Source organism: Bacillus sp. N3378-2at (assembly GCF_033412715.1).
In the GTDB taxonomy this organism is placed as follows: Bacteria; Bacillota; Bacilli; order Bacillales; family Bacillaceae; genus Bacillus; species Bacillus subtilis.
The window spans coordinates 3,963,601-4,020,387 of sequence record NZ_CP117986.1; the positions used below are offsets into that span (position 1 = coordinate 3,963,601).

Below are 56,787 nucleotides of genomic sequence, written 5' to 3' on the forward strand. Positions count from 1 at the left end.
AGAATCGGATATGTTCCGCAGCGCGGCTCGGTTGACTGGGATTTCCCCACAAGCGCGCTCGATGTCGTCCTAATGGGAAGATACGGGAGAATCGGTTTATTAAAGAGGCCAAAGAAAGCGGATGTGGAGATGGCGAAGGCCGCATTAGCAAAAGTCGGGATGCTTGATTATGCGAAGAGGCAAATCAGCCAGCTGTCAGGCGGACAGCAGCAGCGGGTGTTTCTTGCCCGGGCACTCTGCCAGAACGCTGACATTTATTTTATGGATGAACCGTTTGCAGGTGTCGATGCAGCGACGGAGCGCGCGATTATGACGCTGTTGGCAGAACTCAAAGAAAAAGGAAAAACCGTGCTTGTCGTCCATCATGACCTGCAGACCGCCGAGGATTATTTCGATTGGATCTTACTGCTTCATTTAAGAAAAATCGCTTTCGGACCGGCGGAAAACGTGTTTACGATCGAAAACCTGCAAAAAACATATGGAGGAAGGCTTACGTTTTTAAAAGATAAAGTGCTGGCAGAAGGACATAAGGAGTGAGCGCAATGTTTGAAAGTTTGTGGCTGCAGCTTCAGCATCCGAATACACAGTGGGTGCTGGCCGGTACGCTTTTGCTCGGGACGGCAAGCGGTGTTTTGGGCAGCTTTGTGCTGCTGAGAAAGCAAAGTTTAATCGGCGATGCGATGGCCCATTCAGCTCTGCCGGGAGTGTGCCTCGCTTTTCTGTTCACCGGGCAAAAATCACTGCCTTTCTTTTTGCTGGGTGCGGCGCTCGCCGGACTGCTCGGAACATTTTGTATTCAACTGATTCCTCGGCTTTCAAAAACAAAGGAGGACTCGGCGATCGGGATTGTTCTTTCTGTGTTTTTTGGCGTCGGGATCATTCTGCTGACATATATTCAGCAACAGGGGGCGGGAAGCCAAAGCGGGCTTGATTCTTTTTTATTCGGCCAGGCTGCTTCATTGGTCAGGCAGGATATCATCCTTATTGCAGGAATATCCGCTGCTCTGCTGCTCCTATGTATTGTTTTCTTTAAGGAATTTACATTGATTACTTTTGATCTCGCGTTTGCAAAGGGATTAGGAATCCCGGTGCGTTTTTTAAACGGGCTTTTGGCTTGTCTGATTGTCTGTGCTGTCGTCATTGGGCTTCAGACTGTTGGTGTGATACTAATGGCGGCTATGCTGATTACACCTGCCATAGCTGCGAGATATTGGACCGAACGATTAACCGGGATGATCGTCATTGCCGGGATTACAGGCGGGGTCAGCGGAGTGGCCGGAACCCTGCTTAGCACCACGATGAAGGGAATGGCGACAGGGCCATTAATGATCTTATCTGCAACGCTGCTCTTTCTTTTTTCAATGATTTGCGCGCCTAAGCGGGGATTGGCTGCTAAATCCATAAGGCTGATGAGGCTGCGGCGCAGAACAAGCAGGGAGCAAGTGCTTTTGGAGATTTATGAACAATATGAAAAGAATAATCTTTGTGTAACTGTTGAAAGTGTAAGAAAGAAAAGACGCCTATCCTCTTCATTATGCCTTAAGGCATTAAATGACTTGGAACAAGAGAGGTGCATTGAGCGTATCGAAAATGGGATTTGGCAAATCACAAGCAAAGGGATAGAAAAAGGCTATCACACAGCTTTGAAGCAGCGGATGTATGAAGTGTATCTCATGCATGAAATGGACCTTGCCAATATAGAATCCGATCAGGACTGCTTTGACCCGGACCGTTTACCGAGAGAAACGAGAGAGCGGCTTTATTCACTCTTAAAGCTGTATGGACGGATGCCTGAGCATCGAAAAGCGTCTCATGATGCCAAGAAGGGACAGATCGCAAATGAGTTTTGAAGCATGGATTATAGCTACCGGTGTATTAGTCGGTGTAAGCTGCGGATTGATCGGCACATTTCTTGTGCTGAGAAGCATGGCGATGCTGGCCGACGCAATCAGTCATACAGTGTTGCTTGGCATTGTCGGCGCTTTTCTAGTGACGGGAAGTCTCGATGGGATTTCTATGTTTATTGGCGCAGCCGCAACCGGTCTGTTAACGGCTTTCTTGGTTCAGCTTCTTCATAGCAAGGGGGTTCAATCAGATGCTGCTATAGGAGTTGTGTTTACATCCTTATTTGCAATCGGGGTTATTTTGCTTTCTGTGTATGGAGCGAATGTCCATCTCGATATTGAGCACTCGTTAATGGGAGAAATCGCTTTTGTGCCGTGGAATACGGTGACGGTATTGGGGGTTGATATTGGGCCGAAAGCGTTTTGGATGCTGGCATCTGTTCTGGTTTTAAATGTAGTGTTGATCAGTGTGTGCTATAAGGAGTTTAAAATCGCTTCGTTTGATCCTCAAATGGCCTTAGCCTTGGGAATACCGGTTTTGCTCATTCATTACGTGCAAATGGGCATGCTGTCCCTGACAACTGTTGCTTCCTTTGATTCGGTGGGTGCCGTATTGGTTGTGGCCATGCTGATTGTTCCGCCTGCTGCGGCACATTTGCTGACAGACCGGCTTCTTTATATGCTGATTCTCAGCGCGTTGATTGGCGGGCTGTCGGCGGTCATGGGCTATTTCTTCGCAACGTGGCTTAATGTTTCGATTTCAGGAGCGATGGCGGCCATGACAGGTGTATGTTATGCAAGCGCCTTTTTGTTTTCACCTGCAAACGGGGTCATGACTAAAAAGTTGAGAACACTCAACATGCAAAAAGAAAGAGCTGGCTGATGCAGCTCTTTCTTTTAATTATAAATCATGCGGCTTAAACGTTTTGCAGTCTGTTTCCCGGCTGTTTTCAGCCGTTTCACCAGTATGGCTGACAACATAAATGGTATCAGCGGTGCATTTGTTACCTTTGCCCCAATAAGAACAGTTGTTGACCTCACATAGAATTTTCTGCTCCATGCCATCCCCTCCTTATAAAGGTTCTGGATTAGTATAGCCGGCTGGCTTGCCCTCTATTCCTCCTGGCGGATATAGCGTTTATCTCGCATAAACATTTTCCAGAAGAAAAAGAAGCCCGGAAATAGAATGATAAATGCAACGATATACGTTGCAAACAGCGCTCTGAACGTTGCTGGCTCTGTGAAGCCTGACATGACTGTCACATCGGGATAAATCATATACGGAAGATGCGCCCGCCCGTACGCGTAGCTTGCGAGAAAATACTGTATCCCAATCGCAACAAGTGCGAGACGCGGTTTTCCGATGTTTTGCCCAAAGCTTTTGTTAGGCAGAAAAAGAGCGATTCCAGCAATGACAAATGTGATGAACGATGCAATAATCCAAGTAAAATCATTCATCATTCCGCTGTACAGCCAGTTTGCTTCATTCCGCATTGTCACCATAATGCATACTGCAAACAACAGTGAAATCGGGCCGGTAATCAGGGCGCTTTTTCTGTAGGCTCGGTACGCATCCTGTTCCTCTGCCACATTTGAAACATCTGCAAGCAGCAGCGAGGACAAAAATAAGGTGCTTAAAATCGCAAACCCGATAAATGAATAGGCGTTGGGGCTTGAAAAGATTTTAGACATATTTAAGTTATAGATTCCATCCGTTTTTTCTATAAACCCTCCGTGTGTCACAGGAAGCACCAAAATTAAAATAGCAGGAATGATAAAGCCGGAGATGCCGGAAATATATCTTAGCGTTTTCCGCTCCTTTGCTGTATTTGAAAACACGAGAAATCCGCTTCGAATCGCTAAAAGCAGTAAAATCATGCTTCCGGGAATTAATAAAACGGTGCCGAGCACAAATGTCGCGCCGGGGAAAAAACTGAAAAGCGCCACGACGATGGCCACAATAAAGACGTTTGTGACCTCCCAAGTCGGGGACAAAAAGCGATTCGCAATATCGGTGGCCTTCATATGCTCCTTGTTTAAATAGATCATAGACCAAAATCCCGCTCCAAAATCCATTGTCGCCATGACGGCGTAAATAAACACAAAGCCCCAGATAATTGAGATGGCGATCAGAGCGTCAGTTGAAATCTCCATTTGTACGATCTTCCTTCCATTTGGTTTCCTGTTTGCGGAGCCATTACGACTCCGCTGTATTTAAATCTTCGTCAACCGGGTGCTTGCGGAAATAATACAGCAGCACGTAGACGACAGCTGCGCCTAACACGGCATAAACAAATGTGAAAAATAAGAACAGCAGCCCAATCGAGCCAGTCGTTGTTACGACATCTGACGTTTTCAGCAGATGATAGATGACCCAAGGCTGTCTCCCCGTACATGCGAAAATCCAGCCGAATTCAATGCCGATGAGACTAAAAGGGCCTGCTGTCATGAAAATGACCAAAAGCCACGTTGGGAAACGGTCTTTCTTGAGCACCTTTCTCCAGACGACACCGATAATGGAATAAAGAATAAGCAGCATGCCTACACCGACCATCGCATTAAACAGCGTGTGAATGAAAAGCGGCGGCCATTCATCTCTCGGAAATGCATTTAATCCTTTTACAACAGTGTCAAAACGGTTCGCTGCCAAAAAGCTTAAAGCCCATGGAATCTCGATTGCCCATTTTACTTTTTCTTCATTCGGGTCGGTAAAACCGCCGATAGCGAGCGGGGCATGGGATCTTGTTTCAAACAGGCCTTCCGCACCGGCTAATTTTTCGGGCTGGTATTCGTACAGCATCTGTGCAGATTCATGTCCGTTCAAAGCGGTCAGCAATGAAAAAATACCGCCGATCGTCAGTGCGAGCAAAAGGGCTTTCCGGTGAAAGCGATAGACCTTTTCCTTTTTCCTCGTCCGGATCATTTTATACGCCGCAACAGAAGCCACGATAAACGCACCGGTCATAAACGCGGACAGCACGACATGGCCGGCAGTGATAAAAAAGCTAGGATTAAAAAACGCGGCCCACGGGTCAACATCTGTGATTTTTCCGTTTAAAATTTTAAAACCGGCGGGCGTACCTTCAAAAGCGTGAACATTCGTGATCAGAACAGCGGATGCTGCGGCCCCGACTAACACAAAGAAAACAGCAACAATCCTCATTGCAGGTGATAAGCGGTCTGCTGCGTATACATAAATCGACATGAAAAGGGCTTCAACAAAAAAAGCATAGATTTCAATTTGAAATGGCAGGGACATCACCCGGCCGATGACTTCCATAAATCCCGGCCATAAAAGCGCGAGCTGAGTGCCCGCGATCGTTCCGGTCGGAATGGCGACCCCCAGCAAAACGGCTTGTGCTTTCGTCCATCTTTTCGCCATGATCGCATAATGGTCATCTTTCGTTTTTTGATAGATCAATTCCGCCACTAAAATCATGAGCGGGAGACCGACTCCAAGCGTTGCGAAAATGATATGAAAGCCCATCGTCGTGCCAAAAAGGCTTCTGGCCAAAACTAAATCATCCACAATCGTAAACCACCTTTCTAAAAAGACGTTCTGTATGTATTTTGGGTTTATTATTTGCTTCCTCGGTTAGATTATTCTTCCTATTCTTAAATGCCATGAGGTTTACGATGTGAAAACAGAGGGAAGGATGTAAGAAGATTGACAAAACGTTTGTGACGTTATAAAATAAAACGTAATTATTACGATTTATTGAAAGGAGATACCCATGAAAGAAGGAATTCATCCAAAGAACCACAAAGTGATATTTCAGGATGTCAACAGCGGCTACCGTTTTCTCAGCACCTCTACGAAAACATCTAATGAAACAGCAGAGTGGGAAGACGGAAACACATATCCTGTCATTAAAGTAGAGGTAAGTTCTGACACGCATCCGTTTTATACAGGCCGCCAGAAATTCAATGAAAAAGGCGGACGAGTTGAGCAGTTCAAAAAACGCTATAACATGGGGAAATAAGGCAGACCAGAGGGTTTGTCTTTTTTTATTATGACGAATAAACAAGGGTTGTGATATATTGAAGAGTAAAAAGAATAGAAAGGGACAACGAACATGAGTCTTCTAAATGATATTCTTGAATTTAACAAGACATTTACTGAACAAAGAGAGTATGAAAAGTATCAAACATCAAAATTTCCAGATAAAAAAATGGCGATTCTTTCTTGCATGGACACTCGTCTGGTTGAACTGCTGCCGCATGCGATGAATTTGCGAAACGGTGATGTGAAAATCATTAAAAGTGCCGGTGCGCTTGTGACACACCCATTCGGAAGCATCATGAGAAGTTTACTCGTCGCAGTGTACGAGCTGAATGCAGATGAGGTGTGTGTGATCGGGCATCACGATTGCGGCATGAGCAAAATCAGCAGCAAAAGCATGCTTGAAAAAATCAAAGCAAGAGGGATTCCGGAAGAACGCATCGAAACAATAAAGTACTCCGGTGTAGACTTTGATCAATGGTTTAAAAGCTTTGATTCAGTGGAAGCGAGTGTGAAAGACAGCGTAGACGTTATTAAACATCACCCGCTGTTCCCTGAAAACGTTCCGGTCCATGGCTTAGTCATTGATCCTAAAACCGGAAAACTGGATCTTATCGTAAACGGTTATAACAATTAATGTTTTTGTTTCTTTTCAGGAACGGGATCGACTCCTCCCGGATGGAACGGGTGGCATTTCAAAATCCGTTTGATTGTCAGCCATCCGCCTTTTAAAGCGCCATGTGTTTTAATCGCTTCGATTCCATATTGGGAACAGGTCGGATAAAAGCGGCACGTTGGCGGTGTCAGGGGCGAGATGAATTTTTGATATCCTCTGATCAGAGCGATGAATAGGGTTTTCATGTTTCTTCAGCAACCTTTCTGATGCAAGTATAAGAAAAAAAACACAGATTGAAAAGTTAATCAATAATTCTTATCGGAAAAGTATGTTATAATGAAATTACATTTTTAAAAAAGGGAGAGTGCCATTATGCCTTCAGTAGAAAGTTTTGAGCTTGATCATAATGCGGTTGTTGCTCCATATGTAAGACATTGCGGCGTGCATAAAGTGGGAACAGACGGCGTTGTAAATAAATTTGACATTCGTTTTTGCCAGCCAAATAAACAGGCGATGAAGCCTGACACCATTCACACACTCGAGCATTTGCTCGCGTTTACGATTCGTTCTCATGCTGAGAAATACGATCATTTTGATATCATTGATATTTCTCCAATGGGCTGCCAGACAGGCTATTATCTAGTTGTGAGCGGAGAGCCGACATCAGCGGAAATCGTTGATCTGCTTGAAGACACAATGAAGGAAGCGGTAGAGATTACAGAAATACCAGCTGCGAATGAAAAGCAGTGCGGCCAAGCGAAGCTTCATGATCTGGAAGGTGCTAAACGTTTAATGCGTTTCTGGCTTTCACAGGATAAAGAAGAATTGTTAAAAGTATTTGGCTAAAATAGAAAGGACCTTTTTGCGCTTAAGCAAAAAGGTCTTTTTTGTGACGTCTCATATTTTGTGTACCATTTGCTGTAAGCGTTTGCTACTATTTAAGTAAACGATGAAAGGGTGATGGCATGAAAAAGATGTTGGTTGTTCTGCTTTTTTCTGCTTTTTTGCTTAATGGATGCGGATCTGGTGAAAGCAAAGCAAATACAGCTGAGACGCCCGAGGTTTTGGATGTCAAGCTGACCGGGCCTGAAAAAGTAAATCCCGGAGAAAGCGCTGCTTATGAAGCAGCCGTATCATATGGTGATGAAGCTGTGACGGATGCCGATGAAGTAGAGTTTGAAGTATGGAAAGAAGGGGAAAAAGACGCAAGCCAAATGTTTAAGGCGAAACAAGAAAAAGGCGTATACCGATTGGAAACGACGTTTAAGGAAGATGGTGTATACACTGTCCAATCTCATGTCACAGCAAAAAAACAGCATAGCATGCCGACCTTAAAAGTCCAAGTCGGAGACGCCGATGCTGCCAGCAATCAGTCAGAAGAGGAGCATTCACATCATCATTGATTGTGTGAATCAGAGTGATTTTCTTGTGGTGGATCAATGGTATGCTTTACATTATAGGCTTTTACAGTCGTCCAAATGGTTACAAGCAAAACAGCCAGCACAATCAAAATACTTATCGTAATGAGAAGCGTCATGACATTCCACCTCCCGTTTTTTAACAATTGTAGCATAATAGAAGAAATCGTGACAGATAAGGGTAAAAAAGAGGTTTTAGCGTACGATATTAAGGGTATACATAGTCATATAACAAGGAGGAGATACCATGTCAGAACAATTGATTCAAGCAGTGAACAAACAAGTAGCCAACTGGACAGTCATGTATGTGAAACTACATAATTATCACTGGTATGTGAAAGGGAAAGATTTCTTCACTCTTCATGAAAAGTTTGAGGAGCTGTACAACGAAACGGCAACTTATATTGATGACTTAGCAGAACGTCTTTTGGCGCTGAACGGAAAACCGATTGCAACAATGAAGGAATCCTTAGAAACGGCTTCTGTCAAAGAAGCTGCTGGAAATGAAACAGCTGAACAAATGGTTCAAAGCGTATATGATGATTTCACAGTCATCGCGGAAGAGCTGAAAAACGGCATGGATTTAGCTGATGAAGTCGGTGACGAAACAACAGGGGACATGCTTCTTGCGATCCATCAAAATATTGAAAAACATAACTGGATGCTAAAAGCTTACCTAGGTTAAGTTCAAAAATAGAACGGCCGGATGTCTTAAAAAAGACGTCCGGCTTTTCTTTTTGTATCTTAAAAATAGGCGACAACCAGTCCATTTTTCTGAAAAATCCAATCCGTTCGGCTTGTTTACCATAGAATATTGTAAGGCCGTTTCTGTGAAAGGATGTTGGGATAAATGGATAGAGACTTTGGCATCTTTTCGTTTTTAGCAGTCAGCGTTTCAGCAGCGGGTTTTTTCTTTGGAGGTTTTCAGTATTCATTTCTGATTTTGCTCTCTCTTATGGCAATTGAATTTATCAGTACGACTTTGAAGGAAACCATTATTCACAAACTGTCATTTAAAAAGGTATTTGCCCGGCTTGTCAAAAAATTAGTCACGCTGGCTCTGATCTCTGTATGCCACTTTTTTGATCAGCTGCTGAATACACAGGGATCAATTCGTGACTTGGCTATTATGTTTTATATTCTTTATGAATCTGTGCAAATTGTTGTGACAGCCAGTTCTCTTGGCATACCGGTTCCTCAGATGCTTGTCGATCTTTTAGAAACGTTAAAAAATAAATTTAAGCGCAAACCGTAACTTTTCCCTGTTCGCGGGTCATAATAAAGCCCAGAGCGTCGGTCGCACTTTCCGGCAAAAGTATCGCAAAAAAACTGTACGAGCTAGTCTGCATGCAGAACCTGACGGCGTGCTGGGTTTCCCTTATTTTTTGATAAAAGGCTTCCGAAGAAACGTAACTGTGGTATGATGTATGGAAGATAGCTAGGAACGGATTTGAGGGATAAACATGTACGAGTTTAAAGATTATTATCAGAATACTGTTCAGCTTTCCTTTGACGATCAGCCTTTCTCGGACAGCCCGAAGCATGTCTGGGTGATTTGCCGTTTTGGCGGCAAATGGCTTTTAACAGAACATGAGGACAGAGGCTATGAGTTTCCAGGCGGGAAAGTAGAGCCGATGGAGTGCGCAGAAGAGGCTGCGCTCCGGGAAGTAAAGGAAGAGACGGGCGCGAGAGTCAAAAGCCTCAAGTATCTCGGACAGTATAAAGTTCTCGGAAAAGAAAAAGTGATTGTAAAAAATATATATTTTGCAGATATAGAAAAGCTTGAAAAGCAGGCTGATTACTTTGAAACGAAAGGCCCGGTTTTGTTTCACGAGCTGCCGGAGAACCTTTCCCGCAATAAAAAATTCAGCTTTATTATGAAGGATTCCGTTCTTCCGATCAGCTTGAAAAAACTGAAAGAATCTGGATGGATTGAATAAAAAACCCGGCACATGTGCCGGGTTTTTTATGTCCTCCCCTTCGTCCATTTCTTTTCCAGCAGCTCGACGCCCTGATACATCAGAGTGGCGAAGATGGCGATGATCAGCAGGCTTAAGAAGACGAGTGTAAAATTGAAGACTTGGAATCCGTAAATAATCATATATCCTAATCCGACCTTCGAAACGAGGAATTCCCCTACAATAACGCCAACCCATGATAAACCGACGTTCACTTTTAGTGTTGAAATAATCGCGGGGGAGGATGCAGGCAGTATGACTTCTTTAAAAATAACCCACTTTTTTGCGCCGAATGTTTTCATGACTTTCGTATAGTTTTCGTCGACCTCCTGGAAGGCGGTATAGACAACGATGGTTGTGATAATGACGCTGATGATGGCTCCCATCGCAATGATGCTGATAAAACTGGGACCGAGCGCGACAATCAGGATCGGGCCCAGGGCCACTTTCGGCATTGCGTTCAAAATCACAAGATACGGATCTAAAATTCTGGCAAGTCGGTTAGACCACCATAACAAAGCGGCTAGGCACGTGCCCATAAACGTCCCGAGCAAAAAGCCAAGCACCGTTTCAAATAAAGTGACGCCGATGTGTGACAGTAAAGAACCGTCACCAAGTTTCTCCAGCAATAATCGCCACACAGCTGATGGAGAGCTGAAGATCAGCGGATCGATCCAGCCCTGCCTGCTGGAGATTTCCCAGCCCGAGAAAAAGAGAATAAATATGGCAAGCTGAAAGGAATGGACCTTCCACTTTTCCTTTTTCTGTTTGAATTGATACTGCTCGTGAAGCAGATCAATGGTTTCTTTGCTGTTTCTCAAGAGAATTCAGCTCCTTCCATATCGTTTGAAACAGTGTCTGGAAGGAAGGTTCCTGACGGGCGTCAAAAGGCAACATCGCGGCCAATTCCTTAGGAATGGTAAAAATCTGATGGATGGTGCCCGGCTGATTTGAAAATAAAAAGATCGTATCGCTCATCGCTATCGCTTCCCCTATATCATGAGTGACAAGCACTGCTGTTTTTTGATATTCCTTTAATGTGCGGAATACCAGGTTTTCCAAAGACAGCTTTGTCTGAAAATCAAGCGCGGAAAATGGCTCATCCAGCAAAAGCAGACTAGGGTTAGGCGCAAGTGTTCTTGCAAGCGCAGCCCGCTGGCGCATCCCGCCTGACAGTTCTTTCGGATATTTTTTCTCCACATCTATGAGGCCGAACTCCGGCAATAGACCGAGTGCAGCGGCTTTGCTTTCTTCTGTCAGCGTGTCGGCGATTTTTAAACCGAGAAGCACATTTTCCTCGATAGATTTCCAGGGAAATAAGTAATCCTGCTGAAGCATATAGCCAATATTATGTTCTTTTTGATTCGGCTCACGGCCTTCAATCAGAACTCTGCCTTCTGATGGCTCAATCAAACCGGCAATAATGGAAAGCAATGTTGTTTTTCCGCAGCCGCTTGGGCCGAGAAATGAGATGAAATCGCCTTTTTCGGCATCGAAATGAATATCCCGCACAGCCGTTGTTTTTTCTTTAATAGAAAAATAAGTATGGGTTACATGGTCGACATGTAAGAAAGACATAGATGGCGCCTCCTATTTCTCCGAGGTGACTTTTTCAGCAATTTCTTTATTTACAAGCTGATTGTATGGAATGTGCTTCGGCAGTTCTCCCGATTTATCCATAATGGTTTGGAGAAGCTCCCATTCTTTTTCGTTAAGCAGAGGGTCTGGTGAATATGAATGCTGTTTTTTATAGCGTTCAATGGATGTTTCGATGACGTCTGGGTCGGTATCATCAAATTCATCTTTAATGGCATCTGTGATGTCCTTCGCAGAATGATTTTCAACCCACTGCTGCGCCTTATAAATGGCTTTTGTAAACTTGACGGCTGTGTCTTCATTTTTCTTCAAATAGCTTTGTTTCGCCATAAAAGTCGTATAAGGAACCTCTCCTGATTCTTCTCCGAATGAAGCCACGATATGGCCGATGCCTTTTTTCTCAAAGAGAGAAGCCTGCGGTTCAAAGAGCTGTACATACTCACCGGTTCCAGAAGCAAACGCATTGGCAATATTGGCGAAGTCTATGTTCTGGATGAGGTCTATATCCTTATGCGGGTCAATCTTATGTTTGTTCAGTACATACTCGCCGACCATTTGCGGCATGCCGCCTTTTCGCTGACCGAGAAACGTTTTTCCTTTCAGCTGATCCCAGTCGAAGTGTTCAACATCTTCTCTCGCGACAAGAAACGTTCCGTCTGTCTGAGTCAGCTGGGCGAAATTAATGACGGGATCTTTAGCCCCTTGCGCTTCGACATAAATAGATGTTTCTGACCCGACAAGCGCGATGTCGGAGCCGTTGGAAAGAAGCGATGTCATCGTTTTATCTCCGCCCCAGGTCGTATTCACATCGACATCAAGCCCTTCTTCCTTAAAAAAACCTTTAGACTCAGCAACATATAAAGGTGCGTAAAAAATTGAATGGGTCACTTCAGCTACTTTGACTTTGGTGAGCGTTTCTTCCTGCTTGCAAGCCGCCAGGGCGAACATCAGAAAGATACTGCCGACACAGGCGAAGCCCAGCCTTAACCATCTGTTCACATAGACAACCTCCTTATTTCGCATCAAGTTAATATCCTTTTTTGCTTTACATATCGTATGATGGGTATAAAAATGTGTGAATGCCTAACCAGGTTCTCCGGATGTAATTTTGGAGTAAGGAAAGCATATAGAAAAAAGGAGGCGGCTGTTTTGATTGTAGAGAAAAGAAGATTTCCGTCGCCAAGCCAGCATGTGCGTTTGTATACGATCTGCTATCTGTCAAATGGATTACGGGTTAAGGGGCTTCTGGCTGAGCCGGCGGAACCGGGACAATATGACGGATTTTTATATTTGCGCGGCGGGATTAAAAGCGTGGGCATGGTTCGGCCGGGCCGGATTATCCAGTTTGCATCCCAAGGGTTTGTGGTGTTTGCTCCTTTTTACAGAGGCAATCAAGGAGGAGAAGGCAATGAGGATTTTGCCGGAGAAGACAGGGAGGATGCATTTTCTGCTTTTCGCCTGCTTCAGCAGCACCCAAATGTCAAGAAGGATAGAGTCCACATCTTCGGCTTTTCTCGCGGCGGAATTATGGGAATGCTTACTGCTATCGAAATGGGCGGGCAGGCAGCTTCATTTGTTTCCTGGGGAGGCGTCAGTGATATGATTCTTACATACGAGGAGCGGCAGGATTTGCGGCGAATGATGAAAAGAGTCATCGGCGGAACACCGAAAAAGGTGCCTGAGGAATATCAATGGAGGACACCGTTTGACCAAGTAAACAAAATTCAGGCTCCCGTGCTGTTAATCCATGGAGAAAAAGACCAAAATGTTTCGATTCAGCATTCCTATTTATTAGAAGAGAAGCTAAAACAACTGCATAAGCCGGTGGAAACATGGTACTACAGTACATTCACACATTATTTCCCGCCAAAAGAAAACCGGCGTATCGTGCGGCAGCTCACACAATGGATGAAAAACCGCTGACAGTGAAATATGTTATGATAAAGAAAAAAGAGAACGAAAGGGGATTTCACTTTGGGAATGCCTGTTGAATTTAATACACTGATTGTGACAAAAGGAAAAGAAGTTCGCATAGATGAAAATATATTCACGTTAGAGAAGGACGGATACCGAGTATATCCGATGGAGATTCCAATGGATGTACGCAAAACAAAGTTTGGCGAAAAGTCAGGCACAGCTGAAGTGCAGAAGCTTCAATGGGAAGACGGCCGGACCATCATTACATACAAGCTGACTTCTTTGCATTCCGTCAATTAAAACAAGCCAAGAGCATAATTGCTCTTGGCTTTTGTTTTTTATACGAGAGGGCCGCCTGCCTGGGCGATGGCATCGGTATGTGCGAACTTTTTAAAGTTCTCTTTGAATTCATTTGCAAGGTAGACTGCCTTTTCTTTGTATTCTTCCTTGTTGGTCCACGTGTTTTCAGGCTGAAGGATATGATCAGGAACGCCAGGAACATGGGCCGGAATGTGCAGGCCGAAAATATCGTCAGTTATCATTTCAGCATCCTCTAATTTACCTTCAATCGCTGCTTTGACCATTGCTCTAGTGTAAGAAAGCTTCATTCGTTCGCCTGTGCCGTAGCCGCCCCCGGTCCAGCCGGTATTGACTAAGAAAACGTCTGCCCCGTGTTCATCGATCTTTTTGCCGAGCATTTCAGCATAGACGTGAGCAGGAAGCGGCAGGAACGGTGAGCCGAAGCATGTAGAGAACGTCGTTTCAGGAGACGTGACACCACGTTCGGTTCCGGCGAGCTTACTCGTGTAACCGCTCAAGAAATGGTACATGGCCTGCTCCTTCGTTAGTTTGCTGATCGGCGGCAGGACTCCGAAGGCATCAGCCGTCAAAAATACAATTGCTGACGGATGGCCGGCCATGCTTGGAGTCACGATGTTGTCAATCATATGAATCGGGTAAGCTGCCCGCGTGTTTTCAGTATAGAAGGAATCATCATAATTGGCTTCGCGTGTATCTTCATCCACAACGACATTTTCGAGAACAGACCCGAAGCGGATCGCGTTAAAGATTTGCGGCTCCTTTTCCTCGCTTAAATGAATGCACTTAGCGTAGCACCCGCCTTCAATATTAAAGACGCCTGTATCAGACCAGCCATGTTCATCGTCACCGATCAGCTTGCGGTCAGCATCTGCCGACAGGGTGGTCTTTCCTGTTCCTGACAGTCCGAAGAAAAGGGCGACATCGCCTTTTTCACCGACATTGGCGGAGCAGTGCATAGATAAAATATCTCTTTCAGGCAGCAGGAAATTCATAATGGAGAAAATGGACTTCTTCATTTCACCGGCATACTCAGTTCCGCCGATTAAAATTGTCCGCTTTTCGAAAGAGACAATAATAAACGTTTCGGAATGAGTGCCGTCTGTTTTTGGATCCGCTTTGAAGTGCGGAGCAGAAAGAATGGTGAACGGCTGCTCAACTGTTTTCTTATCATTTCCTTCCGGACGGATAAACAGCTGCCGCGCAAATAAATTGTGCCATGCGAACTCATTTACGACAGTGATCGGCAGCCTGTATTTCTCGTCTGCTCCGGCAAATCCTTCGAAAACAAACAGTTCATCTCGCTCCTTTAAATAGCTGACAACTTTCGTATACAGCCGCTCAAACGCTTCTTCTGAAATGGGCTGATTCACCGGGCCCCAATCGATCTTATTTTTCGTGCTTTCTTCCTCCACGATGAATTTATCTTTAGGTGAGCGTCCTGTGTAAGCGCCTGTTGTCGCGCGAACAGCACCTGTGGATGTTAAAATGCCTTCGTTTCGGGAGAGGACTTTTTCTGTTAGCTGTGCTGCAGATAAATTATGACGCACATTTGGACATGTTAATAAGGCTTGTAAATCAGCGGTCAAATCAACTGAGTTCATATGAAACCTTCCTTTATCGTTTTTTGTGTTTTGCTAATTGTGAATTAGTATAACATATATTTTCAAATAGTCTATACTATTTATTATTTTTTGTGTGTGCATTTCCATTGTTTTCCCTCAATATAGGTGCCTATTTCTTCTGAATCATATTGACATTGCAAACCCTTTTACGATAAGATATTTCATTGAGCGGATACTCTTATCCCGAGCTGGCGGAGGGACAGGCCCTATGAAGCCCAGCAACCGGTTTCTCTGTTATTTATTATGTTCAACTGAGTGAGACAACCAAGGTGCTAACCTGTTGCAAGGTTGTATGATTCCTTGAGCGATAAGAGTGAAAGGCACAAAGACCAAACCCTTTCCTCGATGGAAAAGGTTTTTTTATTTCATAAATATGCCAATTAACATTCTCTAATATAACTGTACATTGTATAAGAGGGAGCGAGTTCCGTATCATATATACAAGGTCTTTCGGGAGGCCTTGTGCAGGAGGAAGCAAATCATGAGTAAAAATCGTCGTTTATTTACATCAGAATCTGTTACGGAGGGGCATCCGGATAAAATCTGTGACCAGATTTCTGACAGCATTTTAGATGAAATTTTAAAGAAAGACCCTAACGCGCGTGTTGCTTGTGAAACATCTGTGACAACAGGTTTGGTTCTTGTAAGCGGAGAGATCACAACTTCTACGTATGTTGACATTCCGAAAACGGTTCGCCAAACCATTAAAGAAATCGGATACACACGTGCAAAATACGGATTTGATGCGGAAACTTGTGCGGTTTTAACATCAATTGATGAGCAGTCTGCTGATATCGCGATGGGCGTAGACCAAGCGCTTGAAGCCCGTGAAGGCACAATGAGCGACGAAGAAATTGAAGCGATTGGTGCGGGTGACCAAGGATTAATGTTCGGTTATGCGTGCAACGAAACGAAAGAGCTTATGCCTCTTCCAATTTCACTTGCCCATAAATTAGCCCGCCGCCTAAGTGAAGTCCGTAAAGAAGATATTCTTCCGTACCTTCGCCCTGACGGCAAAACACAGGTAACGGTTGAGTACGATGAAAATAACAAACCAGTCCGCATTGACGCGATTGTTATTTCAACTCAGCATCATCCTGAAATTACACTTGAGCAAATTCAGCGCAACATTAAAGAACATGTAATCAATCCGGTTGTTCCTGAAGAGCTGATTGATGAAGAAACAAAATATTTCATCAACCCTACAGGACGTTTCGTAATCGGAGGCCCTCAAGGGGATGCGGGACTTACAGGACGCAAAATCATCGTTGATACGTACGGCGGCTATGCACGCCACGGCGGAGGCGCGTTCTCAGGTAAGGACGCGACGAAGGTAGACCGTTCTGCAGCTTATGCGGCAAGATACGTTGCGAAAAACATCGTTGCGGCTGAGCTTGCTGATTCTTGCGAAGTACAGCTTGCTTACGCGATCGGTGTTGCACAGCCTGTGTCAATCTCAATCAACACATTCGGTTCAGGAAAAGCTTCTGAGGAAAAACTGATTGAAGTTGTTCGCAATAACTTTGATTTACGACCTGCCGGCATTATCAAAATGCTTGATTTGCGCCGTCCGATCTATAAACAAACTGCTGCGTACGGCCACTTTGGACGTCACGATGTTGACCTTCCATGGGAGCGCACAGACAAAGCGGAGCAGCTGCGTAAAGAAGCGTTAGGAGAATAATTTTATAGCCGCTTACTGGTTAAGCGGCTTTCCCTTTTTTATCGTTGTATTCATGTTTATTTTTTTACATAACTGTGAAACCAAATACTATTCACAGCGTCTATAAATAGGGGTTCAATGATGACAATTTTAATTATGGAGGCAATACTATGTGTGGATTTGTCGGGGTTTTTAACAAGCATCCGTTAGCTCAAACCGCTGATCAAGAAGAACTAATCAAACAAATGAACCAAATGATCGTTCACCGCGGTCCTGACAGTGATGGATATTTCCATGATGAGCACGTCGGCTTCGGATTCAGACGGCTCAGCATTATTGATGTAGAAAATGGCGGACAGCCTTTATCATATGAAGATGAAACATATTGGATTATCTTTAACGGAGAAATCTATAACTATATCGAACTGAGAGAAGAACTTGAAGCAAAGGGGTACACATTCAACACGGATTCGGACACAGAGGTTCTTCTTGCGACTTACCGTCACTATAAAGAAGAAGCGGCGTCCAAACTGCGCGGTATGTTTGCCTTTCTGATTTGGAATAAAAACGATCATGTGCTTTATGGGGCAAGAGATCCATTCGGCATTAAACCGTTGTATTACACAACGATCAATGATCAGGTTTATTTTGCCTCAGAGAGAAAAAGTTTAATGGTTGCTCAGAATGATATTGAAATAGATAAAGAGGCATTGCAGCAGTACATGTCTTTCCAATTTGTTCCTGAACCAAGCACGCTTGATGCCCATGTGAAAAAAGTAGAGCCGGGTTCACAGTTCACAATCCGCCCGGACGGCGATATCACATTCAAAACGTATTTCAAAGCGAACTTCAAGCCGGTTCAGACTGAAGAAGACAAGCTTGTGAAAGAAGTCCGAGACGCGATCTATGACTCTGTAAACGTTCATATGAGAAGTGACGTTCCTGTCGGTTCGTTCCTGTCTGGCGGGATTGATTCTTCCTTTATTGTGTCTGTTGCGAAGGAATTTCATCCAAGCTTAAAAACATTCTCTGTCGGCTTTGAACAGCAGGGCTTCAGTGAGGTTGATGTAGCGAAAGAAACGGCAGCGGCGCTGGGCATTGAAAATATCAGCAAAGTCATTTCGCCTGAGGAATACATGAATGAGCTTCCGAAGATCGTTTGGCATTTTGATGACCCGCTTGCTGATCCGGCAGCGATTCCGTTGTACTTTGTTGCAAAAGAAGCGAAAAAACATGTTACGGTTGCTTTATCAGGTGAAGGAGCGGATGAGCTCTTCGGCGGATATAACATTTACCGTGAACCGCTTTCGCTTAAACCGTTTGAACGGATTCCGTCCGGCTTGAAAAAGATGCTTCTGCACGTTGCTGCCGTTATGCCTGAAGGTATGAGAGGAAAGAGCCTGCTTGAGCGCGGCTGTACTCCGCTTCAGGATCGTTATATCGGTAACGCGAAAATCTTTGAAGAGTCTGTCAAAAAGCAGCTGTTGAAGCATTATAATCCGAACCTTTCATATCGCGATGTGACGAAGACTTACTTTACAGAAAGCAGCTCGTACAGCGATATCAACAAAATGCAGTATGTCGATATCCACACTTGGATGCGCGGCGACATTTTGTTAAAGGCGGATAAAATGACGATGGCGAATTCTTTGGAACTGCGTGTGCCGTTCTTGGATAAAGTCGTATTCGACGTCGCTTCAAAAATTCCTGATGAGCTGAAAACGAAGAACGGCACGACGAAGTATCTTCTTCGCAAAGCCGCTGAAGGAATTGTGCCTGAGCACGTATTAAACCGCAAAAAGCTTGGTTTCCCTGTACCGATCCGTCATTGGCTGAAAAACGAAATGAACGAATGGGTGCGGAATATTATTCAAGAAAGCCAAACGGATGCTTATATCCATAAGGATTATGTCCTTCAGCTTCTTGAAGACCATTGTGCGGACAAGGCTGATAACAGCCGTAAAATTTGGACTGTGCTAATCTTTATGATCTGGCACAGCATCAATATTGAAAAACGGTATATGCCTGAAGAGCTGAGCCATCAGCCTAAAGAAGTCATCTTTGTGTAACAGACAACAAGGCTTTCGAGTAGTCGAAAGCCTTGTTGTTATCCTTTTATTTCTCCATCATTATTGGTTTACCCAATTCATACGAAATATTCAGAAAAATGATTTAATGATATTTTTTTCTAGGGGAGAAGAAGCATGCAAAAACAAAAACAAGAGTTGCACCGCGGACTCGAAGAAAGGCATATTTCTTTAATGTCTTTAGGAGCTGCTATAGGAGTAGGGTTGTTCCTCGGCTCCGCATCAGCTATTCAATTAGCAGGGCCTGGTATTTTGGTAGCGTATGCCGCAAGCGGCCTGGTCATGTTTTTTATTATGAGAGCGCTTGGGGAAATGGCTATTCAAAAACCGGTTGCAGGCTCCTTCAGCAGGTATGCGCGTGATTATTTGGGACCGCTTGCAGGCTATTTAACAGGGTGGAACTACTGGTTTTTATGGGTTGTCACCTGTATGGCCGAAATTACTGCTGTCGGCATCTATATGGGGTTCTGGTTTCCTGACGTGCCAAACTGGATTTGGGCATTATCGGCGCTGGTCATTATGACGGGTGTTAATTTCCTGGCTGTCAAAGCTTACGGTGAGCTGGAATTTTGGTTCGCATTGATTAAAATTGTTGCGATCTTATCCATGATTGCAGTCGGTTTATTGATGATTATTGCAGGAGTCGGCAATGGGGGCATTGCCACCGGAATCAGTAATTTGTGGAACAACGGAGGATTTTTCCCTCATGGATTAAAAGGGGTTCTATTGTCTCTTCAAATGGTCATGTTCGCCTATTTAGGGATTGAAATGATCGGGGTGACGGCTGGCGAAGTAAAAAACCCGCAAAAATCGTTAGCCAAAGCAATCGATACAGTATTTTGGCGGATTTTGATTTTTTATGTAGGCGCTTTATTTGTCATTATGTCTATTTATCCGTGGCAGGAAATTGGCTCTCAAGGAAGTCCATTTGTTCTCACATTTCAAAAAGTGGGCATTCCATCGGCCGCAGGTATCATTAACTTTGTCGTGTTGACAGCCGCGCTGTCTTCATGCAACAGCGGTATTTTCAGCACAGGGCGGATGCTGTTTAACTTGGCGGAACAGAAAGAGGCGCCACAAGCATATGGTCAGCTGACGAAAGGCGGCATCCCGGGTAAAGCTGTTCTGGCTTCAGCGGGCGCTTTATTAGTCGGAGTGCTGTTAAACTATGTTGTCCCTGCGAAGGTATTTACTTGGGTTACAAGTATTGCGACGTTCGGAGCGATTTGGACGTGGGCAATCATTTTGCTTTCTCAAATAAAATACAGGAAAAGTTTGAAGCCGGAAGAAAAGAAACAATTAAAGTACAAAATGCCTTTATTTCCGTTTACGTCTTATGTGTCATTGGCATTTCTAGCATTCGTCGTCATTCTTATGGCTTACAGCCCTGATACAAGAGTAGCCGTGATTATCGGGCCGATATGGTTTCTCATCTTGCTGGCTGTGTACTATGGAAAAGGGTTTCATAAAAAAAATGCAGCTGCTGCCAGCGAACGAAATATCAGCTGACAAAAAGAGCTCCCAGTGGGCTCTTTTTGTGTGTGCTCATAGAAAATAGAGAACAGGAAAGAATAGGTATGTGTTTTTGCAGAGGCTGTTTATAGTTTTGTGATAAGATAAAAGTCATACGTTTCATGCTATATGTGAACGTTTTATGGAAAAATCGAAACCCGAACTGTTATGACGTCCGGGTTAACGATGGTTATTGCTTTCAAATATAATTTGAAAAATGGTAAAGTAAGACGAAGCAGGTCTTATGTTTGTTGAAGAAATTTATAATATTGGCCCTTTTCTACATATTCTGACCGTATTCTTTGCATATCTTTTCGGTCTTCTTCCGTCAAAGGGCGGATGACTTTTGCAGGGCGGCCAAAGGCGAGATGGTCAGGCGGAATGATTTTTCCGGGCGGGACAAGACTGCCGGCACCAATAAAAGCGCCTTCGCCAATTTCGGCTCCGTCTAAAATGATTGAGCCCATCCCGATTAAGGCGTTCTTGCGGATAACAGCGCTATGAAGTGTAACCTGATGGCCTATCGTGGCGTCATCTTCAATGAGCAGCGTCTTGTTCGGGCTTTGATGGAGGCAGCTTAAATCTTGGATATTGACTCTGTTTCCGATTCTGGTCGGCGCAACATCTCCCCTTATGACAACAGAAAACCAAATGCTGGACTGTTCTCCGATCACGACATCACCGGTAATTGTTGCATTATCAGCTATAAAGGCTGTTGGGTGGATATCTGGCTTGTGTTCCTTATAAGGGTAGATCATAAGATTCATCCTTCTTTCTCTATTTAAATTTCGTATGAGGTGAAGAGCATGTGGACCTGGAAAGCAGACAGACCTGTTGCAGTGATTGTAATCATTCACGGGGCAAGTGAATATCACGGACGATATAAATGGCTGATTGAAATGTGGCGGTCTTCGGGTTATCACGTTGTCATGGGCGATTTGCCTGGACAGGGAACAACGACAAGAGCGAGAGGGCATATTCGCTCGTTTCAAGAATACATTGATGAAGTAGATGCTTGGATAGATAAAGCGCGAACCTTTGATCTGCCGGTTTTTCTTCTAGGTCACAGCATGGGCGGTCTGGTCGCGATTGAATGGGTTAAACAGCAAAGAAATCCCCGGATTACGGGAATTATTTTATCATCACCGTGTCTCGGACTGCAAATTAAAGTCAATAAAGCGCTTGATCTTGCATCAAAAGGTCTGAATGTCATCGCTCCGTCACTTAAGGTTGATTCGGGATTATCAATTGATATGGCGACGCGCAATGAGGACGTCATCGAGGCTGACCAAAATGATTCGTTATACGTCAGGAAAGTTTCTGTCAGATGGTACAGAGAGCTTTTAAAGACAATTGAATCGGCAATGGTGCCGACAGAGGCATTTTTGAAAGTTCCGCTTCTTGTGATGCAAGCCGGTGATGACAAGCTTGTTGACAAAACGATGGTCATCAAGTGGTTTAATGGTGTTGCTTCTCATAATAAAGCATACAGAGAGTGGGAAGGGCTTTACCATGAGATCTTCAATGAACCCGAGAGAGAAGATGTTTTTAAAGCAGCAAGAGCGTTTACTGATCAATATATTTGAACTAGTAGGGGGTGCATGTGTTGACAGTACCGGAACATCCTTTTGGATTGATGGCAAAGGTATATCGAGATATTTTTCCGCTCGTTCATCAAGAGCTGGACATATGGAAGCAAAAATCAGAATCGATTCATAACAGTGAATTGAAAGCACAGGCAACCGCAAGTATTCGGGACAAAACGTTTCACTGTGAAGGCGGCGGCATACTGGCCTTATTGTCAGGCAGCCAAAAACAGAAATGTGTCGAGTTTATCATCGCGTATCAAACGATTAGTGATTATTTGGACAATCTGTGTGACCGCAGCACCTCGCTGGACCCGCAGGATTTTCGGATGCTCCATGCCTCAATGCAGGATGCACTGACAGTTGGGGCGGAACTGCAAAACTATTATCAATTCAGGGAAGAACAGGATGACAGCGGATATCTGCACGAACTGGTCAAAACGTGCCAGCGTGTCCTTGGTTCCATTGAGCACTATGACATGATTAAACCTTATCTGCTTGAACTGTGCGGCTATTATTGCGATTTGCAGGTGCATAAGCACGTTATTGAGCATGAGCGTGTTCCGCGGCTTGAAAAGTGGTTTACTCAATATGAATCAGAGCTGCCTGAGATGGAATGGTATGAATTTTCAGCCTGTGCAGGCTCAACGTTAGGCATTTTCTGTCTGGTTGCGTATTCGTTCCAGCCTGATTTCACAGAAAGCACCGCTAAAAAAATCCGCGACAGTTATTTTCCTTACATACAGGGCCTTCATATCCTGCTTGATTATTTGATTGATCAAGAGGAGGACTTGCTGGAAGGAGACTTGAATTTCTGCTCATATTATCAGTCTCATGAAGAGATGATGAATCGGCTTGAACACTTTATCCATAAAGCCGACGAGCATTTACAAGGCATTCCGCATGAAAACTTCCATCGTTTAATCAATCGCGGCTTGCTTGGTGTTTATTTGTCAGATGATAAAGTGGCAGGCCAAAAGGAAATGGGCCGGCTCGCAAAGAAGCTGATCAAAGCCAGCGGAAAAACCTCCCTTTTCTTTTATATCAACGGCAGAGCCTACCGGAAATTTCAAAAAATGTCCTGGATGAAAAACTCAAAGAAAAAAGCTCAAATCATTTGCTGATCTGAGCTTTTTTTTCGATGGCGACAATAAATGGCGGGTCATTTTGCTGATTGATAAATCCGTATGTTAATACACGGGCTGATTGCTGGTCCAAGTCCCGGCAAAACTCGAGCACGTCGTTTTTTTCAGCTTTGCCTTCCGGGTGGCCATGATAGACGACGAGAACAATCAGACCTTCGTCTTTCATGATGCTGAGAAGCTGTTCAATGGCTTTGATCGTAGAACTGCCGTTTGTCGTAATTGATTTGTCCCCGCCCGGCAAATAGCCGAGGTTAAATACCGCGGCCGCCACTTTGCCATGTGTTTCAGGCGGGAGGGATTCAGCGATTTTATCATGGCTTTTGTGAAATAACGTTGTTCGCGCTTGATACATGTCACCGAGCCGTTCCTTTGTATTGGCCACGGCTGATTCTTGGATGTCGAATGCGTATACATGGCCGTTTTCACCGACAAGCTCCGCTAAAAACTGTGTATCATGTCCGTTGCCCATTGTCGCATCTACGACAATATCTCCCTCTCCCGCGGCCATTTTCAGCAGTTCTTTGCTGTAAGGAAGAATTTTCTTCAAAATCATAGCGCTGATTCCTCCTCAAGCCGTTGAAAGAACTTTCCTTGATAGCTGCCTCGATTTTCTAGCTCTTTATTAATGGCGCCAAGCACTTCCCATTTGTTGACGCTCCACATTGGCCCGATCATCAACTCAATCGGTCCGTCACCTGTAATGCGGTGGACGATCATTTCAGGCGGAATGATCTCAAGCTGATCGCAGACGAGCTGCACATAATCATCTTGAGAAAGAAATTCCAGCTTGCCCTTTTCATATTGTTTGACCATCGGCGTGCCTTTCAGTAGGTGAAGCAGATGGATTTTAATGCCCTGGACATCCAAATCTGCGACGGCCTTTGCCGTTTCCATCATCATGTCCCGGTCTTCCAAAGGCAGCCCATTGATAATATGCGAGCAGACACGTATGCCGTGTTTTCTTAATTTATTGACGCCTTCCACATAGCAGTTAAAATCATGTGCGCGGTTGATCAGAAGTGCAGTCCGTTCATGAACTGTTTGAAGCCCAAGCTCCACCCACAAATAGGTGCGTTCATTCAGCTCTGCCAAGTAATCAACGACATCATCAGGCAGACAGTCCGGGCGTGTGGCGATCGAAATGCCGACCACATCATCTAAAGCGAGGACGGATTCGAATTTCTCACGAAGCACCTCAACCGGGGCGTGAGTGTTTGTGAAAGCCTGAAAATAAGCGATGTACTTGCCGTCCTTCCATTTTTCGTGCATGCGGTTTTTGATGTCGTGGAATTGCGTAATTAAATCATCGGTCCGGTTTCCAGCAAAATCTCCGGAGCCTGCTGCGCTGCAAAACGTACAGCCTCCGTGGGCTACGGTGCCATCCCGATTTGGACAGTCAAAACCGCCGTCAAGCGCCACTTTAAACACCTTATGGCCGAAATGTTCTCTGAGATGATAATTCAATGTATGATAGCGTTTTTCCGTATTTGAATAAGGAAAAGGATTGTTCTGCATCACAATTCATGTGCCTCCTTGCGTACGATTGCATCCTAAAATTGTAGCACGCATTTCACAAGAGAACAAATGAATATCGACCATAAATTACTTTATTGAATAAAGTCAGATGAGGCTACAATATGAATGATGGATGATTTCCATTACCAAGAGGAGGGGTTACTGTGGCAACAAGACAATCAGTAGATGAACATCTCCAGCAATGTATGCAGGCCTATGATTATGCTGAAGAACAGCTGAAAATCGCTTCTAAACAAGAGCATTATAACGATCAAGAATATAGTGATGCGCAAATGCAGCTTGAAGATGCGGTAAATGCCTTGAATAAGCTATGGCTGTCGTCAAATGATCAGCAGAGAGAACAGCTGTACAGAATGAGGCTTCAGCTTCAATCTTTGCAAAATAATATGATCCTGCAGCACCCTCTTGATGTGTAGGAAAACGGACCCTTTTAAAAGGGTCCGTTTTTTTTGTAAAAAAAGGATTGACTTTGTGAGTTAAAGCATTTATTGTATTAAGTGTACTAATTGAAGTAATACACTATAGACACTAATATAAAATCATTTATATATTGACATTAAGGGAGGCAGTTATGAAACATAAAAAACGAAACAAACGTAACGTGCCAATGCTGATTGCGGCATCTGTGATCGCTTGTTCTTTTTTTCTTGTTCTTGTGATGATCGGTTTTGAATGGCAAAAAAGTATAATTGATCATTTTTATCTATAAAAGGTTCAGATCGTATAGAAAGTAGGGAAGTAAATGATTCAAATCGATCCAAGAAGCTCAACACCCATTTACGAACAAATTATTCAGCAAATGAAAGAGCTTTGTTTGAAAGGGATCATGAAGCCTGGTGATAAGCTTCCTTCTGTCAGAGAATTGGCGACGATCATTATTGCGAATCCGAACACTGTCAGCAAAGCGTATAAAGAGCTTGAGCGAGAGGGGATTATTGAAACGCTGCGGGGCAGAGGGACCTATATATCGGAGAATGCAAAAACGACACTGGTTGAAGGGAAGATGACGATGATTAAAGAGCAACTCAAACAGCTCATCATCGATGCACACTATGCAGGGGTTGAGCTGGAAAAACTGCACGAATGGATAAAGGAAATCAGCGCTGATGTGAAGGGAGGCAAAAAAAATGATTGAACTGCGGCAGCTGTCAAAAGCGATTGACGGCAATCAAGTATTAAAAGATGTTTCATTAACAATCGAAAAAGGAGAAATCTTTGGATTGCTTGGACGCAACGGATCGGGCAAAACGACGATGCTTCGCTTAATCCAGCAAATCATTTTTGCTGACAGCGGAACGATTTTATTTGACGGCGTAGAAATCAAAAAGCACCCGAAGGTCAAACAAAATATCATCTACATGCCTGTTCAAAATCCTTTTTACGACAAGTATACATACAAGCAGCTTGTTGATATCCTGAGAAGAATATATCCGAAATTTGATGTCACGTACGCGAATGAACTGATGAACAGATACGAAATTCCAGAAACGAAAAAATACCGTGAGCTGTCGACAGGCTTGAAAAAACAGCTGTCGCTCGTTCTGTCGTTTGCGGCGAGACCGGCGCTGATCCTCCTTGATGAGCCGACGGATGGTATTGATGCGGTAACTAGACATGATGTGCTGCAGCTGATGGTCGATGAAGTGGCAGAGCGTGATACGAGTATCCTGATTACGTCTCACCGGCTTGAAGACATAGAGCGGATGTGCAACCGAATTGGCTTTCTTGAAGATAACAGGCTGACCAACGTCATGGATCTTGATGAATTAAAAGAAGAATACATCAAAATACAAATGGCCTTCGATACAGATGTCAATTTGGCCATCAGAGAGCAAAACATTCCGATGCTCGATCAGGCCGGCGTGTTTTACACAGTGCTGATTCCGAAAAGCGATGAGGAGAAAAAGAGCTTTTTGAGAGAGCTGAAGCCAAAAGTATGGAATGAGCTTCCTGTCAACCTGGAAGAAGTGTTCATTGCGAAGTTTGGAGGGAAGCGGAGATGGTAGACCGAGGTCTCCTCTATCGAGAGTGGAAGCAGAATCAAGTGGTGATTTTGTTAAGTATCGTGTTTTTAGTGTTGGCAAATCCTTTAACGATTTATCACTCATATTCTTTAAACGAGGCATGCCTAGCACATTCAGATCCGAAATTTTGTACATTTTTTGTAGATTACCACATAGACAGCTTGATTCAAATTAATTGGGTGATAGGGATTATATTGGCAGTATGTTTGATCGGGCTTGAACGTTCGAGAGGTACGATGGACTTTTTGTTAGGTCTTCCATATAAAAGAAACCAAATTTTCCAAACGAAATTTTGGTTAGGCGCGGTTGTTATTGTGTTTTCGCAATTGGTCGGATTTTTTTTGGCATGGCTGCTGATTCTTTTCTTAAAACCTGAACAAGTAAACTTTTTTGAACATGGAAGCATTGGTGTTATGATCACTAGCATTATGTTTTACTCATTAGTAATGGCCGCAGGGACGTTAGCTGGAAACGCTTTTGCTCAGTTGTTGACAGCTTTTGCAACTTCGGTATTGCCGTATTTGATTATCGTTTTGCCATTTTCTAATATAGAGATTATCTCAGGGGTTCAAATTTGGAAACTCTTCCCTAACATTGAATATTACTTCGATTTTGAAAATAATTTGATGGACTTTTCTCCAATTGCTTATGTGGATTCAAGTTGGGTGGCGGAAAGTAAATATTTATTACTTATCCCTGCAGTGATGAGTATTCTCTTTTATTTCATTGGATATATCAGTTTTATAAAACATCATAATGAGCGTAATGGATACTTTTTCTTATGGAAAACATTAGATCGGCCTATCCAAATCCTTGTCATCGTGTTAGGAATCCTGGGTTTTGGTATAGTGGGGCATTCTGCGGGTGAATCCATAGCGGGTTACATTATCGGAATGATTATCGGAGGAATTGTAGGATTTTTGATCAGTTATTTTTCCATCTTTAAAAAAGTAAGACATTAAGATAACGGTTTAAAGTTCGGAGGGAAGTAAAATGCCGGATTCCGGTCTGCTTTATAAGGAGTGGAAACAAAATAAAGTCGCCTTAGTTATCACCATTTTGGTTTTTATACTAGGTAATCCTTTATCGATTTTCAATATGTATCTTACCTATCAAGGCTGTGTCACCTCAAAAGAAAATTGGGTTGGTCCCTGCGTATTCGGTGTTGATTATTTAAACGGCACATTTATCTCATTTTTTTGGATTTGGGGAGTCGTTTTGGCGGTCAGCCAGCTTGGGATTGAACGTAGCAAGAGCTTCTTTGATTTTACATTAAGCCTACCATATACACGAGGGCAGATATTTCATGCGAAGTTCTTTACCGGCGGAATGGTGATTGTGGTGCCGCAGCTCATAGGTTACGTTTTGTCTGTTTTGCTGATCATGCTTTTGAAGCCAGATCAGGCCGTTTATTTTCACAATTACAGCCTTGGGATGATCATTGTCAGCATGCTGGCTTATTCGCTTGTTATGGCGGGTGGAGCTCTGACAGGCAATATTTTTGCCCAGCTTTTGGTCTCATTTACCGTGGCCATTTCGCCATTTTTGCTCATCAGCCTGCCTGCGATCAACCTCGAGATCCTTATTGGCGGATCAATCGATTTTATCCATGGTCCAGTACCCAAATGGGTGCAGTATTTCATTCCTATAATTTATGTAGACTCAAAATGGGCTGAGAATTCACCATATTATTTAGTGATTCCGGCTATCATGACTATCATCTTCTACATCATCGGCTATATTAGCTTTGTCAAACTGTCTAATGAAAGAAACGGATATTTCTTCTTATGGAAGCCGCTTAACCGCCCGGTGCAGATCATCGTTATTATCATAGGAATCATGGGGTTTGGCTATTTTGGATTTTCTGCCAGCGAGAGCTTTACAGGCTATCTCATTGGCATGGCTGCCGGCGCGGTAATCGGTTTCTTGATTAGTTATTTTGCGATTTATAAAAAAATGAAACTTTTGTAAGGGAGAGAGAACATATGATTGATGTTCAGCATATCGACCATTCTTTCACGATCGGAAAAAAGGGCCGTGAGAATGAAGTTCCAGTATTGAAGGATGTTTCATTACGTGTGGCGAAAGGTGAGATCGCCTGTATTGTCGGGCGAAGCGGCTCAGGGAAATCAACGCTTTTGAATTTGATTTCCGGCTACATATCGCCGACAAAAGGGCGGATTGTCATTAATGGCACTGATGTTACGGGGTTTAATGAAAAGGAATGGGCGCAATTTCGGCTTGACCATTTTGGTTTTATTTTCCAAAGTTTTCAGCTCATCCCGGGTTTAACGACGTATGAGAATGTTGAAATGCCGCTGGCGTTAAAAGGGATCAAGCCCTCTGAGCGGAAGCAAAAGGTGCAGGACATGCTGAAACGCGTCGGTCTGGAAAACCACGCCGCTCATTATCCGAATGAACTGTCAGGCGGCCAGCAGCAGCGTGTCAGTATTGCTCGAGCATTGATTTTAAATCCTTCGATTATCTTAGCGGATGAGCCGACGGGAAGCCTTGATTCAGAAACGGAACATGAAGTGCTGGAATTGATCCAGCAGCTGAATCGTGAGCGTGGCATTACATTTGTGATCATTACTCACGATGATGAAGTCGCTTCTATCGGACATTCAAAATTTCAGCTTCATGATGGTGTGCTAAAAGGAGGAATTACCGTTGAGGTTTAAGGATCAGGTTCATTTTATCAGAAGAAATATGAAGAAAAACAGACTTCGCGTCTTTATGACGATTCTTGCGACAACAATGGCGTATGCGTTTTTGGTTGTGCTGTCGTCCGTTGGATTTGGGATTCAAAAGACAATTACAGATATGACAATGAGCCAGCAGATTGTAACGAAAGTCAGTGTAATGGGCAAGGAAGGAGACAAGCCTATTAAAAAAGCTGATTTAGAGAAGTATGATCACGTAAGGTCAGTTGTAGAAAGAACGCAAATGTATGAACCAAACAAAGCTACTTTAGGCAATCGTACAAATGAAAGCTCAAATCTCATTTTTACTAATATGAATGATGAATTAAAGGCCAATATGGAATTGGAAAAGGGAAGAGTCGCAAAGTCGGAAAATGAAATCGTAGTAGGATACGACTTCGCAAAGAGATTATTGACGAAAAAAGAATCGGAAGAATATAACAAAAAAATCGAAGAAGCAAAAGGCAATCCAGAGGATATAAAAGAACCAAAAGGCTATACGAAAGACATTCTGAACAAGACGATTGAACTGAGTGTATCGAAGACAGATCCTAAAACAGGGGATGTTACAAAAACAAAAACATATGACTTTAAAATTGTCGGTATTACAAAAAAACCATCTCAAGACTGGATGGAGGACTCAAACATTTTTATCAGTGATCAATTCAAAAAAGATTTTTCGGAATTCTTAGATTTCAAAGGCGGAAATGTTGAAACGAACATTGGTGTTTTTGCTGATAAGTTTGAGAATGTGGAACAGCTGACAAATGATCTAACAGATGACGGGTACTATGTCACATCAGTGACTACTGAACTTGAGGGAGCCAATACCTTCTTCATGGTCTTCAAAATCGGACTGATCTTTGTCGGATGTATCGCAGTTATCATTTCAGCGATCGGCATTTTTAACACGATGACGATGGCGGTGACAGAGAGAACGCAAGAGATCGGCATTATGAAAGCGATTGGGGCGAGCCCGTCAATCATTCGCCGAATGTTCTTGATGGAAAGCGCGTATATCGGAATTTTAGGCTGTGTGATTGGGATTATCATTTCTTACGGCGTGAGCTACCTTGTCAACCTGGCCGTTCCGATGATTCTTGCGGCTACAAGCGGAAGCGATGCGGGCGACTTGAATTACACATTCTCCTACATCCCGGCGAGTCTTGTGATCATTGCCGTTGTGATTTGCGGAGGGGTCGCAGTCATTTCCGGAATGAACCCGGCTAGAAAAGCAACAAAAACCAACGTGCTGACAGCGTTGAGAAGAGAACTATAATGCGAACGAGCCGGCTGAGACAGCCGGCTTTTTCTATAGCACATGATAGCGTTTTGCTATACACTTGATAAAAAAGGAAAAAGTGCGGTGAATTGATTGTTTAAACTTTTGCTGATTGAAGATGATGAATCGCTGTTTCATGAAATCAAGGATCGTTTAACGGGATGGTCCTATGATGTATACGGCATTCAGGATTTCAGTCAGGTGCTGCAGGAATTTGCGGCGGTTAATCCTGATTGTGTCATTATTGATGTACAGCTGCCTAAATTTGACGGCTTTCATTGGTGCCGGCAGATCCGCTCCCGGTCAAATGTTCCGATTCTCTTTTTATCCTCCCGGGATCATCCTGCTGATATGGTGATGTCCATGCAGCTCGGGGCAGATGACTTTATCCAAAAGCCATTTCATTTTGATGTGCTGATCGCGAAAATCCAAGCGATGTTCCGGCGTGTGCACCATTATAATACGGAGCCGAATACGATTAAAACGTGGTGCGGCGCTGCTGTAGACGCGGAGCAGAACCTCGTCAGCAATGACAAAGGATCTGTTGAACTGACCAAAAATGAAATGTTCATTCTAAAACAATTAATAGAGCAAAAAAACAAGATCGTCAGCCGGGAAGAGCTGATCAGAAGCTTGTGGAACGATGAGCGTTTTGTTAGTGATAATACGCTGACCGTCAATGTCAATCGCCTGCGAAAAAAACTGGACGCCCTGCAGCTTGGCGCATATATCGAGACAAAGGTGGGCCAGGGCTACATCGCGAAGGAAGAGGACAAGTTCTATGATTAAAGCATTCCTTATCGAAAGGCGGAGCTGGATTGCCGCTTTTTTGTTTCAGCAGGCTTTGATGCTGTTCATTGTTTTTGTCGATCCTTCCATATCATTTGGGAATGTACTTTATATGGTGTATTTGTGCATTTTGTTTTTTATCATATTCCTTTGGTTCCGCTATCGGAAAGAAACAGCGTTTTATAAAAGCTTGAAAACATGGGAGAACAATCTCGATGTGACAGCCATAAATGAACCGGAAACGCCGTTTGAAGCAATGGTTGAAAGAAGCATTGCCGGGCAAACAGAACACTTGAAGCAGACCGCAGCACGGCATCGCTTAGCATTGGAAAATGAAAAAGATGAGCTGATGGCATGGATCCATGAGGTCAAAACTCCATTAACAGCGATGCATTTAATCATTGATAGAATGGAAGAAAAAGCACTGAAATCCCAGCTGTCATATGAATGGCTGCGAATTCACCTGCTTCTTGATCAGCAGCTTCATCAAAAACGGATATCATTTATTGAAAACGATCTGTCTGTAGAATTCATTCAGCTTCAGCCTTTGATCTTTAAAGAAATCAAAGATTTACAATCGTGGTGTATCCAAAAAGGGATCGGTTTTGACATAAAGCTCGAGGCCAAAGAAGTGCTGAGCGATGCAAAATGGCTGGCGTTTATCATCAGGCAGCTGCTGACAAACGCGGTGAAATACAGCGAAGCCTCTGAAATCGAGATCAAAAGCTTTCAAAAAGGGGAACAGACGCAGCTCCAAGTGAAGGACTGTGGCAGGGGCATTGATCCAAAAGATGTACCGCGTATTTTTGATAAAGGGTTTACATCCACAACGGATCACCATGATCAAGCGTCAACTGGCATGGGGCTGTACTTGGCAAAAAAAGCAGCGGCGCCGTTATTGATCCATATTGATGTTGAGTCGGAGTTTGGTGCGGGAACAGTTTTTACATTAACCTTTCCAATACGGAATCAATTTGAACATGTCATAAGCGTGTGACGAAAATGTCACATGCTTTTCTTTTTTGTTCGCCGTATCGAAGGAAAAGCCCGGCATTCCTTTTTATAATGAGATTATCCAATATAAAGGAGACTGCGTAAATGGTGATTTTAGAAGCGAATAAAATTCGAAAAAGTTATGGAAACAAGCTGAATAAACAGGAAGTGCTGAAGGGCATCGATATTCACATTGAAAAGGGCGAATTCGTCAGTATTATGGGGGCTTCCGGGTCGGGAAAAACCACTTTGCTCAACGTTCTGTCCTCAATCGATCAGGTCAGTCACGGAACCATTCATATTAATGGAAATGACATGACGGCTATGAAGGAAAAGCAGCTGGCTGAATTTAGAAAACAGCATTTAGGCTTTATCTTTCAGGATTACAATTTGTTAGACACATTGACAGTGAAAGAGAATATCCTTCTGCCTTTATCGATCACGAAACTATCAAAAAAGGAAGCCAATCGCAAGTTTGAGGAAGTTGCAAAGGAACTGGGAATATATGAATTGCGGGATAAGTACCCGAATGAAATTTCCGGCGGCCAGAAGCAGAGAACATCCGCTGGAAGAGCGTTTATTCATGACCCGAGCATTATTTTCGCTGATGAACCGACCGGCGCGCTCGATTCGAAATCGGCCTCCGATCTATTAAATAAGCTGAGCCAGCTCAATCAAAAACGCAACGCGACGATTATTATGGTTACCCATGATCCCGTCGCTGCCAGCTACTGCGGCAGAGTCATTTTTATTAAGGACGGGCAAATGTATACACAGCTGAATAAAGGGGGCCAGGACAGGCAAACGTTTTTCCAGGATATTATGAAAACGCAAGGCGTGTTAGGCGGGGTGCAGCATGAACATTAATCAGCTCATCCTGCGAAATTTGAAAAAGAATCTCCGGAATTACTATTTGTATGTGTTTGCGCTCATCTTTAGCGTGGCGCTTTATTTCGCCTTTGTCACGCTGCAGTATGATCCAGCAATTAACGAAGTGAAGGCTTCAATCAAGGGAGCCGCGGCTATTAAAACCGCTTCGATTTTGCTTGTGGCTGTTGTGGCGATCTTCATTTTATATGCCAATACGATTTTTATTAAGAGACGGAGTAAAGAAATCGGGCTGTTTCAATTGATTGGAATGACGAAGCATAAAATTTTTAGCATCTTAAGTGCAGAAAATGTCATGCTGTATTTCGGTTCATTAGCGATCGGGGTAGCGGCCGGGTTTTCGATATCGAAGCTTGTCTTGATGATTCTGTTCAAAATTGTCGATGTCAAAGCGGATGCGAAACTGCATTTTTCTGAGCAGGCTTTGGTCCAAACGGTCATTGTGTTCTGCGGCATTTACCTTTTGATCATGATCATGAATTATACGTTTATCAAAAAACAGAGTATTTTATCTTTGTTTAAAGTAACGTCCTCCACTGAAGACAAAGTGAAGAAAATATCATTTTTCCAAATGCTGATCGGCGCTTTAGGCATCGTGTTGATTTTGACAGGATACTATGTGTCTTCTGAGCTGTTTGGCGGAAAATTTAAGACCATTAATGAACTGTTTGTTGCGATGAGCTTCATTCTGGGGAGCGTCATTATCGGGACGTTTTTGTTTTATAAAGGATCAGTTACGTTTATCTCGAATATCATTCGAAAAAGCAAGGGCGGCTACTTAAATATTTCTGAGGTCCTGTCACTGTCATCAATCATGTTCAGAATGAAATCGAATGCGCTGCTGCTGACGATTATTACAACCGTTTCAGCACTTGCGATCGGGCTGTTATCTCTTGCATATATCTCGTATTACTCGTCAGAAAAGACCGCTGAACAAAATGTAGCGGCTGATTTTTCATTCATGAATGAGAAAGATGCCAAGTTATTTGAAAACAGATTGAGGGAAAGCAACATCTCGTTTGTAAAAAAGGCAACACCTGTCCTGCAAGCAAATGTTGACATTGCAAATATTATGGATGGAACTCCGAAAGAGATGCAGGGCGATCCCAGCAATATGCAGCTTGCTGTTGTTAGCGACAAAGATGTAAAAGGAGTCGATGTGGCGGCTGGAGAAGCCGTTTTCTCAGGATACACCGACTTGCTGCAAAAAATAATGGTTTTCAAGGACTCTGGTGTTATTAAAATAAAAAGCAAACATGAGACGCAGCCATTAAAATATAAAGGATTAAGAGAAGAGTTTCTTGTATCCTACACGTTTACAAGCGGGGGCATGCCCGCTGTCATTGTGGATGACAGCCTGTTTAAACAGCTGGACAAGGATAAGGACCCCCGCATTCAGCTGGCGCAATCTACATTTATCGGCGTCAATGTGAAACATGACGATCAAATGGAAAAAGCAAATGAGCTTTTTCAACAGGTGAACAAGAAAAACGAGCATTTATCAAGACTGGATACAAGCGCTGCGCAAAAATCACTGTTTGGTATGGTGATGTTCATCGTCGGCTTCTTAGGGTTAACGTTCCTGATTACATCAGGTTGTATCCTTTATTTTAAACAAATGGGTGAAAGTGAAGATGAAAAACCGAGCTATACGATTTTAAGAAAACTCGGTTTTACGCAGGGCGACCTGATAAAGGGGATACGCATCAAACAAATGTACAACTTCGGCATTCCGCTCGTTGTCGGCCTCTTCCACAGTTACTTTGCCGTCCAATCCGGCTGGTTCTTATTCGGATCAGAGGTATGGGCGCCCATGATTATGGTGATGGTGTTATATACTGCGCTCTACTCCATTTTTGGTTTTCTGTCAGTTCTTTATTATAAGAAGGTCATTAAATCGTCGTTGTGAAACAGAAAAAGCTCCAGACATTCTGGAGCTTTTTATTTATCGTTTTGGCGCCCGATAACCGGCGGCTTCAGCTTCTTCAACTGAGCAAAACATTTCAGCCGGATCGGTTGTCCGGTCGTAGTATGTACTGCCTGGCGTGTGGTAGATGCCGTTTTTGCTTCCTTTGATATTACAGCCTTCTGCTTTGTCAGCTGTTTTGGTTTCATCACTTTTACTCGTATTGTTTGAAGAACTTCCAGTGTCTTCATGAGAACTGGCGGTTTGGCTTTCCGTCTCTTTTAATTGATTTTCAAGCTTTGTTTTATCTTGTCGGAGTGTTTCATTTTCAGCCTTTGCCGTTTTTGCATCTTCTTTGAGCTGCTTTTGATTTTCTTGAAGCTCTTTAATCTCAGCTTTTAATGATTTCTGAGTCTTTTTTAGATCGCTATTTTCGTTTTTAAGCTTCTCAAGCTTGTCTTGATCTTCTTTGTTGTCTTTTAATTTCTTTGCTTCAGAGCTGACAGATTTATATTCTTTCTCAAGTTCTTCGTGCTCTTTTGTGAGGTTTTTATATTCGGCGTTTAGCGCTGAATATTTTTTCTCGGCATTTGCTGCGGCAGTGTCAGGTTCTGCCAATGCTGCCCCGGTAAAGAGCAGCACAAGGCCTCCAATGAAAAGCGGCCAAAAAAGTCTCTTTGAGAAACGTTTTTCCTTTTTCAGTACATATCTGACAAGGTGATATAATCCATAGCCCAGTGCAATGAGACATGCCAGAAAACCTAAGAATGCTAATACCATTTCCATAATATGACCCCTTTTTCTATTTATTTTACATTTTTCAAACAATATTTGTTAGATTTTTTCACGTTCATCAGTTGAAAAATGTGAGAGAGACAGATAGAATGAATGTGCTATGATAACTGGATTCGTACGGAGCCGTTTTAGGTTTCGTTTTTTTCATGAGCTTTTTTAAGTAAGAAAGGGGGATGAGTATGCCGCGTGCTCTTAAAATTTTAGTCATTGGAATGTTTATCAATGTGACGGGTGCTTCTTTTTTATGGCCGCTGAATACGATTTATATCCATAATCATTTAGGAAAGTCGTTAACAATAGCCGGACTTGTCCTGATGCTGAATTCCGGCGCCAGTGTGGCTGGTAATTTATGCGGAGGTTTTTTGTTTGATAAAATCGGCGGTTTTAAATCGATTATGCTTGGGATAGCCATTACGTTAGCAAGCCTGATGGGCCTTGTCTTTTTTCATGATTGGCCAGCCTATATTGTGCTGCTGACGATTGTGGGCTTTGGCTCCGGTGTTGTTTTTCCGGCCAGCTACGCAATGGCGGGATCGGTATGGCCTGAAGGGGGAAGGAAGGCATTTAATGCGATATATGTCGCGCAAAACGCGGGTGTGGCTGTCGGTTCAGCGCTTGGCGGTGTCGTGGCGTCTTTCTCGTTTTCATATGTATTTTTGGCGAATGCCGCGCTGTATCTGGTCTTTTTCTTTATTGTATATTTCGGATTTCGAAATATTCAGACGGGAGATGCGTCCCAACCATCCGTGCTTGATTACGATGCTGTGAACAGCAAAGCAAAATTTGCCGCACTGATCATTTTAAGCGGAGGCTATGTACTCGGATGGCTGGCTTATTCTCAGTGGTCAACCACAATTGCTTCGTACACACAAAGCATTGGAATATCTCTTTCCTTATACAGCGTGCTGTGGACGGTTAACGGAATTCTCATTGTGCTCGGCCAGCCGCTCGTCAGTTTTGTGGTGAAAAAATGGGCCGAGTCGCTAAAAGCGCAAATGGTCATCGGCTTTATCATTTTTATTGTGTCTTTCAGCATGCTGCTGACTGCAAAGCAATTTCCGATGTTTCTCGCAGCGATGGTGATCCTGACGATCGGAGAAATGCTTGTTTGGCCTGCTGTGCCGACAATTGCCAATCAGCTTGCCCCTAAAGGGAAAGAAGGCTTTTATCAAGGCTTTGTCAACAGTGCGGCGACAGGCGGAAGAATGATTGGTCCCCTGTTCGGAGGAGTGCTTGTCGATCATTACGGCATTAAGGCCCTTGTTTTATCTCTGTTGGTATTGCTGCTGATCAGTATTGCCACAACGCTTCTATATGACAAACGGCTAAAATCAGTTAAAGAAACAAATAAGCAGGCATCAATCTCTTCATAATAAAAGATCCCGCTGGGTGAGCGGGATCTTTCAGCGTGTCGACAAACCCTCGCATTCGTTGTCAGGCCTGCGCTTCGGTGCTCACGAATTAGAACATTCGCTCCGCTCCTATGCTCGTCCTTCCTAGACTTCAAGGGTTTTCAATCACGCTGAAAAGATGACAAAATCCTAAAATGAAAACCATTTTAGGATTTTGTCAACAATCTGAAAGATCCCGCCTGATGAGCGGGATCTTTTTACATAATCGGAAGCACGTTAACGGCATCCTTTACATTTAAAAATGTTTTCAGCGATGAAAAATTGGCATCCAATTTATTCATTTTCATGGCCAATTCAGGCTTAATGCCGGTAATGATTAACTCAGTTCCGGTCAATTTCAGCAAATGGCTCAGCTTGAAAATTTGGTCGGCCGTTTGTTCGTTCACTTGGGCCAATCCGGATAAATCAATGATCAAATAATCATCTTTGGATGTTGATAAGATATTCGTCAATGTGCAAACAATGGAATTAAATCGCTCCTCTGTCAGGTTTCCGACTAGCGGAAGAGCCGAAATGCCATTGCGAATCGGGACAATAGGAGTTGAAAGTGCAGTAATTTCCGTGAGGGAATCCTCGAGAAGCTTTTCATACTCTTTTTGCTTGGTGATATCTTTCTGAATTCCGACAAAATACGTTTTATCCTCTATTTCCATTGGATCAATATTTAATTCATTCCAGAACATCGTTCCGTCTTTTTTGTAGTTTTGAATCTGAACGGTGACCGGTTCTTTATTTTGTAAAGCGGTTCTGATGTTGTCCACTTCTGCAGGATCTGTGTGTTTCCCCTGTAAGAAGCGGCAGTTCTTTCCTAAAATTTCCTCGGTTTCGTAGCCGGTCATTTGAACAAAGCCTTGATTTACGTAGACAATAGGATTATCTTCAAGTGCGGGATCTGTAATTACCACACCGACTCGCACGTGATCAAGCGCTTTTTTGATGACTTCCAGCTGTCCTGGTATCCCAAATGATTGAAAACTAGCCATATAAATCCCCCTTAGGCCGTCAGCTTGCTATGCGAAAGCCTGATATTCCCCTTTTTTAAAATGAATTCTACAGTAACCGTAGCACAACACATGTTCTGATTCAAGCAAGTGCAGTTTGTTGTTTGTCATTAGGGCTTGTCCTCGTATACACTAAAAATAAGAACAGAATTTGAACATATGAACGGAAAGGTTTTTTACATGCTAAATAGGTGACTAGGTCAATGTCACTGGGTGAAAAATGAATCCAATGCATCAAGCTTACCGATCATGTGTTCACATATAATGGAAGAAACAAGCTTTTTACAGATTTGCCGGTATGTAGATATCGAAAATCATCGGAATCGTTTAAGGGGGCTGGATGGCCTGAAGTCGCTTTACGAAATAAGGGCTTTAGGAAGGTGATGATGAAGATGCTGCATCAGGTACTCATTGCTTGTGTAATTGGAGGAATCATGGGGATTCTCGGTCATGTGAAAAAGAGAGGCAGGCTGGAGAAGCCCAGAATGACGAAGCGGTTTATCTACCTTGGATTTTTGGAAGATTGGTTTATCGGCATGACGGCTTCCATTTTACTTGTATTATCCGCTGACCCCGATTCAGGAATTCAACTTGTCATCTTATCCATTATCTCAGGCTACGGCGGTGAAGCTGTTCTCAGAAGTTTTGACTTTGTGAGAGAACTGAACAGCGGCGGCGAACCGGCCGAGTCCAAACGTCAAACCAAAACTCCACCCGAATAATTGTCCTCAATCTCCGCCCGTTCAGGGTACATTCCCATTGTATACAAACCTGCTTGCACTTATGAACAGAATTCTATAAAATACAGTTAGATTACGGTTGCGATAAGAACAATGAAGAGGAGCAGTAAGAAACAGATATTGTTGCAGAGAGTTGACGGCTGGTGAAAGTCAATCAAGTTTGTTTCCGAACTCACCTCAGAGTTGCAGCGGTGAAAAGCCGCTGACGCATAACTGCGTTAAAAGTATCAAGTGAGTGCGGCGTATGCCGCGCTAACGAGGGTGGTACCGCGGGAAAACGAAAGTCTCTCGTCCCTTTTAGGGATGAGGGAGTTTTTTTTAGTTTGGGAATATTCTGAATAATCCTCTCCTTCCCGTCAATACTTGAACCATACACGCCGTATTCAATCAGAAGGAGGTTTTTACTTTGAGTTTTCAGCACAAAGAGATAGAAAAGAAATGGCAAACATATTGGCTTGAAAACAAAACATTTGCCACTCTTGATAATAATGAAAAACAAAAATTCTACGCGCTGGACATGTTTCCTTACCCGTCTGGAGCTGGGTTGCACGTCGGCCATCCTGAAGGATACACAGCTACGGATATTCTGTCCCGCATGAAGCGCATGCAGGGCTATGATGTCCTTCATCCAATGGGCTGGGACGCATTCGGCCTGCCAGCTGAACAATACGCGCTTGACACAGGGAACGACCCCGCTGTGTTTACGAAGCAGAATATTGATAACTTCCGCCGCCAAATTCAAGCGCTTGGCTTCTCATATGACTGGGATCGCGAAATCAATACGACTGACCCTGAATACTATAAATGGACGCAATGGATTTTCTTAAAGCTATACGAAAAAGGCCTTGCTTACGTTGACGAAGTGCCTGTAAACTGGTGCCCTGCGCTCGGTACTGTTCTTGCCAACGAAGAAGTCATTGACGGCAAGAGCGAACGCGGCGGCCATCCGGTAGAGAGACGCCCAATGAAGCAGTGGATGCTGAAAATCACCGCTTATGCGGACAGGCTCCTTGAGGACTTGGAAGAGCTTGATTGGCCGGAAAGCATTAAAGATATGCAGCGCAACTGGATCGGCCGTTCGGAAGGCGCTCACGTTCATTTTGCTATAGATGGACATGATGATTCCTTTACGGTGTTTACAACAAGACCAGATACGCTGTTTGGCGCTACATACACTGTCCTTGCCCCGGAACACGCATTGGTGGAAAACATCACAACGGCAGAGCAAAAAGAAGCTGTTGAAGCTTATATCAAAGAAATTCAATCAAAGAGTGACCTAGAACGCACAGATCTTGCGAAAACAAAGACAGGCGTATTTACAGGAGCGTATGCGATCAATCCTGTAAACGGAGAAAAACTGCCGATTTGGATTGCGGATTATGTTCTTGCATCATACGGAACAGGTGCTGTCATGGCAGTTCCTGGACACGATGAGCGTGATTTTGAATTCGCCAAAACATTCGGCCTTCCGGTGAAGGAAGTCGTAAAAGGCGGGAACGTTGAGGAAGCAGCCTATACTGGCGACGGCGAGCACGTGAACTCTGATTTCCTGAACGGCCTTCACAAACAGGAAGCGATTGAGAAAGTGATCGCTTGGCTGGAAGAAACGAAAAACGGTGAGAAGAAAGTGACGTACCGTCTTCGTGACTGGCTCTTCAGCCGCCAGCGTTATTGGGGCGAGCCGATTCCGGTCATTCATTGGGAAGACGGAACGTCAACAGCTGTCCCTGAAGAGGAGCTGCCGCTGATTTTGCCGAAAACGGATGAAATCAAACCGAGCGGAACGGGCGAATCACCGCTTGCGAACATTAAAGAGTGGGTGGAAGTCACAGACCCTGAGACAGGGAAAAAAGGAAGAAGAGAAACGAATACAATGCCGCAATGGGCGGGAAGCTGCTGGTATTTCTTGCGCTATATTGATCCGCACAATCCGGATCAGCTGGCATCACCAGAAAAATTGGAAAAATGGCTTCCGGTCGATATGTATATCGGCGGTGCAGAGCATGCCGTGCTTCACCTTCTGTATGCCCGCTTCTGGCATAAGTTCCTTTATGATATCGGCGTAGTGCCGACGAAAGAACCGTTCCAAAAGCTGTACAACCAAGGAATGATTCTCGGTGAAAATAACGAAAAAATGAGTAAATCTAAAGGGAACGTTGTCAACCCTGACGAAATCGTGGCCTCTCACGGTGCTGATACGCTGAGATTGTACGAAATGTTCATGGGACCTCTTGATGCTTCAATCGCCTGGTCTGAATCAGGATTAGACGGTGCGCGCCGTTTCCTTGACCGTGTATGGCGCCTATTTATTGAAGACAGCGGTGAGCTTAATGGAAAAATCGTTGAAGGCGCTGGTGAAACATTGGAGCGCGTCTATCATGAAACGGTTATGAAAGTCACAGACCATTATGAAGGCCTTCGTTTCAACACAGGTATTTCCCAGCTGATGGTCTTTATTAATGAAGCTTATAAAGCAACAGAACTGCCGAAAGAATATATGGAAGGCTTCGTGAAGCTTCTTTCTCCTGTCGCGCCACACTTAGCGGAAGAGCTTTGGGAGAAGCTTGGCCATTCCGGCACAATTGCCTACGAAGCTTGGCCTGTATATGATGAAACAAAACTTGTGGATGATGAAGTTGAAATCGTTGTTCAGCTGAACGGAAAAGTAAAAGCGAAATTACAGGTTCCTGCCGATGCAACGAAAGAACAGCTGGAACAGCTTGCTCAAGCAGATGAAAAGGTCAAAGAGCAGCTTGAAGGCAAAACGATTCGGAAAATCATCGCGGTGCCTGGCACGCTTGTCAATATTGTGGCAAACTAAGCCTAGAAAAAATCCCCTTTGCCAAAAGGGGATTTTTTTCATCAGTCTCAGAATAGCAATCGTTCAGCTGACTTTGATATACTGAACATGATCACTGTGAATAGGAGTGTTTTCTTTGGAAATAAAAGAAATCAGCACAGCCGCTTTGAAAGAAAAAATTGAGGCGGACGAAGAATTATATTTAATTGATGTCAGAGAAGATGAAGAGGTAGCGGAAGGCATGATCCCGCAAGCCGTTCATATTCGCATGGGGGATATTCCTGAAAAAATGGAAACCCTTGATAAAGACAAAGAGTACGTATTTATCTGCCGCTCAGGAATGCGCAGCATGAACGTCTGCAAGTACCTGGATGAGCAAGGCTTTAAAACAGTCAATGTTGAAGGCGGCATGATGGCATGGGAAGGCGAAACAAAACCAAAAAACTAGGGGAGAGCGGTCCCCTAGTTTTTATTTGTATTCCGGAAGCCAATCGCCGTGTGCTGCAAATAAATCGTCACACATGGAGATGATGTCCTTCATGGAAAGCTCCGCGCTTGTATGCGGATCAAGCATTGCAGCTTGGTAAACCGCTTCTTTTTTCCGTGTGACAGCCGCTTCGATTGTCATCAGCTGTGTATTAATATTCGTCCGGTTTAAGGCGGCAAGCTGCTCAGGCAGTTCTCCGGCGAAGCACGGTGTAATTTTTTTTCTGTCGGCGACGCATGTCACTTCCACAACCGCTTTTGAAGGAAGGTTGGCGATCAGCCCTGTATTCAAGACGTTTCCTCCGAAGGTGAATGGTTCGTTTGTTTCCATTGCTTCTATAATTCTTGAACCATATTCTTTTGAGCGTTCGTGCGTAAGGTTTTTATTGTTGACGATATCATCCCGCATTTTCTCCCAATTTTCAATCTGCTTGACGCACCTTCTCGGATATTCGTCGAGCGGGATTTGCAGCTCGCTGATCAGTTCAGGGTAATTTCGTTTAATAAAGTATGGGTGATACTCTGCGTTATGTTCGGACGATTCCGTGACATAATAGCCGAACTTATCCATTAATTCAAACCGCACCATATCATGATGCTTTGTTTTTTGTTTTTCTTTCGCTCTCCTTTTGATTTCTGGATATAAATCTGTGCCGTCTTTTTTGACTTCCAAAAGCCAAGCCATATGATTGATTCCCGCGATGCGTTCCTCAATTCCGTCATGCTCCATTCCGAGAGCTTTAAATAAATCCTTCGTGCACACTTGAACACTGTGGCAGAGCCCGATTGTTTTGATATTGGTATAGCGGAGCATGGCGCCTGTAAGAGTGGCCATTGGATTTGTATAGTTTAAGAACCATGCGTCAGGGCACATTTCCTCCATATCTTTTGCGATATCAAATAAGACCGGGATTGTTCTGAGAGATCTGAATATCCCGCCGATGCCGACTGTATCGGCGATCGTCTGGCGCAGCCCATACCGTTTAGGAATCTCGAAATCGATGACTGTGCTCGGTTTGTATCCTCCAACCTGAATCGCATTGATGACATAGCCTGCGTTTTGCAAGGCGAGTTTTCTGTCATCATAGCTGTTGATGGCCACACTTGGGTTATAACGGTCTCTTAGATTTTCGAGCATGAGCTGGGATTCCTGCAGGCGTTTGGGATCAATGTCGTAAAGAGCGAACTCAAATCCATTCAGTGCTTCTGTTAACAGGCAGTCTCCCAAAACATTTTTGGCGAAAATCGTGCTCCCTGCACCGATAAATGTAATCTTTTTCATATTGCTTCCTCCTTTAATGTTAACCCTTTACCGCTCCGGAAGACAGGCCGGCAATAAAGTATTTTTGCAGCGCCAAAAACAGAACAACCATCGGCAGCATTGCCATAAGTGCCGCTGCGGCAACTAAATGAAGGTTGTTTGCGTTTTCTCCGAAAAAACCTGCCATGGCTACTGTTAATGTCTGAACCTTTTGATCTTGTAAAAAGAAAATGGCAAATTGATAGTCGTTCCAAATAAAGACACAAGAAATAATACAGATGGTCGCAGTGATCGGCTTCAGCAGAGGAAACACAATCGTAAAAAAGATTTTCAGCATGCCTGCGCCGTCAATTCTTGCAGCTTCTTCAAGCTCTTTTGGAATGGTCGATCGGATAAAGCCTGAATATAAGAATACGGTTAAAGGCATGTAAGCCGCTGTATTGATGAAAATGGCGATTGCGTGTGTATTGACCATTCCGGCGTCCACGACCATTCGGTACAAAGGAACCATGGACGTTAACGGAGGGATGATCATAATGGAAATCAGCAAGGCAAAAACGGCTTTATTCAGTTTCGTTTCCCGCCGGGCAAGCGGGTAGGCGGCAAGTGAGCCGAATATAATTAATAACAAGGCAGAAAAACCTGTGATGATCATGGTGTTTATAAAAGAGTTTCCTAGCGAAGCGCGCTCCCACGCCTCTGAAAAATTATGAAAGGAGATGTCGGCTGGAAATATCCATTTCGAACTGTAGTCTCCTTTTGCTTTCAATGAAGTGGTCAGCAGGATATAAAAAGGAATAAAATGCGCACAGGCCACAATGGCTGCAAGAAGCGTAATGATCCGCATGCTTTTTGTACGGGCGGCTCTCATGACATTTCCGTCTCCTTTCTTTTAAAGTACGCAAGCGCGCAAAAGCTGATGATCAAAATGACAAATGCCATAAATATGCCTTGCGTTGCGGCATAGCCGGCATCCTGCCGTTTGAAATACAAATCATACATAAACGTGGACATGGATTGTGACGCATTTCCGGGGCCGCCAGCGGTGAGTGCAATGATGACGTCAAACAGCTTTAAGCCTCCGATAATGTTGATGACCATATTAATGGTAATGGAGGGCATTAACAGCGGCAGCGTGATGGTAAAAAACTGCTGGCCTTGTTTCGCGCCATCCATTTGCGCCGCTTCATAGTAGTCTTTCGGAATGCTTTGCAGACCGGCTAAGTAGACAACCATAGCGATCGAGGGACTGGCGAGCGCATTAATAGGGCTGATGCCGAAGACCCCGAGCAAATCATTGAGCGCGCCTCCGTCATAGGAGAAGAAAAAGTACCAAATGTAGCCCATAATGAGCGGGCTGATCATCACCGGCAAATACACAATTGTTCTTGTTACCGCTTTCGTTTTAATGCTTTGATTTAAGAGCAGAGCGTATAGAAGCCCGACCACATTTTGAAAAAAAGTGCTGCCAAGCCCGTAAAGCAGCGTGTTTTTTAAGATATGCCAAGTGTCAGGATCAGAAAACAGCCTTTCATATTGCGCGAATCCAACCCATTGGTAGACTTGTGAAAAGCCGTTCCAGTTTGTAAAGGTAATCAATGTGCCTTTCACAAACGGATAAATCATAAAGACCAGAACGGAGAGCAAAGCAGGAATGTACATCCACCAAAGTGAGGACTGCTTTTTTGGCTTAACCTGTTTCACATGAACGTCCCTTGCGATCTCACTCATTGTTTTCAGCTCCCTGTGTTTCCGATTGCTCCCGGAGTCGTTTATATTCTCTTCCCAGCTTCTGCGAAATGTCTTGAGGCGCCAAAATGTCAGCCGCGAGCTCCTGCCCAACCGTGCCCAGGACATCCCACATTCCGTTTGGCAAGTATAACCGGTCGAAGTAAGGCTCGACTTTGACATCTTGATAATGCTCATAATCGTTTGCGTAGAAAATATCAGCTTTCACATTGGTCAGCCCTGAAGGAAGCGATGTGGCTTCAGCCATTTGTTTGGCATTGGCCGGGCGGGCCATAAATGCGATAAATTCTTTTGCCTCTTTTAATTGAGACGAATCTTTCCATGCTGCAAGCGTGTAGCGTTCACCGCCGATCCATATCGGGTCATCACCGGGATGGATGGCAGGTGTCGGGATAATGCCGACCTCGACGTTAGAGTTGATCTGGGCAACGTCTTGGCCGAGGGTGCCGCCTTGCATTGTAAAGGCGATTTTGTTTTGGGCCATTAATTCGATGAGCTGTGATTTTTTTGCCGTGACGGCGTCGATATTGATCAATTTTTCTTTCTGCATTTGTTTGAGGATTTTTGATAAGCAAGTAAATTTATTCCATTGAAAAGTGCCGTTGATGAGCTGTTTTTTTTCATTATGGGCAGGGTCTGTGATGAGAAGAGGTGTAGCGAATTGGTCGTAATATTGAGCGAATGAGCTTTTGTCATAGCCGGCAAACCAGAAGGGAACAATGCTTCCCTTGCTCTTTTCTTTAATCGTTCTCAGTGCTTTGATAAAGTCATCCATGGTTTCCGGCGGAGCAATGCCGTAACGGTCCAAAATATTGCGGTTATACGCCAGACCGTCTTTTGCCTGATTGATCGGATAGGCATACACCTTTCCGCTTTTATTTTTGAGGATGCTGTTTAAATTGGGATCAAGATCTTGAGTCCATTCCATATCCCGGAGATCCGCTGTATATTCTCCGTACCTGATTTTCCCCCAGCCATGTGTATCGAATAGATCAGGCAAATCATTGGCCGCCATTCTGACACGCATCATATTTTCATAGTCATTGCCTGGGAAATGAAGGCTGACATGAATGTCACTGTGTTCCTTTTCGAATGCTGCCGCCAGTTTTCTGAACGTATCTCTTTCACTGTCGGTTGACATTGTAGAATAAATGGTTAACGTCTTTTTTGCGGTATCTGCTGAGCTTTTCTCTGCTGAACACCCGGGCAGAACAAGCAGAATAAGAGAGAGAAATAAAACAAAAGTGTGTTTCATCTTTTCCTCCTTATCATCGTGAAGAATCTTTGCTTATGTCACCTCCTTTGCTGTACATCCGCAGCTTTGTCTTACGATTAATCTTGTTGGCAGGGTGACTTGGTGGGGAAGCGTACGGCCATTGAGACGGTCAAGCAGCAGTTTTACGCCTGTCCGGCCCATTTCCTCTGTGTATACCTTCACCGTCGTTAAAGGCGTGCTGGCAAATTCAGCTTCCTCAATGCCGTTAAAGCTGACGATTGCAGTATCCCGCGGCACTTGCAGTCCGGCTTCCTGCAGCGCTTTTAATGCGCCGATCGCCATAGAATCGCTGGCAATAAAGAATGCTTCCGGCAGATGGCCTTGATCAATTGCTTTCTTCATCAGGCGATAGCCCTCACGCATGCTGTATTCTCCGATCAGCACATGCTCAGGCTGGGGGGCGGCTGACTCCAAAAAAGCGGTCAGGCGTTTGTCTTCAATCGTTCTGCGAATGCTTTGGCCGTCCTTCAGCGTATGCTCCTTTTCTTGTCCGCCAATGTAGCCTAACCGTTTGTAGCCTAAGTCAAAAAGGTGATCAATCGCTTGGCGTGAAGCCGATTTAAAATCGATTCCAATCGAATCGTATGCTTTCGGATCTGGTGAATGATTGATAAATACGGCATGCTCAAGCCTTCCGCTTATATGCTTAACCGCTTCATCATGAACACGGCCGATGACAATGACACCATCCAATTCCCGAAAGATATGTTCCTGAAAGGAGCCGAGATGAATCGAATTTGTAATGAAAATTTCCTGTTCAAAGCATTCCTTTTCAATCCCTTTCCGAATGGAAGAAAAATAAGGGTCCTGCCTTTCCTGATCAGGGGACAGACAGCTCAGCACACCGATCAGCGGCTGAGCCCGCTGTTTTTGCCCGCGGGATTTTCGGCGTTTGGCAACGGTTTGATAACCAAGCTCTTCAGCGATGTTGATGACTCTTTGTCTCGTTTCGCCCGCAACAGAAAGCGACTCATCTTCATTTAAAATTCTGGACACAGTTGCGCTGGAAACTTTAGCTTTCAAGGCGATATCTTTAATACGAACCATGGGTATCCCTCTCATCTATTTAGTAAATATTAACTCATCTGTTTTTGATAAATTGATATTATCATATAAAAGTAAGCGGTTACAATAATTGTTTTCGGAATATTTCATTATATTTACTAAATATTTAGTAAATGATGTGATTTATGTTGGAAAAATAAAGGGGAACCCAGAATCTGTCTCGTAAATGTGAAGTAAGCGAATAAGGAAGGGTGATGGGATGAGAGCCGAAAGAAGAAAGCAACTGTTTCGATTGCTTGGTGATTTGCCTGATCGGAGGCCAATCAGTGTTGAGACATTACGTATTGAAGAAAGAGAAGAAAATATCGTTGAAACGCTCCTGCTCGATTTAAATGGACATGAAAAGGTGCCCGCTTATTTTGTGAAGCCGAAGAAAACAGAAGGACCGTGCCCAGCCGTATTGTTTCAGCATTCGCATGGGGGCCAGTATGATAGGGGAAAAAGTGAGCTGATTGAGGGAGCGGATTATTTGAAAACGCCTTCTTTTTCTGATGAGCTTACTTCACTCGGATACGGCGTTCTTGCGATTGATCATTGGGGATTTGGAGATCGGCGGGGAAAAGCGGAAAGCGAGATATTTAAAGAAATGCTTCTCACCGGAAAAGTGATGTGGGGGATGATGATTTATGACAGTTTAAGTGCGTTAGACTATATGCAGTCACGCTCTGATGTTCAGCCTGACAGGATCGGAACCATCGGCATGTCTATGGGAGGTTTGATGGCGTGGTGGACAGCGGCGCTCGATGACCGGATTAAGGTGTGTGTGGATTTGTGCAGCCAGGTGGATCATCACGTGCTGATCAAAACACAGAATCTTGACAGGCACGGCTTTTATTATTACGTCCCATCGCTTGCAAAGCATTTTTCCGCATCGGAGATCCAAAGCCTGATCGCGCCGCGCCCGCACCTTAGTCTTGTTGGTGTACACGATCGGTTAACGCCGGCTGAGGGCGTGGACAAAATCGAAAAAGAATTGACAGCTGTCTATGCTGGACAGGGAGCTGCTGATTGCTACCGAGTGGTCCGTTCTGCTTCGGGACATTTCGAAACAGCAGTTATGAGGCATGAAGCTGTCCGGTTTTTGCAAAAGTGGCTGTGACTGTAAAAAGAAATCGAAAAAGACCGTTTTATGTGAAAACGGTCTTTTTGTATCCTTTTAACCAACTGCCATAAATCGATCCTTTCTTCTATTGACAGAAACAGGAGAGAATAATATATTCTAATTGTTAACCTTTAAATATAATTGGTTAACAATTGAGGTGAGAAGCGCTACACGTTCTTCAGTTATCAGTGAAAGGGCGAGAAATGATGCAAGAAGAAACTTTTTATAGTGTCAGAATGAGGGCTTCTATGAATGGGTCTCATGAAGACGGCGGAAAGCATATATCCGGCGGAGAACGGCTTATTCCTTTCCATGAGATGAAGCATACAGTCAATGCTTTATTAGAAAAAGGGTTATCCCATTCAAGAGGAAAACCTGATTTTATGCAAATTCAATTTGAAGAGGTACATGAATCGATAAAAACCATTCAGCCATTGCCTGTGTATACGAATGAAGTGAGCTGCCCGGGAGAAGGACAAAAGCTTGCCCGATTGTTATTGGAAAAAGAAGGCGTTTCACGAGACGTGATTGAAAAAGCGTATGAACAAATCCCAGAATGGTCAGATGTCAGGGGTGCGGTGTTGTTTGATATTCATACAGGCAAGCGAATGGATCAAACAAAAGAAAAAGGGGTGCGGGTCTCCAGAATGGATTGGCCGGACGCTAATTTTGAAAAATGGGCGCTTCACAGTCACGTGCCGGCTCATTCAAGAATAAAAGAGGCCCTTGCGCTCGCTTCAAAGGTAAGCCGGCACCCGGCAGCCATTGCAGAATTATGCTGGTCGGACGATCCGGATTACATAACAGGCTATGTTGCGGGTAAGAAAATGGGCTATCAGCGTATTACAGCAATGAAAGAATACGGGACTGAAGAGGGCTGACGAGTCTTTTTTATTGATGGATCCAATGATGTAAACACGTACATACATGATCTGGAGAAGCAGCCTATTTTAATAGAGTGGGAGGAAGACCATGACTCATGATTTGATAGAAAAAAGTAAAAAGCACCTCTGGCTGCCATTTACCCAAATGAAAGATTATGATGAAAACCCCTTAATCATCGAAAGCGGGACTGGAATCAAAGTCCAAGACATAAATGGCAAGGAATACTATGACGGTTTTTCATCAGTTTGGCTTAATGTCCACGGACACCGCAAAAAAGAACTAGATAACGCCATAAAAAAACAGCTCGGAAAAATTGCGCACTCCACGTTGTTGGGCATGACCAACGTTCCAGCAACCCAGCTTGCCGAGACATTAATCGACATCAGCCCAAAAAAGCTCACGCGGGTCTTTTATTCAGACAGCGGTGCAGAAGCGATGGAAATAGCCTTAAAAATGGCGTTTCAGTATTGGAAGAACATTGGGAAGCCCGAGAAACAAAAATTTATCGCTATGAAAAACGGGTATCACGGTGATACGATTGGCGCCGTCAGTGTCGGTTCAATTGAGCTTTTTCACCACGTATACGGCCCGTTGATGTTCGAGAGTTACAAGGCACCGATTCCTTATGTGTATCGCTCTGAAAGCGGTGATCCTGATGAGTGCTGTGATCAGTGCCTCCGAGAGCTTGAACAGCTGCTTAAAGAACATCACGAGGAAATTGCCGCGCTTTCCATTGAATCAATAGTACAAGGCGCGTCCGGTATGATCGTGATGCCGGAAGGATATTTGGCAGGGGTGCGCGAGCTATGTACAACATACGATGTCTTAATGATCGTTGATGAAGTCGCTACAGGCTTTGGCCGTACAGGAAAAATGTTTGCGTGCGAGCACGAGAATGTCCAGCCTGATCTGATGGCTGCCGGTAAAGGCATTACAGGAGGCTATTTGCCAATTGCCGTTACGTTTGCCACTGAAGACATCTATAAGGCATTCTATGATGATTATGAAAACCTAAAAACCTTTTTCCATGGCCATTCCTATACAGGCAATCAGCTTGGCTGTGCGGTTGCGCTTGAAAATCTGGCATTATTTGAATCTGAAAACATTGTGGAACAAGTAGCGGAAAAAAGTAAAAAGCTCCATTTTCTTCTTCAAGATCTGCACGCTCTTCCTCATGTTGGGGATATTCGGCAGCTTGGCTTTATGTGCGGTGCAGAGCTTGTCCGGTCAAAGGAAACCAAAGAACCTTACCCGGCTGATCGGCGGATTGGATACAAAGTTTCCTTAAAAATGAGAGAGTTAGGAATGCTGACAAGACCGCTTGGGGACGTGATTGCATTTCTGCCTCCTCTCGCCAGCACAGCTGAAGAGCTCACGGAAATGGTTGCCATTATGAAACAAGCGATCCACGAGGTTACGAGCCTTGAAGATTGATTCCTGGTTAAATGAGCGGTTAGACATAGCAAAGGAAGCCGGCGTACACCGTAACCTGCGGTCAATGAATGGGGCACCGGTTCCGGAGAGGAACATTGATGGCGAAAATCAAACGGTCTGGTCCTCAAACAATTATTTAGGGCTCGCAAGCGATAGACGTTTGATCGATGCAGCCCAAACAGCATTGCAGCAATTTGGGACAGGAAGTAGCGGTTCACGTTTAACGACAGGCAATTCGGTCTGGCATGAAAAGCTAGAAAAGAAGATTGCCAGCTTTAAGCGGACAGAAGCGGCCCTGCTGTTTTCGAGCGGTTACTTGGCCAATGTCGGTGTCCTTTCATCCTTGCCAGAAAAGGAAGATGTCATTTTAAGTGACCAGCTCAATCATGCAAGTATTATCGACGGCTGCCGACTTTCTAAGGCTGATACAGTTGTTTATCGGCATATTGATATGAATGATCTTGAAAACAAGCTGAATGAAACACAGCGTTATCAGCGCCGTTTTATCGTAACAGACGGGGTATTCAGCATGGATGGCACAATCGTCCCTCTTGATCAGATCATCTCACTTGCGAAACGCTATCATGCCTTCGTGGTCGTTGATGACGCCCACGCAACAGGAGTTTTAGGTGATTCGGGACGAGGAACGAGTGAATACTTTGGTGTTTATCCTGACATTGTGATCGGCACCTTAAGCAAAGCTGTTGGTACGGAAGGAGGTTTTGCGGCTGGATCAGCGGTCTTCATCGACTTTTTGCTGAACCATGCCAGAACATTTATCTTTCAAACCGCTATTCCGCCAGCCAGCTGTGCGGCTGCTCACGAGGCTTTCAACATCAGAACCAGTTTGAAGAATATGGGTTATGTGGTGAAAGGAGATCACACACCGATTATTCCTGTAGTCATTGGCGATGCCCATAAAACGGTCATATTTGCTGAAAAACTGCAGGGCAAGGGAATTTATGCTCCTGCCATTCGGCCGCCGACCGTTGCGCCGGGTGAAAGCCGTATTCGAATTACAATCACGTCTGACCACAGTATGGGTGATATTGATGATTTGCTGAAAACATTTCATTCAATCGGAAAGGAGCTGCATATCATTTGAGGGGTTTTTTTGTGACGGGAACTGATACAGAAGTAGGGAAAACGGTTATATCCAGCGGTCTTGCTGCTTTATTGAAAGAACATAATAGAGATGTTGGGGTGTATAAACCATTTTTAAGCGGGATATCACGCCATCATCCAGATAGTGATACTAGTCTGCTGAAAGACATGTCGCAGACCAGTCTTTCTCATGAAGACATTACGCCTTTTGCCTTCAAGGCGCCGCTTGCACCATACGTTGCAGGGAAACTTGAGGGAAAGACTGTCACCATGGAAGAGGTTTTAAGCCATTGGGGGCGGATTAGAGAAAAACATGAATGCTTCATCGTAGAAGGTGCGGGCGGTATTTCTGTGCCATTGGGAGAGGACTATTTGGTCAGTCATGTCATAAAAGCGTTGCAGCTTCCCATGATTATTGTGGCGCGTCCTCACCTTGGAACCATTAATCATACCTTTTTAACTGTCAAATATGCAGAAAGCATGGGGCTTCCAATTGCCGGAATTATCATCAATGGAATCAGTGACTCTCCTGATGAAGATGAAAAAACCAATCCTGAGATGATTGAGCGCTTATGCGGTGTTCCGATTTTAGGGGTTACGCCAAAGCTTGCCAACGTTACGAAAGAAACGGTTCTACATATGGTAAAAGACCATATCAATCTATCATTACTGATGAATCAAATGGGGGTATGAGAATGAATCAATGGATGGAACTCGCAGACCGGGTGCTGGCTGGAGCAGAAGTGACTGACGAAGAGGCGCTTTCAATATTACATTGTCCTGATGAAGATATTTTGCTATTAATGCATGGAGCTTTTCATATCAGAAAACACTTTTATGGAAAAAAAGTAAAGCTCAATATGATTATGAATGCGAAATCCGGGCTCTGCCCGGAAAACTGCGGCTATTGTTCACAGTCTGCGATTTCGAAAGCGCCGATTGAGTCTTATCGGATGGTGAATAAGGAAACGCTGCTTGAAGGCGCGAAGCGGGCGCACGATCTGAATATCGGCACATATTGTATCGTGGCAAGCGGCAGAGGGCCGTCTAACAGAGAAGTGGATCAGGTCGTAGATGCGGTTCAGGAAATTAAAGAGACGTATGGACTGAAGGTTTGTGCGTGTCTCGGACTGTTGAAGCCAGAGCAGGCGAAGCGGCTCAAAGATGCCGGAGTAGACCGCTATAATCATAATTTGAATACGTCACAGAGGAACCATTCAAACATCACGACCTCACATACATACGATGACAGAGTCAATACGGTTGAAATCGCAAAAGAATCGGGGCTGTCTCCGTGTTCAGGCGCCATTATCGGGATTAAGGAGACGAAACAGGATGTCATTGACATCGCCAAAAGCTTGAAGGCCCTTGACGCGGATTCCATTCCTGTGAATTTTTTGCATGCAATTGATGGCACGCCGTTAGAAGGCGTCAACGAATTAAACCCGCTGTATTGTTTAAAAGTGCTGGCGCTGTTCCGTTTTATCAATCCATCAAAAGAAATTCGCATTTCCGGAGGAAGAGAGGTCAATCTCCGCTCATTGCAGCCATTAGGGCTTTACGCCGCAAACTCCATTTTTGTCGGAGACTACTTAACAACTGCCGGGCAAGAGGAGACGGAGGATCATAAAATGCTGAGTGATTTAGGCTTTGAAGTTGAATCAGTCGAAGAAATGAAGGCCAGTTTAAGTGCGAAAAGCTGAAAGAATCAATAAAAGCAATCGGTATGATGTCGATTGCTTTTATTTTTGAACAGAAAGGAGAAAATCACGTGACAATTGCATCGTCAACTGCATCTTCTGAGTTTTTGAAAAACCCATATTCTTTTTACGACACATTGCGAGCTGTTCATCCTATCTATAAAGGGAGTTTCTTAAAATACCCGGGCTGGTATGTCACAGGATATGAAGAAACGGCTGCTATTTTGAAAGATGCGAGATTCAAAGTCCGCACCCCGCTGCCTGAGAGCTCAACCAAATATCAGGACCTTTCACATGTGCAAAATCAAATGATGCTGTTTCAGAACCAGCCTGATCATAGACGATTGCGGACGCTTGCCAGCGGAGCGTTTACGCCGAGAGCGACAGAGAGTTATCAGCCGTATATCATTGAAACTGTCCACCAATTGCTTGATCAAGTGCAAGGTGAAAAAAAGATGGAGGTCATTTCGGACTTTGCTTTTCCTTTAGCAAGCTTTGTCATCGCTAACATTATAGGTGTACCGGAGGAAGATAGGGAGCAATTAAAGGAGTGGGCTGCGAGTCTCATTCAAACGATTGATTTTACCCGGTCAAGAAAGGCATTAACAGAGGGCAATCATATGGCTGTGCAGGCTATGGCATATTTCAAAGAGCTGATTCAAAAGAGAAAACGCCACCCTCAACAGGATATGATCAGCATGCTCTTGAAGGGGAAAGAAAATGATAAGCTGACGGAAGAGGAGGCGGCATCTACGTGCATATTGCTGGCGATCGCCGGACATGAGACAACGGTTAATCTCATCAGCAATTCAGTCCTTTGTCTGCTGCAGCATCCAGAACAGCTTTTGAAACTGAGAGAAAATCCAGATCTTATTGGTACCGCAGTTGAGGAATGTTTACGCTATGAAAGCCCCACGCAAATGACAGCCAGAGTTGCGTCAGAGGATATTGACATCAGCGGGGTGACGATCCGTCAAGGAGAGCAAGTCTATCTTTTGTTAGGAGCGGCTAATCGAGACCCTAGCATATTCACGAACCCCGATGTCTTCGATATTACGAGAAGTCCTAATCCGCACCTTTCATTCGGGCATGGCCATCATGTTTGCTTAGGGTCCTCGCTGGCACGATTAGAAGCGCAAATTGCGATTAACACCTTTCTGCAGCGAATGCCCAGCCTTAAGCTCGCGGATTTTGAATGGCGGTATCGGCCGCTTTTTGGATTTCGGGCGCTTGAGGAGCTGCCGGTGACTTTTGAATAAGCCTAAGAATATGAGTGCCAAAAAAGTGTCAGCCCCGCCGAAAATGGGCAATCTATAAAAAAGGGGAGTGAACATCGTGAAAAAAGTGCTGATCGCCGGCGGAAATGGTGTGATTGGGAGACTGCTTGCTGAAGGGCTTATTTCAGACTATGAAGTGACAGTGCTTGATAAAGATCATTTCGATGGCAAAGCCTCTTCCATTCAGGCTGACGCGGCAAATTATGAGGAGCTGTTGAAGAAGATTCCAAAAGATACCGATGCCATCTTGAATTTACTCGCTGTTAAAATCAAATACGATATTATGGACATCGCTGAGTTTGAAAAAATGACGGATGTTTTCTATAGGGCAAGCTATTATCTGTGCCGTGCGGCAGCGGAGATCGGCATTCAAAAGCTCGTGTTCGCCAGCAGCAATCATGTCACAGATTTATACGAAAAAGACGGGCGCTCGCTCTTAGGACGGGAAATCACAACAAGCGATTATCCGCTGTCAAAAAACTTGTACGGTGTATTAAAGCTGAGCTCTGAACAGATCGGCCATTTGTTTTATTTGGAAAATAAGCTATCAGTAATCAACCTTCGAATCGGAACAGTCGTGACAGATGAAATGGATACGCTGCATGAAAAAGAACGGACGAAAAAGACACTGCTTTCTCACCCCGATCTGCTGTCGATTTTCAAAGCCGCCATTGAGACCAACATCCGGTACGGCACTTATTACGCCGTCTCTGATAATCCGGGCCGGCCATGGTCCATTGAATCTGCCGTGAATGAACTTGGGTTTTCGCCACAAATCAATACGGCCGAACTTCTGAACGAGGAGGAGAACGGAGCATAATCATTTTCTAAGATTATGCTCTTTTTCTTTTGTTATCGCTCTCAATTCGCGGCAGCCCCCGCCCGGCCGGGGACTCTGTTCAAATGATTATAGACATGGCAATAACAGATTTGCTACATTTTAGACACGATATCGTCACATGCTGAGCTCGGTTTCCAAAAATATGATAACGCTTACAAAGAGAGGTGGGAGCTATCGCACATTCACTGAAAAACCGTCTGTTTGATATGTTGATTTATGGTTTCTTGCTGATGTTCGCTTTAATATGCGTACTTCCGTTCATTCATGTCATCGCAGCATCTTTCGCCACAGTAGAAGAAGTCGTGTCGAAAACATTTATTTTAATACCGACCACTTTTTCGCTAGATGCTTATCGCTACATTTTTTCAACAGATATTATTTATAAGAGTTTGCTTGTTTCTGTGTTTGTGACAGTGATAGGCACTGCGGTCAGCATGTTTCTTTCTTCACT

General features: G+C 44.1%; 60 protein-coding genes, 1 pseudogene, 1 riboswitch and 1 other annotated feature (2 of these 63 cut by a window edge). Of the genes and pseudogenes, 42 read left to right on the top strand and 19 right to left on the bottom strand.

Annotated features, from left to right (window positions below; all coding sequences use genetic code 11):
- The 3 genes in view from mntB to mntD are tightly spaced (at most 5 nt apart) and all read left to right on the top strand, a layout consistent with a single transcriptional unit that may run on beyond the window.
- On the top strand, positions 1 to 537 hold the 3' portion of the coding sequence (gene mntB / locus PUN35_RS21240; protein ID WP_014480635.1) for a manganese ABC transporter ATP-binding protein MntB. The gene continues 216 nt to the left of window position 1, outside the view; 537 of the gene's 753 nt are visible here — the last part of the coding sequence; the start codon falls outside the window, past its left edge; its stop codon occupies positions 535 to 537.
- Positions 538 to 542: 5 nt separating this feature from the next.
- The gene (gene mntC, locus PUN35_RS21245) at positions 543 to 1,850 is read left to right on the top strand and encodes a manganese ABC transporter permease MntC (RefSeq protein ID WP_014480634.1); all 1,308 of its coding nucleotides are present in this window, start codon (positions 543 to 545) and stop codon (positions 1,848 to 1,850) included.
- Positions 1,840 to 2,727 (top strand): manganese ABC transporter permease MntD, encoded by an 888-nt coding sequence (gene mntD, locus PUN35_RS21250; protein ID WP_014480633.1) that lies wholly within the window; start codon positions 1,840 to 1,842, stop codon positions 2,725 to 2,727. Before mntC ends, mntD begins: the two co-directional genes overlap by 11 nt.
- Before the next feature lie 18 nt (positions 2,728 to 2,745).
- Here mntD and PUN35_RS21255 read toward each other — a convergent pair whose 3' ends face one another.
- Genes PUN35_RS21255 through PUN35_RS21265 form a run of 3 tightly spaced genes read right to left on the bottom strand, consistent with a single transcriptional unit; the run spans position 2,746 to position 5,373 of the window.
- Positions 2,746 to 2,904 (bottom strand): DUF1540 domain-containing protein, encoded by a 159-nt coding sequence (locus PUN35_RS21255; protein ID WP_014480632.1) that lies wholly within the window; start codon positions 2,902 to 2,904, stop codon positions 2,746 to 2,748.
- Positions 2,905 to 2,957: 53 nt separating this feature from the next.
- Positions 2,958 to 3,998 carry a cytochrome d ubiquinol oxidase subunit II gene (locus tag PUN35_RS21260; RefSeq protein WP_014480631.1) on the bottom strand — a complete coding sequence of 347 codons (1,041 nt, stop codon included), beginning with the start codon at positions 3,996 to 3,998 and terminating at the stop codon, positions 2,958 to 2,960.
- Positions 3,999 to 4,041: 43 nt separating this feature from the next.
- Positions 4,042 to 5,373 carry a cytochrome ubiquinol oxidase subunit I gene (locus PUN35_RS21265; protein WP_014480630.1) on the bottom strand — a complete coding sequence of 444 codons (1,332 nt, stop codon included), beginning with the start codon at positions 5,371 to 5,373 and terminating at the stop codon, positions 4,042 to 4,044.
- Between the two features lie 205 nt (positions 5,374 to 5,578).
- Between PUN35_RS21265 and PUN35_RS21270 the strand changes: the two genes are divergently transcribed.
- Positions 5,579 to 5,827 carry a type B 50S ribosomal protein L31 gene (locus PUN35_RS21270; protein WP_003219346.1) on the top strand — a complete coding sequence of 83 codons (249 nt, stop codon included), beginning with the start codon at positions 5,579 to 5,581 and terminating at the stop codon, positions 5,825 to 5,827.
- Between the two features lie 93 nt (positions 5,828 to 5,920).
- Entirely contained in the window at positions 5,921 to 6,484 is a 564-nt protein-coding gene (locus tag PUN35_RS21275) for a beta-class carbonic anhydrase (protein ID WP_014477744.1), read from the top strand.
- On the opposite strand, the gene yidD is transcribed toward PUN35_RS21275, so the two are convergent.
- Positions 6,481 to 6,708, bottom strand: coding sequence for a membrane protein insertion efficiency factor YidD (yidD, locus tag PUN35_RS21280; protein WP_003229076.1), 228 nt, complete (start codon positions 6,706 to 6,708; stop codon positions 6,481 to 6,483). The genes PUN35_RS21275 and yidD overlap by 4 nt on opposite strands.
- Positions 6,709 to 6,835: 127 nt before the next feature.
- On the opposite strand from yidD, the gene PUN35_RS21285 reads away from it, so the two are divergent.
- Positions 6,836 to 7,309, top strand: coding sequence for an S-ribosylhomocysteine lyase (locus PUN35_RS21285; RefSeq protein ID WP_003219361.1), 474 nt, complete (start codon positions 6,836 to 6,838; stop codon positions 7,307 to 7,309).
- A 119-nt stretch (positions 7,310 to 7,428) separates the two neighbouring features.
- Positions 7,429 to 7,866, top strand: coding sequence for a FixH family protein (locus PUN35_RS21290; protein ID WP_014480629.1), 438 nt, complete (start codon positions 7,429 to 7,431; stop codon positions 7,864 to 7,866).
- Here the strand turns inward: PUN35_RS21290 and ytzI are convergent.
- Positions 7,860 to 8,000 (bottom strand): YtzI protein, encoded by a 141-nt coding sequence (gene ytzI, locus PUN35_RS21295; RefSeq protein ID WP_003229081.1) that lies wholly within the window; start codon positions 7,998 to 8,000, stop codon positions 7,860 to 7,862. The two genes, PUN35_RS21290 and ytzI, sit on opposite strands and share 7 nt — an antisense overlap.
- Positions 8,001 to 8,128: 128 nt before the next feature.
- Between ytzI and PUN35_RS21300 the strand changes: the two genes are divergently transcribed.
- The 3 genes from PUN35_RS21300 (at position 8,129) to ytkD (ending at position 9,821) form a co-directional block, all read left to right on the top strand.
- Positions 8,129 to 8,566, top strand: coding sequence for a Dps family protein (locus PUN35_RS21300; protein ID WP_003229083.1), 438 nt, complete (start codon positions 8,129 to 8,131; stop codon positions 8,564 to 8,566).
- Between the two features lie 165 nt (positions 8,567 to 8,731).
- Entirely contained in the window at positions 8,732 to 9,136 is a 405-nt protein-coding gene (locus tag PUN35_RS21305; RefSeq protein WP_003229085.1) for a phage holin family protein, read from the top strand.
- 208 nt (positions 9,137 to 9,344) lie between these two features.
- Complete coding sequence (gene ytkD, locus PUN35_RS21310; RefSeq protein ID WP_003229087.1) at positions 9,345 to 9,821, top strand: RNA deprotection pyrophosphohydrolase; 477 nt, start codon at positions 9,345 to 9,347, stop codon at positions 9,819 to 9,821.
- 26 nt (positions 9,822 to 9,847) lie between these two features.
- Here the strand turns inward: ytkD and PUN35_RS21315 are convergent, their stop codons facing one another.
- The 3 genes from PUN35_RS21315 to PUN35_RS21325 are packed head-to-tail and all read right to left on the bottom strand — an operon-like array spanning position 9,848 to position 12,434.
- Positions 9,848 to 10,660 carry an ABC transporter permease gene (locus tag PUN35_RS21315; protein WP_003229090.1) on the bottom strand — a complete coding sequence of 271 codons (813 nt, stop codon included), beginning with the start codon at positions 10,658 to 10,660 and terminating at the stop codon, positions 9,848 to 9,850.
- A complete protein-coding gene (locus PUN35_RS21320; RefSeq protein WP_003229092.1) occupies positions 10,635 to 11,417 on the bottom strand; it encodes an ABC transporter ATP-binding protein in 783 nt (260 codons plus the stop codon). The genes PUN35_RS21315 and PUN35_RS21320 overlap by 26 nt, the downstream gene beginning before the upstream one ends.
- A gap of 12 nt (positions 11,418 to 11,429) precedes the next feature.
- Positions 11,430 to 12,434 (bottom strand): ABC transporter substrate-binding protein, encoded by a 1,005-nt coding sequence (locus PUN35_RS21325; protein ID WP_003245977.1) that lies wholly within the window; start codon positions 12,432 to 12,434, stop codon positions 11,430 to 11,432.
- Positions 12,435 to 12,584: 150 nt separating this feature from the next.
- Here PUN35_RS21325 and PUN35_RS21330 point away from each other — a divergent pair, with 150 nt between their 5' ends.
- Positions 12,585 to 13,358, top strand: coding sequence for an alpha/beta hydrolase family protein (locus PUN35_RS21330; protein ID WP_014480628.1), 774 nt, complete (start codon positions 12,585 to 12,587; stop codon positions 13,356 to 13,358).
- Between the two features lie 51 nt (positions 13,359 to 13,409).
- On the top strand, positions 13,410 to 13,652 hold the full coding sequence (locus PUN35_RS21335) for a DUF2584 domain-containing protein (protein WP_003223304.1): 243 nt from the start codon (positions 13,410 to 13,412) through the stop codon (positions 13,650 to 13,652).
- Positions 13,653 to 13,690: 38 nt separating this feature from the next.
- Here PUN35_RS21335 and pckA read toward each other — a convergent pair whose 3' ends face one another.
- Entirely contained in the window at positions 13,691 to 15,274 is a 1,584-nt protein-coding gene (pckA, locus tag PUN35_RS21340) for a phosphoenolpyruvate carboxykinase (ATP) (RefSeq protein ID WP_014480627.1), read from the bottom strand.
- 196 nt (positions 15,275 to 15,470) lie between these two features.
- Positions 15,471 to 15,609: riboswitch (SAM riboswitch) on the top strand.
- Positions 15,610 to 15,776: 167 nt separating this feature from the next.
- On the opposite strand from pckA, the gene metK reads away from it, so the two are divergent.
- The 3 genes from metK (at position 15,777) to alaP (ending at position 20,554) form a co-directional block, all read left to right on the top strand.
- Entirely contained in the window at positions 15,777 to 16,979 is a 1,203-nt protein-coding gene (metK, locus tag PUN35_RS21345) for a methionine adenosyltransferase (RefSeq protein ID WP_003229102.1), read from the top strand.
- A 149-nt stretch (positions 16,980 to 17,128) separates the two neighbouring features.
- Positions 17,129 to 19,027, top strand: coding sequence for an asparagine synthase (glutamine-hydrolyzing) (gene asnB, locus PUN35_RS21350; RefSeq protein ID WP_004398625.1), 1,899 nt, complete (start codon positions 17,129 to 17,131; stop codon positions 19,025 to 19,027).
- A 135-nt stretch (positions 19,028 to 19,162) separates the two neighbouring features.
- Entirely contained in the window at positions 19,163 to 20,554 is a 1,392-nt protein-coding gene (gene alaP, locus PUN35_RS21355; RefSeq protein ID WP_003229105.1) for an alanine permease AlaP, read from the top strand.
- 245 nt (positions 20,555 to 20,799) lie between these two features.
- Here the strand turns inward: alaP and PUN35_RS21360 are convergent, their stop codons facing one another.
- Entirely contained in the window at positions 20,800 to 21,315 is a 516-nt protein-coding gene (locus tag PUN35_RS21360) for a gamma carbonic anhydrase (protein ID WP_003229106.1), read from the bottom strand.
- Positions 21,316 to 21,363: 48 nt separating this feature from the next.
- Between PUN35_RS21360 and ytpA the strand changes: the two genes are divergently transcribed.
- Both ytpA and tbcS read left to right on the top strand, forming a co-directional pair.
- Complete coding sequence (ytpA, locus tag PUN35_RS21365; protein ID WP_004398545.1) at positions 21,364 to 22,143, top strand: phospholipase YtpA; 780 nt, start codon at positions 21,364 to 21,366, stop codon at positions 22,141 to 22,143.
- 20 nt (positions 22,144 to 22,163) lie between these two features.
- The gene (gene tbcS / locus PUN35_RS21370; RefSeq protein ID WP_033882168.1) at positions 22,164 to 23,267 is read left to right on the top strand and encodes a tetraprenyl-beta-curcumene synthase; all 1,104 of its coding nucleotides are present in this window, start codon (positions 22,164 to 22,166) and stop codon (positions 23,265 to 23,267) included.
- On the opposite strand, the gene PUN35_RS21375 is transcribed toward tbcS, so the two are convergent.
- Entirely contained in the window at positions 23,257 to 23,841 is a 585-nt protein-coding gene (locus PUN35_RS21375; protein ID WP_014480625.1) for a tRNA 5-(aminomethyl)-2-thiouridylate-methyltransferase MnmM, read from the bottom strand. The two genes, tbcS and PUN35_RS21375, sit on opposite strands and share 11 nt — an antisense overlap.
- Complete coding sequence (locus PUN35_RS21380) at positions 23,838 to 24,806, bottom strand: tRNA modification radical SAM protein MnmL/YtqA (RefSeq protein ID WP_009968016.1); 969 nt, start codon at positions 24,804 to 24,806, stop codon at positions 23,838 to 23,840. The genes PUN35_RS21375 and PUN35_RS21380 overlap by 4 nt, the downstream gene beginning before the upstream one ends.
- A gap of 161 nt (positions 24,807 to 24,967) precedes the next feature.
- On the opposite strand from PUN35_RS21380, the gene PUN35_RS21385 reads away from it, so the two are divergent.
- From PUN35_RS21385 to bceB, 12 genes are all read left to right on the top strand, one after another.
- A complete protein-coding gene (locus PUN35_RS21385) occupies positions 24,968 to 25,240 on the top strand; it encodes a YtzC family protein (RefSeq protein WP_003229117.1) in 273 nt (90 codons plus the stop codon).
- Positions 25,241 to 25,395: 155 nt separating this feature from the next.
- Positions 25,396 to 25,533, top strand: a complete 138-nt coding sequence (locus PUN35_RS21390) for a hypothetical protein (RefSeq protein ID WP_003229119.1) — start codon at positions 25,396 to 25,398, stop codon at positions 25,531 to 25,533.
- A gap of 33 nt (positions 25,534 to 25,566) precedes the next feature.
- Complete coding sequence (gene ytrA, locus PUN35_RS21395; protein ID WP_003229121.1) at positions 25,567 to 25,959, top strand: GntR family transcriptional regulator YtrA; 393 nt, start codon at positions 25,567 to 25,569, stop codon at positions 25,957 to 25,959.
- Entirely contained in the window at positions 25,952 to 26,830 is an 879-nt protein-coding gene (ytrB, locus tag PUN35_RS21400; protein ID WP_003229123.1) for an ABC transporter ATP-binding protein YtrB, read from the top strand. The genes ytrA and ytrB overlap by 8 nt, the downstream gene beginning before the upstream one ends.
- On the top strand, positions 26,824 to 27,810 hold the full coding sequence (locus PUN35_RS21405) for an ABC transporter permease subunit (RefSeq protein WP_014480624.1): 987 nt from the start codon (positions 26,824 to 26,826) through the stop codon (positions 27,808 to 27,810). Before ytrB ends, PUN35_RS21405 begins: the two co-directional genes overlap by 7 nt.
- 31 nt (positions 27,811 to 27,841) lie before the next feature.
- Positions 27,842 to 28,819 carry an ABC transporter permease YtrD gene (gene ytrD / locus PUN35_RS21410; protein ID WP_014480623.1) on the top strand — a complete coding sequence of 326 codons (978 nt, stop codon included), beginning with the start codon at positions 27,842 to 27,844 and terminating at the stop codon, positions 28,817 to 28,819.
- A 14-nt stretch (positions 28,820 to 28,833) separates the two neighbouring features.
- Entirely contained in the window at positions 28,834 to 29,529 is a 696-nt protein-coding gene (ytrE, locus tag PUN35_RS21415) for an ABC transporter ATP-binding protein YtrE (RefSeq protein WP_014477726.1), read from the top strand.
- Positions 29,519 to 30,829, top strand: a complete 1,311-nt coding sequence (gene ytrF / locus PUN35_RS21420) for an ABC transporter permease YtrF (RefSeq protein WP_014480622.1) — start codon at positions 29,519 to 29,521, stop codon at positions 30,827 to 30,829. Before ytrE ends, ytrF begins: the two co-directional genes overlap by 11 nt.
- Before the next feature lie 96 nt (positions 30,830 to 30,925).
- Positions 30,926 to 31,621 carry a two-component response regulator BceR gene (gene bceR / locus PUN35_RS21425; protein ID WP_014480621.1) on the top strand — a complete coding sequence of 232 codons (696 nt, stop codon included), beginning with the start codon at positions 30,926 to 30,928 and terminating at the stop codon, positions 31,619 to 31,621.
- Entirely contained in the window at positions 31,614 to 32,618 is a 1,005-nt protein-coding gene (gene bceS, locus PUN35_RS21430; RefSeq protein ID WP_014480620.1) for a two-component sensor histidine kinase BceS, read from the top strand. Before bceR ends, bceS begins: the two co-directional genes overlap by 8 nt.
- Before the next feature lie 101 nt (positions 32,619 to 32,719).
- Positions 32,720 to 33,481, top strand: coding sequence for a bacitracin ABC transporter ATP-binding protein BceA (gene bceA, locus PUN35_RS21435; protein ID WP_003229137.1), 762 nt, complete (start codon positions 32,720 to 32,722; stop codon positions 33,479 to 33,481).
- Positions 33,471 to 35,411 (top strand): bacitracin ABC transporter permease BceB, encoded by a 1,941-nt coding sequence (gene bceB / locus PUN35_RS21440; protein WP_014480619.1) that lies wholly within the window; start codon positions 33,471 to 33,473, stop codon positions 35,409 to 35,411. The genes bceA and bceB overlap by 11 nt, the downstream gene beginning before the upstream one ends.
- Positions 35,412 to 35,447: 36 nt before the next feature.
- On the opposite strand, the gene PUN35_RS21445 is transcribed toward bceB, so the two are convergent.
- Complete coding sequence (locus PUN35_RS21445; protein ID WP_014480618.1) at positions 35,448 to 36,194, bottom strand: LMBR1 domain-containing protein; 747 nt, start codon at positions 36,192 to 36,194, stop codon at positions 35,448 to 35,450.
- 188 nt (positions 36,195 to 36,382) lie between these two features.
- Here PUN35_RS21445 and PUN35_RS21450 point away from each other — a divergent pair, with 188 nt between their 5' ends.
- Entirely contained in the window at positions 36,383 to 37,576 is a 1,194-nt protein-coding gene (locus PUN35_RS21450; RefSeq protein WP_014480617.1) for an MDR family MFS transporter, read from the top strand.
- A 236-nt stretch (positions 37,577 to 37,812) separates the two neighbouring features.
- Here the strand turns inward: PUN35_RS21450 and PUN35_RS21455 are convergent, their stop codons facing one another.
- The gene (locus PUN35_RS21455; RefSeq protein ID WP_014480616.1) at positions 37,813 to 38,598 is read right to left on the bottom strand and encodes a YtvA family blue-light photoreceptor; all 786 of its coding nucleotides are present in this window, start codon (positions 38,596 to 38,598) and stop codon (positions 37,813 to 37,815) included.
- Positions 38,599 to 39,002: 404 nt separating this feature from the next.
- Between PUN35_RS21455 and PUN35_RS21460 the strand changes: the two genes are divergently transcribed.
- From PUN35_RS21460 to PUN35_RS21470, 3 genes are all read left to right on the top strand, one after another.
- On the top strand, positions 39,003 to 39,338 hold the full coding sequence (locus PUN35_RS21460; RefSeq protein ID WP_003246114.1) for a DUF4257 domain-containing protein: 336 nt from the start codon (positions 39,003 to 39,005) through the stop codon (positions 39,336 to 39,338).
- Positions 39,339 to 39,440: 102 nt separating this feature from the next.
- Positions 39,441 to 39,655, top strand: a binding site (T-box leader).
- 107 nt (positions 39,656 to 39,762) lie between these two features.
- Positions 39,763 to 42,177, top strand: a complete 2,415-nt coding sequence (gene leuS, locus PUN35_RS21465) for a leucine--tRNA ligase (protein WP_014480614.1) — start codon at positions 39,763 to 39,765, stop codon at positions 42,175 to 42,177.
- Positions 42,178 to 42,292: 115 nt separating this feature from the next.
- The gene (locus PUN35_RS21470; RefSeq protein ID WP_004398993.1) at positions 42,293 to 42,604 is read left to right on the top strand and encodes a rhodanese-like domain-containing protein; all 312 of its coding nucleotides are present in this window, start codon (positions 42,293 to 42,295) and stop codon (positions 42,602 to 42,604) included.
- A gap of 21 nt (positions 42,605 to 42,625) precedes the next feature.
- On the opposite strand, the gene melA is transcribed toward PUN35_RS21470, so the two are convergent.
- The 5 genes from melA to PUN35_RS21495 are packed head-to-tail and all read right to left on the bottom strand — an operon-like array spanning position 42,626 to position 47,975.
- Positions 42,626 to 43,924 (bottom strand): alpha-galactosidase MelA, encoded by a 1,299-nt coding sequence (melA, locus tag PUN35_RS21475; RefSeq protein WP_014480613.1) that lies wholly within the window; start codon positions 43,922 to 43,924, stop codon positions 42,626 to 42,628.
- 19 nt (positions 43,925 to 43,943) lie between these two features.
- A complete protein-coding gene (locus PUN35_RS21480; protein WP_014480612.1) occupies positions 43,944 to 44,774 on the bottom strand; it encodes a carbohydrate ABC transporter permease in 831 nt (276 codons plus the stop codon).
- Positions 44,771 to 45,634: a carbohydrate ABC transporter permease gene (locus PUN35_RS21485; protein WP_014480611.1), complete on the bottom strand. Its 864-nt coding sequence runs from the start codon at positions 45,632 to 45,634 to the stop codon at positions 44,771 to 44,773. The genes PUN35_RS21480 and PUN35_RS21485 overlap by 4 nt, the downstream gene beginning before the upstream one ends.
- A complete protein-coding gene (locus PUN35_RS21490) occupies positions 45,627 to 46,907 on the bottom strand; it encodes an ABC transporter substrate-binding protein (RefSeq protein ID WP_014480610.1) in 1,281 nt (426 codons plus the stop codon). Before PUN35_RS21490 ends, PUN35_RS21485 begins: the two co-directional genes overlap by 8 nt.
- A gap of 33 nt (positions 46,908 to 46,940) precedes the next feature.
- Complete coding sequence (locus tag PUN35_RS21495; protein WP_014480609.1) at positions 46,941 to 47,975, bottom strand: LacI family DNA-binding transcriptional regulator; 1,035 nt, start codon at positions 47,973 to 47,975, stop codon at positions 46,941 to 46,943.
- Positions 47,976 to 48,192: 217 nt separating this feature from the next.
- Here PUN35_RS21495 and PUN35_RS21500 point away from each other — a divergent pair, with 217 nt between their 5' ends.
- The 9 genes and pseudogenes from PUN35_RS21500 to PUN35_RS21540 all read left to right on the top strand — a co-directional run.
- The gene (locus tag PUN35_RS21500; RefSeq protein ID WP_014480608.1) at positions 48,193 to 49,092 is read left to right on the top strand and encodes a dienelactone hydrolase family protein; all 900 of its coding nucleotides are present in this window, start codon (positions 48,193 to 48,195) and stop codon (positions 49,090 to 49,092) included.
- A 209-nt stretch (positions 49,093 to 49,301) separates the two neighbouring features.
- A pseudogene (gene bioW / locus PUN35_RS21505) lies at positions 49,302 to 50,078 on the top strand (6-carboxyhexanoate--CoA ligase).
- Entirely contained in the window at positions 50,068 to 51,414 is a 1,347-nt protein-coding gene (gene bioA, locus PUN35_RS21510; RefSeq protein WP_014480606.1) for an adenosylmethionine--8-amino-7-oxononanoate transaminase, read from the top strand. The pseudogene bioW and the gene bioA overlap by 11 nt, the downstream one beginning before the upstream one ends.
- On the top strand, positions 51,404 to 52,519 hold the full coding sequence (bioF, locus tag PUN35_RS21515; protein WP_033882157.1) for an 8-amino-7-oxononanoate synthase: 1,116 nt from the start codon (positions 51,404 to 51,406) through the stop codon (positions 52,517 to 52,519). The genes bioA and bioF overlap by 11 nt, the downstream gene beginning before the upstream one ends.
- The gene (gene bioD, locus PUN35_RS21520; RefSeq protein WP_014480604.1) at positions 52,516 to 53,211 is read left to right on the top strand and encodes a dethiobiotin synthase; all 696 of its coding nucleotides are present in this window, start codon (positions 52,516 to 52,518) and stop codon (positions 53,209 to 53,211) included. The genes bioF and bioD overlap by 4 nt, the downstream gene beginning before the upstream one ends.
- Positions 53,212 to 53,213: 2 nt before the next feature.
- A complete protein-coding gene (bioB, locus tag PUN35_RS21525; RefSeq protein WP_014480603.1) occupies positions 53,214 to 54,221 on the top strand; it encodes a biotin synthase BioB in 1,008 nt (335 codons plus the stop codon).
- Between the two features lie 68 nt (positions 54,222 to 54,289).
- A complete protein-coding gene (bioI, locus tag PUN35_RS21530) occupies positions 54,290 to 55,477 on the top strand; it encodes a biotin biosynthesis cytochrome P450 (protein ID WP_033882163.1) in 1,188 nt (395 codons plus the stop codon).
- A 76-nt stretch (positions 55,478 to 55,553) separates the two neighbouring features.
- Positions 55,554 to 56,315: an NAD-dependent epimerase/dehydratase family protein gene (locus PUN35_RS21535; RefSeq protein WP_014480601.1), complete on the top strand. Its 762-nt coding sequence runs from the start codon at positions 55,554 to 55,556 to the stop codon at positions 56,313 to 56,315.
- 206 nt (positions 56,316 to 56,521) lie between these two features.
- Positions 56,522 to 56,787, top strand: the beginning of a protein-coding gene (locus PUN35_RS21540) for a carbohydrate ABC transporter permease (protein WP_015251420.1). It continues 595 nt past the right edge of the window; 266 of the gene's 861 nt are visible here — the first part of the coding sequence; the start codon lies at positions 56,522 to 56,524; its stop codon lies off the right edge, out of view.

What these genes read in the sequence shown, in the direction of transcription:
- mntC (WP_014480634.1), top strand. Translation starts at nt 543, where the DNA reads ATGTTTGAAAGTTTGTGGCTGCAGCTTCAGCATCCGAATACACAGTGG.
- mntD (WP_014480633.1), top strand. Translation starts at nt 1,840, where the DNA reads ATGAGTTTTGAAGCATGGATTATAGCTACCGGTGTATTAGTCGGTGTA.
- PUN35_RS21255 (WP_014480632.1), bottom strand. Translation starts at nt 2,904, where the DNA reads ATGGAGCAGAAAATTCTATGTGAGGTCAACAACTGTTCTTATTGGGGC.
- PUN35_RS21260 (WP_014480631.1), bottom strand. Translation starts at nt 3,998, where the DNA reads ATGGAGATTTCAACTGACGCTCTGATCGCCATCTCAATTATCTGGGGC.
- PUN35_RS21270 (WP_003219346.1), top strand. Translation starts at nt 5,579, where the DNA reads ATGAAAGAAGGAATTCATCCAAAGAACCACAAAGTGATATTTCAGGAT.
- PUN35_RS21275 (WP_014477744.1), top strand. Translation starts at nt 5,921, where the DNA reads ATGAGTCTTCTAAATGATATTCTTGAATTTAACAAGACATTTACTGAA.
- yidD (WP_003229076.1), bottom strand. Translation starts at nt 6,708, where the DNA reads ATGAAAACCCTATTCATCGCTCTGATCAGAGGATATCAAAAATTCATC.
- PUN35_RS21285 (WP_003219361.1), top strand. Translation starts at nt 6,836, where the DNA reads ATGCCTTCAGTAGAAAGTTTTGAGCTTGATCATAATGCGGTTGTTGCT.
- PUN35_RS21290 (WP_014480629.1), top strand. Translation starts at nt 7,429, where the DNA reads ATGAAAAAGATGTTGGTTGTTCTGCTTTTTTCTGCTTTTTTGCTTAAT.
- ytzI (WP_003229081.1), bottom strand. Translation starts at nt 8,000, where the DNA reads ATGACGCTTCTCATTACGATAAGTATTTTGATTGTGCTGGCTGTTTTG.
- PUN35_RS21300 (WP_003229083.1), top strand. Translation starts at nt 8,129, where the DNA reads ATGTCAGAACAATTGATTCAAGCAGTGAACAAACAAGTAGCCAACTGG.
- PUN35_RS21305 (WP_003229085.1), top strand. Translation starts at nt 8,732, where the DNA reads ATGGATAGAGACTTTGGCATCTTTTCGTTTTTAGCAGTCAGCGTTTCA.
- ytkD (WP_003229087.1), top strand. Translation starts at nt 9,345, where the DNA reads ATGTACGAGTTTAAAGATTATTATCAGAATACTGTTCAGCTTTCCTTT.
- PUN35_RS21320 (WP_003229092.1), bottom strand. Translation starts at nt 11,417, where the DNA reads ATGTCTTTCTTACATGTCGACCATGTAACCCATACTTATTTTTCTATT.
- pckA (WP_014480627.1), bottom strand. Translation starts at nt 15,274, where the DNA reads ATGAACTCAGTTGATTTGACCGCTGATTTACAAGCCTTATTAACATGT.
- metK (WP_003229102.1), top strand. Translation starts at nt 15,777, where the DNA reads ATGAGTAAAAATCGTCGTTTATTTACATCAGAATCTGTTACGGAGGGG.
- asnB (WP_004398625.1), top strand. Translation starts at nt 17,129, where the DNA reads ATGTGTGGATTTGTCGGGGTTTTTAACAAGCATCCGTTAGCTCAAACC.
- alaP (WP_003229105.1), top strand. Translation starts at nt 19,163, where the DNA reads ATGCAAAAACAAAAACAAGAGTTGCACCGCGGACTCGAAGAAAGGCAT.
- PUN35_RS21360 (WP_003229106.1), bottom strand. Translation starts at nt 21,315, where the DNA reads ATGATCTACCCTTATAAGGAACACAAGCCAGATATCCACCCAACAGCC.
- ytpA (WP_004398545.1), top strand. Translation starts at nt 21,364, where the DNA reads ATGTGGACCTGGAAAGCAGACAGACCTGTTGCAGTGATTGTAATCATT.
- PUN35_RS21375 (WP_014480625.1), bottom strand. Translation starts at nt 23,841, where the DNA reads ATGATTTTGAAGAAAATTCTTCCTTACAGCAAAGAACTGCTGAAAATG.
- PUN35_RS21390 (WP_003229119.1), top strand. Translation starts at nt 25,396, where the DNA reads ATGAAACATAAAAAACGAAACAAACGTAACGTGCCAATGCTGATTGCG.
- ytrA (WP_003229121.1), top strand. Translation starts at nt 25,567, where the DNA reads ATGATTCAAATCGATCCAAGAAGCTCAACACCCATTTACGAACAAATT.
- ytrB (WP_003229123.1), top strand. Translation starts at nt 25,952, where the DNA reads ATGATTGAACTGCGGCAGCTGTCAAAAGCGATTGACGGCAATCAAGTA.
- PUN35_RS21405 (WP_014480624.1), top strand. Translation starts at nt 26,824, where the DNA reads ATGGTAGACCGAGGTCTCCTCTATCGAGAGTGGAAGCAGAATCAAGTG.
- ytrD (WP_014480623.1), top strand. Translation starts at nt 27,842, where the DNA reads ATGCCGGATTCCGGTCTGCTTTATAAGGAGTGGAAACAAAATAAAGTC.
- ytrE (WP_014477726.1), top strand. Translation starts at nt 28,834, where the DNA reads ATGATTGATGTTCAGCATATCGACCATTCTTTCACGATCGGAAAAAAG.
- bceS (WP_014480620.1), top strand. Translation starts at nt 31,614, where the DNA reads ATGATTAAAGCATTCCTTATCGAAAGGCGGAGCTGGATTGCCGCTTTT.
- bceA (WP_003229137.1), top strand. Translation starts at nt 32,720, where the DNA reads ATGGTGATTTTAGAAGCGAATAAAATTCGAAAAAGTTATGGAAACAAG.
- bceB (WP_014480619.1), top strand. Translation starts at nt 33,471, where the DNA reads ATGAACATTAATCAGCTCATCCTGCGAAATTTGAAAAAGAATCTCCGG.
- PUN35_RS21445 (WP_014480618.1), bottom strand. Translation starts at nt 36,194, where the DNA reads ATGGAAATGGTATTAGCATTCTTAGGTTTTCTGGCATGTCTCATTGCA.
- PUN35_RS21450 (WP_014480617.1), top strand. Translation starts at nt 36,383, where the DNA reads ATGCCGCGTGCTCTTAAAATTTTAGTCATTGGAATGTTTATCAATGTG.
- PUN35_RS21455 (WP_014480616.1), bottom strand. Translation starts at nt 38,598, where the DNA reads ATGGCTAGTTTTCAATCATTTGGGATACCAGGACAGCTGGAAGTCATC.
- PUN35_RS21460 (WP_003246114.1), top strand. Translation starts at nt 39,003, where the DNA reads ATGAAGATGCTGCATCAGGTACTCATTGCTTGTGTAATTGGAGGAATC.
- melA (WP_014480613.1), bottom strand. Translation starts at nt 43,924, where the DNA reads ATGAAAAAGATTACATTTATCGGTGCAGGGAGCACGATTTTCGCCAAA.
- PUN35_RS21480 (WP_014480612.1), bottom strand. Translation starts at nt 44,774, where the DNA reads ATGAGAGCCGCCCGTACAAAAAGCATGCGGATCATTACGCTTCTTGCA.
- PUN35_RS21485 (WP_014480611.1), bottom strand. Translation starts at nt 45,634, where the DNA reads ATGAGTGAGATCGCAAGGGACGTTCATGTGAAACAGGTTAAGCCAAAA.
- PUN35_RS21490 (WP_014480610.1), bottom strand. Translation starts at nt 46,907, where the DNA reads ATGAAACACACTTTTGTTTTATTTCTCTCTCTTATTCTGCTTGTTCTG.
- PUN35_RS21495 (WP_014480609.1), bottom strand. Translation starts at nt 47,975, where the DNA reads ATGGTTCGTATTAAAGATATCGCCTTGAAAGCTAAAGTTTCCAGCGCA.
- PUN35_RS21500 (WP_014480608.1), top strand. Translation starts at nt 48,193, where the DNA reads ATGAGAGCCGAAAGAAGAAAGCAACTGTTTCGATTGCTTGGTGATTTG.
- bioA (WP_014480606.1), top strand. Translation starts at nt 50,068, where the DNA reads ATGACTCATGATTTGATAGAAAAAAGTAAAAAGCACCTCTGGCTGCCA.
- bioB (WP_014480603.1), top strand. Translation starts at nt 53,214, where the DNA reads ATGAATCAATGGATGGAACTCGCAGACCGGGTGCTGGCTGGAGCAGAA.